Raw genomic sequence first — 57,671 nt, forward strand, 5'->3', positions numbered from 1 at the left:
GCAGGCAGTTAATCTACAACATTATGGAAAACCAGAGGCATTAAAGAAGGTTGAAGATAAAATTGCTTCAATTGAACAGGAACTAGATGAAATTCCTGTTGTCCAGGATTTTAAGCAATCCCAATTAGAAGTTAATGAGTTATTGCAACTAATTGCATCGACTATTTCAAACACAGTCACTGATGAGATTATTACTTCCACAGGCGGCGATGTATTAATGGGTGAAACAGGCGGTAGCATGAAACATGGCGGCGGATCTTGTGATGGCCACGACGATTGTGATCACGAGCATTAATTAGGTTAAGAGGCTGACTCAAATAAAGAGTCAGCCTCTTTCTTTTTCAAGAATGAGTATACTCCTCGAGTGAATCTCCATAAGAGACCTCCATTTTTAAGTACAGGCAAGAGAGGCACACACCATTAAATCCCGCATAAAATGAACTATGACTAAACTTTTAACCAGTATTCACAAAATTATATATCACACTAGTCTACAATTTAGCATACGATGAAATGAAACTGAATGAGGAGGGTTCGCGCGAAATGGGAGAATATAGAGAGATAATTACGAAGGCCGTAGTAGCGAAAGGACGTAAATTCACCCAGTCCAATCATACGATTAGCCCGGCGCACAGTCCAACAAGTATTCTTGGTTGTTGGATTATCAACCATAAATACAACGCGAAAAAAGTAGGTAAGACTGTAGAGATTCACGGTCACTATGATATCAATGTATGGTACTCGTTTAATGATAATACCAAAACAGAGGTAGTAACTGAACGGGTACAATATACTGATGTTATCAAGTTAAAGTATCGTGATCATGACTGTATCGATGACAGTGAAATTTGCGCTAAAGTGTTGCAACAGCCAAACTGTGTGGAAGCAGTCATTTCCCCTAACGGTAATCGAATCATCGTTCACGTCGAAAGGGAATTCCTTGTAGAAGTAATTGGCGAAACAAAGGTTTGTGTTCGCGTTAGTTCTGATGGCTGCAAAGACTGTGACGATGATTGGGGATTGGATGTAGACGACGAAGAATTTGAGGATCTTAATCCAGAGTTCTTAGTCGGCTCAGAAGAAGAGTAAGGCCACTAGGAAGGTAAAACTTCCTAGTTTTTTTCTGTTCTGAATTATGAGGTTTTGGAAATTTAATGAATGTTATACTGACAATATCAGCAAGCTATTCCTAGGAGGTGTTTGTGTTGGAGCCGAGACAACCTGGAAATAAAAAGATGTCTGATTTTGATCAATTAAATGACAGAATGATTGCTGAAAGTCCTTCCTCACCGATGTTAGTAATCAAAACGAACCTCGACCCAAAAGAACCATCAGAAGATAATCCTTATTATCACAATGGAAAAGCACATGATCCAGAGGCAATGAAGAATTTCTTTGAGAATAATGGAAGCCAGGAGAACTAATTTTCCTGGCTTCTTTTCCAATCAGGCTGCAACAAAGATAGTACGCATGTATCATGGAATTCATCATTTTGATGAATATACCCTCGTAGAAGGCCCTCTTGCTCAAAGCCTAGTTTCATAAGCAAATTGATGGAAGCTTCATTTTCGGGGAAGACGACTGCTCCTAACCGATACAAATGTAATTGATTAAAACTAAACGCCAATACTTCTTTTATAGCTTCAGAGGCATATCCCATTCTCCAAAACGTGGGATGTAATTCGTAGCCAATTTCAGCCCTCTTATTATTCATATGTAAAGCATTCAGCCCTACTGTACCAATAATCTTTTGATTTTCTTTTACTTTAATTCCCCAGCGGATCCCTTTTTTTTCATGAAAGTTTTTGTGGAACATGTCAATTAATCTAGAAGCTTCAATTGGTAGGGTAAAACGATTCGTTCCGTAAAAACGTGTTACTTCTTCTAAAGATAATACCTCATAAATGGAATCAACATGCTGATGCGTAATTTCAATTAACTTCAGTCTCTTTGTTTCTAAAATGGGAAAATTCACAGTATCTCCTCACTTTTAAATAATGAACAAATTATAACTATTTCTAAGTGTACTATGGTTTCTTACTGCTGAAAAGATACGGTTGAAGAAATGGAGTAAAAACATTATGATTTATGTAATATTATCGGAAGAGTAGAGAAGGTGGGTACGGATGCAAATCGCACAATATATAAGGCTAATAGAAAATGAGTTATTAACCAAAATTGAATTACAATCGCCCGGCCCATTCGATCCCATTATTGTAAAAAATCAATCCAAGTCGTGGAGGACTATCGGAAGCGGGAATTACGCGGGAGTTTTTGCTCATGAGTCCAATCCTAACTGGGTCGTAAAAATTTATGGACGGAACCCTGAAGAGCTGAAGAAGGAAATAGAGGTATATAAAAAATTAGGAAACCATGAATCCTATTCCAGACTTTTAGACTATGGAGAAAATTATTTGATCTTAAAAAAGCTGGAAGGGATTACTTTATTTGATGCTTTAGTAAAGGGTGTACCTATACCTGAAAATGTGATTCAGGATATCGATGCTGGATTAGAATACGCAAGAAAAATTGGCTTAAATCCCTTTGATGTTCATGGTAAAAACGTCGTGATGCATAACGGAAGAGGGTATATCGTAGACGTATCTGATTTCTATAAACAGGGTATATGCCACAAGTGGAAAGATTTGAAAAAAGCATATTACAAGATTTATAGGCCCTATATACTTAAATTCCATCCGCCCATACCCTTTTTTATCGTGGACGGTGTAAGAAAAGGCTATCGCTTTTACAGGAAATTGAAAAAGAAAAAGGGAAATAAATAAACTAATAATTATTTCCCCAAGTACTGTTTAGAGGTTCATTGTTTCATATATTTTTAAATTCAGGTTAATGATTATTAAAGTGGGAGCATCGATATCGTTTATGTTAGCTAAGTTTAATAGGTAACCATATAAATGATCTGCTTCAATGGGCAAACTCTTTTCCATATCTCGTTGGAGCGAGGACTTCATTTCATAATTCATGGCTAGTAATTTATCCTTTTGTAAGTCTTCAATACCTTCTGGCAGGGGTGCATGGATACTTCTCATAATAGTAGCCGTTTCATGCAGCACCTTCTCAATCGTATTTAGTCCCTCTTTATTTTCAAGGATGGGTCCGATTGGAGACCTAAACAAGGAAGTGATTCCGGAAAGAGTGGAAATGAATAAATATTTTACCCACATCTCTTGGTTAATCTTATCTGAAAGCAGAATATTGGCTTTTGTCCCCGTAAGAACGTTCTCTAAACGTGTTATTCGTTCAGATTTTTCTCCATTTCTTTCACCATACACTAGGTCGTGGATAGGACTAGTTTGAATGATGGTTCCATGCTGGTCAAGGGTGGATTCCACAAAGCAAAGCCCACCAAGGACATTTTTTTCACCAAAGGATTCAACCAGCTTGTCGATGTGTGACATCCCATTCAGAAGCGGTAGGATCATAGTATCCTTTCCAATGTAAGGGCGGACGTCCTCAATTGCCGAATCAAGGTGATAAGCCTTCGTGGACATCAATATAACGTCAAAGGCTTCTGCTGCCTCTCCAGAGAGAAGTAGTTGTGGCTTTATATGTATGTTTCCATGGATGCTCTGGATGAGTAGTCCATTTTGTTCTAGCTGTTTCTTTCTATTTTCCCGAACAAGAAAGGTAACATTTTCTCCTTTTTCAGCTAATCGGCCGCCAAAATAACCTCCGACCGCACCAGCTCCAACAACTAATATTTTCATGATGATAACCTCCATTTTTTTAAAAGGTGTCGAATTAATAGTAGCACAAATCTATTAAATATTTGGACGGTTTTGCTTTTATTCTTTCTATTACTGAAATGATTTGTATTTTCGGAAAAATTTACAGTTTTTTTGAAAAATTGTGTTAATATATTTATCATCATGGAAGAATATAGTAAAGAAAGGAGTAGTAGATGATGAATTTCCCTTTCTATATTTTTGGTGTGCATCCGCATTTGATATTTGAATCCTTAGCCTATTTTATTGGATTTCGCGTATATTTATATACAAGAAATAAGGAACGAATACCTATGGATAAAGCACTTTGGGTGATAGTTGGTGCAACATTAGGTGCTGCCATAGGTTCAAAACTTCTTTATTGGTTAGAAGATCCGGTGAAGACACTGGAAAACTGGAATAACCTAATTTATTTAGTAGAGGGAAAAACAATTGTGGGCGGATTGTTAGGCGGCTTAATTGGGGTGGAGACAGCTAAGAAATGCATTGGATGGACGCGTTCAACGGGGGATGATTTCGTTTTACCTCTTTCTGTTGGAATGATGATTGGAAGAATTGGCTGCTTCTTAACTGGTTTAGATGATCATACCTATGGTGTTCCAACCACATGGGCAACGGGCGTAGATTTTGGAGATGGTATTCTTCGGCATCCCACTCAATTGTATGAAATCGCTTTCTTAGGCATCCTCATCTTCTTTCTTATTTATTTAAATAGAAAACATTTAGGGTGGGAAGGTCTGTTATTTCAATTATTTATGCTAGGGTATCTTTTCTTTCGCCTAATGATCGATTTTATTAAACCAACTCCACATCCTTACTGGATTCTAAATAATATCCAACTTGCTAGTTTACTAGGAATTACGTATTACATATGGCTGATCAGTAAAAAACAAACCGAAAAAAGGAGAGAAATTCATGCCTAACCGTCCCTATTTATTTTATGAACTGACAAACAGTATCTGTTCTACCTGTCTGCGAAAGGTAGAAGCGAAAGTGATTATTGAAAATGAAAAGGTATACCTTGTGAAGCATTGTATGAAGCACGGTAGGGAGAAGGTCTTGATTTCAACTGATGTCGCTTATTATAAATGGTGTCGTGAGTTTATTAAACCATCGGAAATGCCATACCGATGGAATACACCTATTAAATATGGCTGCCCATATGATTGTGGACTTTGCCCGGACCACGAACAGCATAGCTGTTTGACGCTTTTAGAAATTACGGAAAGATGCAACCTAAAATGCCCCATCTGCTATGCGGAATCCTCTCCTCAAAAAGGAAGCTTCCGAAGCTTAGAGAAAATTGAATTCATGCTCGATAATATCATTAAAAATGAACGACACGCAGATATTGTTCAGATTAGTGGCGGGGAACCCACCATCCATCCACAGTTTTTTGACATACTTGATATGGCAAAATCAAGACCGATCCGACATATAATGGTGAATACCAATGGTCTTCGCATGGCAACAGATAAAGAGTTTGTGAGAAGGCTTGCCACTTACACTCCTGGTTTTGAAATTTATCTCCAGTTTGATAGCTTTGAAAAAGAAACACTAGAAGAATTAAGAGGGGTAGATTTAAGGGATGTAAGAAAAAAAGCAATTGAACATTTAAATGAATTTAATATTTCTACAACCTTGGTTGTAACCTTAAAGAAGGGCTTAAATGATCATGAGGTCGGCAAAATTATTCAATATGGGTTAAAACAGAAATGTGTTCGAGGAGTTACCTTCCAACCGATTCAGGCTGCAGGGAGATTGGAAGAATACGATCCAGCGACAAATCGCCTTACACTTAGTGAAGTAAGACAGATGATCATTGAACAATCCAATGTTTTTGGCTCAAAGGATATTATTCCTGTTCCCTGCCACCCGGACTGTTTGGCAATGGGGTATGCATTAAAAATGAACGGCGAAGCAACACCATTAACTGGCCTTATTGATCCTAATATTTTATTAGAAGGTGAACGCAATACCATTGTTTTTGAACAGGATGACAATATCAAAAATATGATTTTTAAATTATTTTCTTTAAATCATTCACCCGATTCTGCCTCACTCTCCCTAAAGGATTTACTCTGCTGTTTGCCAAAAGTATCTATGCCAGGCGAAATTGGCTATGATAACGTATTTCGGGTCATCATTATGCAGTTTTTAGATGCGTACAATTTTGATGTGCGATCCGTTAAAAAATCCTGCGTTCATATCGCTCATCCAGATGGTAGAATCATCCCATTTGATACGTACAATTTATTTTATCGCGATGAGAAAGAGCAGGAACTAAAAAAGATTCAAGCAGAGTTAGAGGCTAGAACTTTCATAAATGCCGAATAACAAAGGTGAGGGGAGAACAAGGAATGACTCATAACCAAAAGACCCAGAAGGATGGCTCATTAAAAGATTTATGGCTTGGAATTGGTTTGAGCATGGGTATTTACCTTTTAGGCTTATTCATATTACTGGTAGTTTCACCTATATTTATGGCCTATGTATGTATAGCAGTAGTCGCCATTATTGTGATACCAATTGTAAGCTTTGCAAAGGGGAGGAAACGATTAGGTCAAGGAGCATTAATAGGGTTGGGATTAAATATTTTGTTATTTACTGCCTGTTTTGGAATCATTCTTTACAATCTTGGCGGATGAAGAGGAGGAGATTAAATGGATGATCGTCAGTTTAGAAACGCTATGGGAAAATTTGCGACAGGGGTAACTGTAGTAGCTACAGAGGTAGACGGTGATGTACAGGGCATGACAGCTAACGCTTTTATGTCCGTTTCACTTAATCCGAAGCTTGTAGTCATTTCTGTAGCTGAAAAAGCTCGAATTCTTGAGAAAATAAAAAAGAGTAAGATGTTCTCTGTCAATATTCTATCTGCCGACCAACAAGAACTCTCAATGATTTTTGCTGGGCAGATTAAGGAGCACCGAGAAGTAGTGTTTGACTATCTAGATGGAAAACCAGTATTAGCAGGGGCGGTTGCGCAGATTGCCTGCGAAGTATCGGCAGAACATATCGAAGGAGATCATACCTTGTTGATTGGAAAAGTGACAGCTATTCACATCGAGGATGCCGAGCCACTAATTTATTTCAGTGGACGTTACCGGTCACTAGCTGATTAATTGAAGGTATTCTGTAAGAAAGGAAGAGGCTAATTCAAATGCCCCTTCCTTTTGTTCTTTACGGTTAAATCCCTTTGTAGGCTTGCCGTAATATCTCTGCCAATTCCCTAGTTAGCGGGCGCTTCGGATTGACATTCGTATCTGGATCATTGAATGCATGTAAGGCCAATAGGTCAACTTTATTTTCAAATTCAGAATAGTTAATACCACATTCTTCAATGCTCAATGGCATGTCTAGCTCTTTAGCTAGGTTGATAATAGCTCCAATTAAACTATCGATCCCTTCCTCCGTTGTTCGAGCTTGCAAACCAAGCATCTTAGCAAGCTCAGCATATCGCTGGTCGGCGATAAAATATTCGTAACCAGCAAACGGAGTAAACTTTGTAGGTTTTTTCGAATTATAACGAATGACATGCGGCAGGAAAATTGCATTTGCTCGCCCGTGTGCAATGTGAAACTCAGCCCCTAATGCATGAGCAAGACTATGATTTATTCCTAAAAAAGCATTGTTGAAAGCAAGTCCAGCCATGGTTGATGCATAATGCATTTTTTCTCTTGCAAGAGCGTCAGTGCTATCATGGTAAGCTCTTGGCAAGTATTCGAACACAAGCTGAATAGCTTTGATAATTTGACCGTCTGTAAAATCATTTGCGACAACTGAAACATACGCTTCAAGTGCATGGGTTAATACATCCATCCCGGTATCAGCGGTAATATGCTTAGGTACTGTCATCGTAAATTGCGGGTCAATAATAGCAATATCCGGTAAGAGTTCAGGATCTGATAGAGGATATTTTATATTTGCTTTTTTATCCGTAATAACTGCAAAGGAAGTCACCTCAGAACCTGTTCCAGAGGTCGTTGGAATGGCAATAAGCGTTGCTTTACCTCGTAATTTTGGATAGGTGACTACGCGTTTTCTTGGGTTTAAGAATTTTTGTTTTAATGCATCGAAGTTAGTATCAGGATGTTCGTAGAAGAGCCACATGGCCTTCGCTGCATCAAGGACAGAACCGCCTCCCAAAGCAATAATGACATCCGGTTGGGAATGTCTCATACATTCTGCTCCTTTTTGGACGGTTTCAATATTTGGATCAGGCTCCACTTCTGAAAAAATATCAAAATGTTTAAAATCGGGTCGTTTTTTTAGAAAATGAATGACCTTATCTACATAGCCATTTCTGATTGAGCTTGGACTAGTTACTATAAATGCATTTGAAATATCAGGAATAAATTCTAAAGTCTGGATGGAGTTCTTTTTATAATAGATTTGTGGTGGAGTTCTTAGGACTTGGGCATTGATGTTTCTCTTTGCTACCTTTTTAATATTTAGTAAATGCATGGCTCCTACATTAACTGAGACGGAGTTTCCACCATAGGTACCGCAGCCGAGGGTTAGGGTAGGTAGAAAATCATTATATACATTACCCGTTGCTCCTTGAGCGGATGGTGTGTTAACAAGAATCCTTCCTGCTCTCATTCTCATCGCAAACTGTTCAATAATTCTATCATCTGAAGTATGGATGGAAGCGGTATGACCTAGTCCGCCATATTCTAATGTCTGTTCAGCAAGATCGAAAGCTTCCTCCACATTATTTGCCTTGTAGCAGGCAAGAATCGGGCTTAATTTCTCACAGGAAAGCGGGTAATTTGGTCCAACCCCTTCTAATTCAACCACAAGTACCTTCGTTTCTAACGGAACTTCAATACCTGACATTTCGGCGATTTTAAAGGCGGGTAACCCAACAACCATTGGGTTAAGGGAACTAGTATCTTTTTTTATCGCTAGATGTTCCAATTGTTGTTTTTCAGTTTCGTTAAGAAAATAACACTTGTTAGCCATCATTTCAGAAATGACTTCCGAATAGATTTCTTTATCAATAATGAGGGCCTGCTCAGATGCGCAGATCATCCCATTGTCATATGTCTTGGATAGAAGCAGATCTTGGACAGAACTCTTCACATTGGCTGTTTTTTCAAAATAGCAAGGGACGTTGCCAGGACCGACCCCAATTGCAGGTTTGCCGGAGCTGTAAGCTTCCTTAACCATACTTGATCCCCCAGTAGCAAGGATGAGTGATACTTTTGGATGTCTCATGAGAGAATGAATGGCTTCACGGGAGGGCTCATCTAACCATTGAATGCAATTTTCAGGGGCGCCCGCTTTAATCGCAGCTTCCCTCAGGAGCTGTGCAGTTATAATTCCAGATTTCTGAGATAAATGATGAAAAGAAAATATAATTGGATTTCTTGTCTTTAGTGAAATGAGTGATTTATAAATGACTGTCGATGTAGGGTTCGTAATGGGGACAAGCGCCGCAATTACACCGACGGGTTCAGCTAGCTCATATGTACCTTCATGCTCGTTTTCACTTATAATGCCTACGGTTTTAAGGTTACGAATGCTGTTATAAATCATCTCCGTTGCGAACATGTTTTTTGAAATCTTATCTTCAAATAATCCTCGATTGGTTTCATCTACAGCCATTTTAGCGAGCTTATCATGATTTTCTAAAGCAGTGAGAGACATACTTTTAACAATTTGATCGACTTTTTCTTGATTTAAGGTGCGGAATACATTTAATGCCTGTTCACCTTTTTGAGCAAGCCTCTCAATCATTGCTCCAATTTGCTTTTGTTCAAGTGCTTTTTCTTCTACTGCCATAAAACTTCCTCCTTAAATAGAAAAAATTTTTTACCCTTGTACTGTCTTAAAATATATCAATGTCTAAAATAGAAATTTGTAGAATAATGCGGAGAATTTTGGCGATTCCACTTAGATTAGAGAATGTTCGAAAAAAGTTCGAAAAGTAGTTTTGAACCGCTTTTTTGGTGTACAATTGTTTGGTAAGTATGGAAAATTAATACATGGAGTGAAGACATGCTTTTTAAAAATGCTAGTTACTTAGACGAAAATTGTAATTTGGTGAATGGTGATCTTTTCATTCATGATGGTTTCATTAAGATTGATTGTGAAAACGATGTAGTTAATGATGATAAAATAATAGATTGTCAGGATTATATTATTATTCCTGGCCTATTTAACGCGCATTTCCATGGATATTCCTTATTAGCAAAAGGAATTGCTAGAGATATGAAGATTGAATCCTGGTGTAATGATAGTGAGCAAGGAAGGATTCAAACACAATTCTTCGAGAACTTGGACAAATTATCAAGTGAGGAATATGAATGGGTTTGCTTAAAGGCTAACGCGGAGACGGTGAAGAAAGGAATTACCTTCGTTAGTGAAAATGAACCGGCCTATTGGCCTGATTTAGTGGCCGGAGCGATTGATAAAATAGGTTTGCGAGGGATTTTAGATACACATAAGAAAATAGAGGAATCCTATCAAAAATATGTGGGGAACGTTTCGTTCGGGACTCATTTGTTAGAAGAGGAAGATATTACAGAAGAATCGTTAGATGCTTGCGTTCGGACGAAAAATGAGTATGACACGATTTACATGACTCACTGTATGGAGAATGATTGGAGACGAGATATCATTTACGCAAATTTTGAAAGGTCTTCAATAGAGTTATATAAAGAGAAGGGGCTGTTGGATGATAAAACGGTTCTTTATCATGGAGTACATATGAGTGAGAAGGATATTGAACTCGTTGCCGAAACTCAATCATCTGTCGTCCACTGCCCTAATTCGAATTTGTGGTCGGGCGCAGGTATGGCACCTGTAAGTAAAATGCTTGAAAAGGGTGTAAATGTTTGCCTTGGAACTGATTTTGCTAGCGTAGATATTTGGGAAACGATGAAAACTGCCTATTATTTATTAAAACTAAGCAGTCCATTTAATCGTTTCCAGGCGGAAGATATTTTTAAAATGGCAACTGTGAATGGAGCAAAGGCATATCTGCAGAATGATCTAGGAGCAATCAAGGAAGGGTACAAAGCGGATCTGGTGTTTATTAAAAAGGATCCATTGATTCCACAGATTAATAGCAAAGAATTTTCTACTGTTGTTCATAATTTGATATTTGAAACAAAAGAAGAAAACATTATTCATGTTATGATTGATGGTCAATGGGTCATGTTTGATCGAGAGCTGTTAACAATCAACGAAAAAGAAATAGATGAAAACTTTAAAAACGTGATGGAAAAGGTGTATAATTCGATCATATAATTGATGAAGGGACCTTAAGGGTTCCTTTTTCAATTCTTCAGTTTGTTAAAAGGGGAAATGAATTATTAAAATGGTAAAAGGGTTTCTTTTTGTACTAGCTCTTCTCTTAACTTCTTCCATCATATTAACCAGCTGTTCTCAGACCCAACCGAATATAGAAAAAGAGGAAACGAAAGAGAAAGCAGCGGTTAAAGAACAAAAATCGCCTGAAGAACAAGTAAAGGCTGAAAAGGAAGAACAGGAGACACAAGCTGACTCAGAGCAACAGAATGAAGATTTGGCAAAGCGATGGGGATTAGAGCTTATTACTGTTGGAAGAGTCGTTGATGGAGACACGATAGTGACTTCAGATGGGAGAAAAATTCATCGAAATCTAATAATAGTTCGACGACATCATCAAGTGAAGGCACTTCAGGAGGAACAACTTCAGGGAGTGAATCAACTGGTAAAACAGAATCCTTCAAAAATTGTACTGAAATGAGAAAGGTATATCCTAATGGAGTACCATCTACACATCCTGCCTATGAAGCAAGGCATGATAGGGATAAAGATAATTGGGCGTGCGAGCGATAAGCAAGTCAACCTGTACTTATATATAATGCAAAAAGTCTCTTCCATTTAAGTGGAAGAGACTTTTTTGTATATGTAGATTATACAAACGTTGTACGAGATTTGATTAGTTTGACAGAAGTTTCTATAGAAGTTGAGGTTTTTTAGGACATTAAGTGAAAATAAATATGTATAATTTCTCATCAAAAACATTGTACAAAAGTTATACGATATGTATAATCTAAATAAACTGATAAAGGAGGTGGCGACACTTGAGCAGGAGTAAAAAAGTAACTGTCATCGGAGCAGGACCAGGTGGGTTAGCTGTCTCTATGCTGCTTGCAGCCAAGGGTTATGAGGTAGTGGTCTATGAGAAACAGTCATATATCGGGGGGAGGACTTCTAGATTAACCTTGGGTGAGTACAACTTTGATTTAGGACCCACCTTTTTTATGATGCCAGGTATTCTGGAAGAAATCTTTCAGATGGCAGGACGCCAATTACAAGACTACGTTCAGATACAGGAGATTAATCGATTATATACATTAAAATTTAAAGGCTTATCTTTTACACCTACCCGTAATTACGAGGAAATGATACAGGAAATTGAAAATAAGTTCCCGGGTAATGGAGCTGGTTACGATCAATTCATGAAGATTGAGGGAGAAAAGTTTGACCGGGTAACCAAACTGCTTCAACAGCCATTTACAAAAATAACCGATCTTATAACAAGAAATATGGTATCTGCCTTCCCAAAATTAAATGCTCTTGATACGGTATATGGCCGATTATCAAACTATTTTAATGACGAGAGGTTGAAATGGGCCTTTTCCTTCCAGGCAAAATATTTGGGCATGTCACCTTGGGAATGTCCCGGAACGTTTACTATTCTCTCTTATTTAGAACACCGTTTTGGGTTGTTTCATCCAATAGGAGGGGTGAATAAGCTTTGTGAAGCAATGGCACAAGTTATCGAGGAGTATGGCGGGAAAATCCATACCGGTACGGGTGTTAAGCAAGTAGTGGTAAAAGAGAAAAAGGCAGTGGGAGTTCTCCTTGAAAATGGGGAAATGGTGCCTTCAGATGATGTCATTATTAATGCTGATTTCGGGCATGCAGCAACTAACCTTTTCAAGCAAAGGGATTTAAAGAAATACCGTAAGGAAAATCTCGAAAAGAAGAAACTCTCTTGCTCCACCTTTATGCTGTATTTAGGGATAAATAAACCATTAAATTTGCCGCACCACATGATCCTTTTTGCTGAAGACTATAAACAAAATGTGGATGAGATGACCAAAGAGATGAAGTTATCTGAGGATCCATCCATTTATGTCCATAATCCTTCAAGGCTTGATCCAACTCTTGCGCCAAAAGGGAAGTCGGCTCTATATGTGCTCATGCCAGTTCCTAATTTACAGGCAGATATTGATTGGGAAAAAGAGAAGCATGGAGTAAGGGAAAAGGTTTTATCCCGTTTAGAATTAGAACCTGAATTACATGATATTAGATCCCATATTGAGGTGGAAAAAATCGTTACTCCGCTCGATTGGCAAAATGAAATGTATGTCTATAAAGGAGCTACCTTTAGTCTTGCTCACAACCTGAGTCAAATGATGTACTTCCGTCCGCATAACAAATTTGAGGATGTGGATCATTGTTTCTTAGTAGGTGGAGGAACACATCCTGGCAGCGGTTTACCAACGATTTTTGAATCAGCCAAAATCAGTGCCACTCTATTAAACCAGAAATATGTGAAAAATAACCTCTATAAGGAAAAGCAACATTCCTTAGACAGGAAGGAGCCCGTGCTATGGAAATAGGCATTGTAGGGGCTGGGGTTGGAGGCTTGGTATCTGCCTTGCTGCTTTCAAAACAAGGCCATCAAGTAACCATTTTTGAAAAGGAAGGATACCTGGGTGGAAGGCTGACCTTCCAAGGCAACGGACGTTACCAAATTGACCAAGGACCGACCATCGTACTTTTACCGGAGCTTTTATTAAGTATTTTAGAAGAGGCTGGAATCTCGAAGGAAGATATTCCATTGATTCCATGCGAGCCTTTATATGATCTTCATTTTCATGATGGGTCAACGTATACGAAGTACAGAGATTTACCCACACAGCTTAAAGAATTGGAGCAGAAGTTTCCTGGGGAGTCAAAGAATCTTCTAAAATACCTTTCAGATATGGCCAACGTTTTCGAATTAGGGATGGAAGCTTTTTTGAGCAAGACATTTAAACGCAAGCAGGATTTTCTAACGATAGAAAATATCAAACTATTAGCACAATCCAAAGCATACAAAACCTTAAAGAATTTTAATGCCTCTTATTTTTCTCATCCTAAACTTCAAGAGGCTTACTCCTTACAATCTCTGTATATCGGTGGTTCGCCATATGAGGTGCCGGCCCTATACGGATTAGTTTCCTATAGTGAGCATGCCCATGGTATTTGGTACTTAAAGGGAGGGTACGGGAGTCTTATTCCCATTTTAGAAAAAGCATGTATAGAACAGGGAGTTAAAATTAATCTCCATTCAAAAGTGGATCGCCTCCTCATTGAAGCGGGTGTGTGCAAAGGTTTGTCTGTGAATAACGAAACGACTTTCTACGATGCAGTTATTTTTAATGGTGATTTTCCCAATCTTTATTCAATGATGGGAAAAAAGAAAAAGGACAAGAAATTTCAGCCTTCTTCCGGCTGTGTGTTGATTTACCTTGGTGTTTCAAAGCGATTTCCAAAGGCAAAAGCCCATCAGTTCTTTTTGCCGAAAGATTTTGAAAAGAATATGACTCAAGTATTTAAGACAAAACAAATACCTGAAGACCCATCCTATTATGTGTTTAATCCGGTTGCACTGGAGGATGAAGCGGCTCCACCTGGGGAAAGTGTTCTATATTTCTTAATTCCAGTACCGTCAGGAGATCAGATCGATTGGGAAACTACAGGACCGATGCTAGCTGAGCAGGTTTTAATGAAAGCAGAAAAGCACTTTATCGGTTTGCGTGAAGCGGTGGAATGGATGGAGATTCGTACCCCGGCAGATTCAATTCGTGACGGATTATATCAAGGGGGAAGCTTTGGGATTGCTCCTAATCTATTTCAATCAGGAGGATTTAGACCGCAGTTATCTCCCTTTAAGATTGATAGATTGTACAGTGTGGGAGCCTCGATTCACCCTGGTGGGGGTATTCCAATCGTGCTACAGGGGGCGCGACTATTAAGTGAGCTAATAAAAAAGGAGCTGAGAACGTGATTGATTCAAACTTAATCTCTGCTTGTGAGGAATTGATGAAGAGGCATTCTGCGAGCTTTTATGCGGCTTTTCGTTTTTTACCTTCACCAAGAAAAGAAGCGGTGTTTGTTATTTATGCTTTTTGTAGAATGATTGATGATTCTGTTGATCAGCCGGAATCCTCACCCTATACATTAAGCGAGCTTGAGACTTTAATTGATCATGTGGAAACAGCGGAGGGTCACTTTATCTGGCCATGTTTAAGGTGGCTATTTAGTAGCTTTCCCATTTCAAAAGAGCCGTTTTATAAGCAGATATCCGGGCAGAAAATGGATACGACCCTAACAAACTATGAAACAATGGAAGAGCTCGAATTATATTGTGAAAGAGTCGCCGGTTCTGTGGGGGAGATGCTTCTTCCTGTTCTTCATGATCAACCTTCGAGTGAGGTAGAACTTGCGGGCGTGTACCTTGGAAAAGCGATGCAGATTGTGAACATTATCCGGGATATAGGAGAAGATCAACAAAGAGGACGCCGATATATTCCTAGGGAATGGATGGAGCAATATCATTATACACAAGAGGAGTTTGAGACAAACGTTGTCAATTTTCGCTTTAAGCGAATGATAACGGGTCTAATGAATGTGGCTGAGGATTGGTTTTCAAAGGGGTTAGAAAACATTGAATCCTATCCTGAAAAGAGCGCCTTTTCTATTAAACTAGCTTCAGGTTATTATGCAGCCATTATGGAGGCAGTAAGACAGAATGAGTACCAAGTGTATACAAGTAGAGCGATCGTGAGTGACAAGAAAAAGAAAATGATACTTTTGGCAGCTCTTCAAGGATCCATCCAAAATGAGGTTCACTGCATTGAAGCTTAGTAAGATCCACCTATTAAGCACTCTCTAACTATTTTTTAATAGGAAACCCAACATCCCACCGTAAAGGGAATGACCCAAAAGCCAAAAACCTAAAGCCGGAAGATTGGATATTGAAGGTGTGCGGTCTGATAAAAGGGTCGTAGGATACAGAAAGATCCCGATAACTAAACAAATTAGGGTAATGAATAGGATTCTTTTTTTGGTGGGGATATATTTTTTGTTAAGTAAAAATAGTAAACATACGCTCATAACAACAGAAATAAATAAGTGGATACTAAATTCAATGATCTCAGAAACCTCAAAACGTTGAATGATAGGAACATAATCCACATTTAATAATAGTGTATAAACCTTAAGAGAAGTAGTCTTTTCAACCACTTTCAAAAATAGGCCCAAAAATACACCAGAAATCAACCCAGCAAGGACAGCTTTTTTTATCTGTAGTTTTTCCAATGAATGTCCTCATTTCCTTATTCCATCACTATGGATTTTCTTTTATTATCTTTGGATGAAGGAAGTATGTCAAATGTTTGTATAGTTGTTTTTCTGGCGTTGTACAAGGTTGTGGCTTGGTATATACTGGACTAAATAGTCATGAGAAGTTTTTTCCAACATGCCGAGAGGATGAAATAAATAGAAATGAATATCGAAAATGCAACCTATTCTATCCAACAAGTATCTGAAATTACCGGATTGTCAAAACAGGTTATTCGAAAATGGGAAGAGAGATACCAAATTGTTAATCCTGAAAGATTAGAAAATGGATATCGGATATATAGTGAGGTAGATATTAATACCATATTGAAAGTCAAAGGATTGGTTGACCAGGGACATACCGTTAAACAAGCAGCATATCTTGTAGAGAAGGGTGGTTCTCCAACTGATCATAGCCTATTGGATGCTGGCTGGAAAAAGAAGAATCAATATGAGGAGTTAAACGAATTTGTTCTCGATTTGCTGAAGGAAGGCACCCACTGCAACGAAGCCGCAATGAATATTATTCTCCAACAGGCCTATCACCAAAAGGGATTAGAATTTTTCATTCAATCTGTCGTGATCCCGTTTTTACATGAAGTTGGGAATCGATGGGAAAAGGGGCAATGGGGAGAGTATCAGGAATCGCTTGCAAGTCTTACAGTACGAGATTTTCTTGTTCAATTAAGAAGGAATTTTAAATACAGGGAAAATTCACCGACCCTTTTAGGTGCCTGTTTGCCGTATGAACAACATGAAGTTCCAGTTCTCATCCTCCTTATTCAAGCAATGTTAAAGGGGTGGAAAACGATCTTAATAGGCGCTTCCCCAGCTGAAGGGTCAATTGAAAAGACGGTTCAAAAATTGGAGCCAGATAAAGTGATTTTGTCAGCTACCACGACATTTCCTTTCGAACAGGACCCGGGAATATTATCCAAGCTTGAGAGTTTTGCTTCTGATTGTAAGAAAACTCAGTTTTACATAGGGGGACCGGGAGCCGTAAAATATTTGGCAAACAGAATCCAGTTACAGTATATCCACTTAACTCACACATTAGATGAGGTTTTAGTATAAAACGGGACGGAGAGAAAGATGCAACAAAGAAAAACGATCATTTGGTTTCGCAGAGACCTGCGAATTCAAGAAAATGAAGCATTATTTTCAGGAGTTGAGCAAGGGAGTATTGTTCCTGTTTTTATCTGTCCGCCTGAGGAAGAAACAAAAAAGGTAGTTGGTGAAGCTGCTTCCTGGTGGCTCCACCATTCCCTGATAGAATTAGACCGAGCATTACAAGTCCGGGGAGCAAAGTTAATTGTTCGAAAAGGTAGGAGCATTCCTATACTTAAGGAACTGATTGAAGAAACAGGCGCTCAGGCTGTATTTTTTAATGAAAGATACGAGCCTGAGATTAGATTTCGCGACCAACAGATTAAAGAAGCTCTAGAAAAGGAAAGTATAGAGGTAAAAAGCTTTCACTCCAACCTGTTGTTTCCACCTTTATCAATAGTCAATAATCAAGGTCAGCCCTATAAAGTATTTACCTCTTTTTGGAAGAAATGCTTACAGAGGCCTATTCCACTTTCCAAAAGCTTACCTACCAACTTCAATAGTACACATTCAGATATCAAAACTTTAAATATAGAAGAACTAGGTTTATTGCCAACTAGAGCATGGTATAAAAAATTTAAGGGTTATTGGGTGCCGGGGGAAAAAGGGGCATTAGCTCAGTGGGAGCAATTTATAGAGGAAAGGCTGTCAGGATATTCGATAAAAAGAGACTATCCATTTGTTCAACAAGTTTCAAGACTGTCTCCTCATCTAACCTGGGGAGAAATTAGTCCGAGGTGGATGTGGCATCAATTAGTGGAACAAGAGAATATTGTTTCTAACGATGGTCAGAAAGATATTGACGGATTTTTAAGACAGTTAGTATGGAGGGAATTTGGTTACCATCAACTTGTTTCTTTCCCAGAAATGATTGATTCCCCTCTCCGTAAGGAATTCATGTTTTTCCCTTGGGAGGAGCGGGAGGGTGAATTTGCTGCATGGAAACAAGGTAGAACGGGCTTTCCAATAATTGATGCCGGGATGCGAGAATTATGGGAAACCGGTTGGATGCATAATCGGGTCCGGATGGTAACCGCCTCCTTTTTAGTAAAGCATTTATTGGTACCATGGCAAAGAGGGGCTTCATGGTTTGAGGAAACGCTGCTGGATGCAGACTTGGCAAATAATTCGATGGGATGGCAATGGGTATCTGGCTGTGGGTTTGATGCAGCACCGTACTTTCGAATATTTAATCCCATTATCCAAGGACAAAAATTTGATGAAGCTGGCGACTATATTCGTCAATGGGTACCAGAATTAAAACACCTGCCGGCTAAATATATCCATTGCCCATGGACAGCGTCTGATGCGATCCTCCGTGAGGCAGGGGTAGAGCTAGGTACTTCCTATCCTTTTCCCATTGTTGAACATTCTTTTGCAAGGGAAAGAGCGTTAGAGGCATACAATCTAATAAAAAAGTAAGGGGGAATAGGATGATTCGGTTTGGTTTAAATTTTCTTGGTCTATTATTAGTGGTTATTGTTAATGCATTAGCTAATACTTTGCCGCTAAACGGACAGACTACGGGCGAAATTTCTAATAGGTTAAATGTGTTATTTACACCTGCAGGCTATGTATTTAGTATTTGGGGACTCATTTACTTATTACTCTTTATCTGGGTGCTCAGACAGCTGCCGAAGAACCGAAGAAATCTTCCTCTTTACCAATCTACTAGTGGACTTTTTCTGCTTACCTGTATGTTAAATATCCTGTGGATTTTTTTATGGCATTATGAGTACTTTTTCTATACCGTTTTAGTCATGATTGCTTTTTTGATTACACTTATTTTTCTATATAAAAAAGTAAAAAGCTTTCACCCTCTAAAGATAGATGTAATCCCTATATCCATCTATTTGGGATGGGTGAGTGTGGCATTGATTGCAAATATTAGCTATTATCTGGTTTATATTCAATGGAATGGCTGGGGAATATCACAAATTGTGTGGACCGTTATTATGCTATGGGTCGCTGCATTACTGGCGGGGATTTTTTATATTAAAGAAAAAGACACTTATTATGTCTTGGTATTTATATGGGCTTTGATTGGAATTGGTGTAAAAAATCAAGATTCCTTTCCTAGTGTAAGTTACGTTTCTTACGTACTATCAATAGCATTACTAATTTTTCTATGGGTCAATAAAGGAAAAAGCTCTACTTGAGAGGTAGAGCTTTTTAAGCTAGTCTTCAAGTGATTTTTCTAAATCTTTATCAACAATAAAAACCTCAATTCTTTCTCCAATCTTTGTACTAATATCACTATGACTAGATAAGACCTTACATTTTGTAAATTCTTCTACTATTTTTTCAAAATCATGACTATACATTTCACGTAAGACTTGTCTCATTTGCTTTACTAGTTTTCTGCCTGTGTCGTGGGTTACAAGATGCTTCTCCTCGGTGGTTAATACGCCTTTGAAGCGTGTTATGACCATGTCCTGTACGATGTATGTTTTTGCTTCCTGTGGACCACGTCCAAGTAATTCTCTCTGAAATTTAATAAATGCTGAGCTGATTTCAGCCTCTAGTTTCCTCTTAGAATTAGCCATCCCCAAAACCCCCGGATCTATTTACATATTTCTATCTAAATCATGAACATTATATTACTTGCAATTTATATAATGTCAATAGTAAAAAAAATAGGCATTAAAAGTAAAATAAAGAGAAAAAATGAGAAATTAAGAGATAATTAATGAAAAACCAAAAAAAACCTATAAATTCAGCGGAATATTACATAAAATTGGCTGTTTACAAATACTAATTAACGAAATAGAATAACAGCATAAGTAAATAGACGGCTTAATCCTGATTTATTCAGGAACGGAGGAACCAATTTTTTGGGGTTAATTCTGGGGAACCAGAAGGGATGAGAAACTCTTTCGCCATCCTACCCGTCAGCTAACTTCGTCGGCTAAAGCGAAGGAGGTCTAAAGACCACCTTATTCAGGGGGCTTTTTTGTTTTTAAGCAAGAGGGCAGCCTGAGAAACTAAGTAGGTCTTTTTATTATGCCTATTTTTAGAAAAAGTAAACTGGAAGACAGGACGCAAAGGAAGCCTTACAGGCTTGCTGGGCGCTAAGTAGACCATGCATACTTTTTCTCCAATATGATCAATTATGACAAGAATCCTTTACAGGAATATCTCTTTTTGAGGTGTTTCTATTCTGGTTCTTGGTCTCAATTGCTCAACTGGGGAAGGAGTACGTATGGTCTATTTTTTATGCTTTCATATGGTGATGTTTTGTAAATGTCACTGGATGAATAATCAAAAAAGGGGGGGATTTAAATGCTAGATATTCTAATGGTAGCTGCCATTTTTGGTTTGGGAGCAGTAATGCTGGGACTTGTTCGTTGGGCTGATTCTGTAATTCAGAAAGGGAGTGTTAAGTAATGCTAGTTTTTATAGGAATCATTACATCTGTTTTGTTTGTGTATCTTGGATATGTACTTATTCATCCTGAAAAATTTTAATTGAAATAAATAAAAACTTGATTTCAAGTGGAGGGAAATACATTGACTACCGCACTATTATCCGTGGGGATTACCTTAATCCTCGTCTTATTACTTGCAAAACCGATGGGGGGCTATTTAGCTACTGCATTCGATTATAACAAAACAAAATTGGATCGCATTTTTGGCTTTGAGAAGTTGATCTACCGTATTTCTGGAATCAAAACAAAGGATCAAACTTGGAAGCAGTATGCAATCGCCGCCATTTGTTCGAATACTGTGATGATTTTACTAGTTTACGTGTTTTTTCGGATTCAAGGAAATTTACCGCTGAATCCAAGTGGAATTAAAGCAATGGAACAAACCCTATCGTTTAATACCGCAATTAGCTTTATGACCAATACTAATTTACAGCACTACAGTGGGGAAAGCGGATTATCCTATTTAGCGCAGATGGTAGCAATAGGCCTAATGATGTTTACTTCTCCGGGGACAGCACTAGCTGTCATCATTGCTTTTATTCGTGGATTAGCTGGTAAGCCTTTAGGGAATTTTTATGTAGATCTAATACGCTCTATATTCCGGGTGCTTCTACCAATTTCATTTATTTCAGCACTAGCATTTCTTTTCTTAGGAGTACCACAAACATTAGATCCGACCGTAACGGCTAAAACGATTGCTGGTGCAGAGCAGCAAATCGCACGCGGGCCGGTGGCGTCATTTTTAGCGATTAAAGAATTGGGGAATAACGGAGGCGGCTTTTTCGGGGTAAACTCAGCGCATCCTTTTGAAAATCCAAACGCAATTAGTAACCTGATTCAAATTTTACTTATGTTGTTAATTGGTACGGCTACTCCATTTGCTTATGGGAAAATGGTAGGGAATGCCAAGCAAAGCCGAGTGTTGTTCATCTCTATGTTCATGATGTTTCTTATTATGCTGGGTGTTTCACTAACTTATGAATACCAAGGAAACCCTGCATTAAATGCATTAGGTGTTCAACATGAACAAGGTACCATGGAAGGAAAGGAAGTACGTTTTGGCGTTGCCCAATCAGCTCTATATTCAACTGTTACAACTGCTTCAGAAACCGGAGCGGTCAATACGATGCATGACACCCTTACACCAATTGGCGGACTAGTAACAATTTCAAACATGATGTTGAATACCATTTTTGGTGGAATTGGCGCAGGCTTCCTAAACGTTTTAATGTACGCCATGATTGGAGTGTTTTTATGCGGGCTTATGGTTGGACGGACACCAGAATTCTTAGGGAAGAAGATTGAAGGTAAAGAGATGATTTTGATTGCTGTCACTCTTTTAGTTCATCCTATTCTGATTTTGGTACCGACGGCATTGGCAGTCGTGCTGCATCCAGACACCATTTCTAATCCAGGCTTCCATGGTTTAACACAGGCCATGTATGAATATACTTCGTCAGCTGCCAATAATGGATCAGGGTTCGAAGGTTTAGGAGATAATACTCCATTTTGGAATATCTCAACAGGTATTGTGATGTTCCTTGGTCGATATATTTCATTTGTCACCTTGCTTGCCGTTGTGGGTTCTTTAGCGGCGAAAAAGCCAGTTCCGGAAACAGTTGGCACATTCCGTACAGATACTGCCTTGTTCGGAGGAGTGTTTATTGGGACCGTTATTTTAATTGGTGCCCTTACTTTCTTCCCTGGTCTTGTCCTTGGACCGATTGCTGAACATTTGACATTAAAATAATTAATGGAGTTTCCTTTGGAGGAGTAAACCATGAGTCATCAGAAAAAAACAATGATCAATTCAGATATAGTCAAACAAGCGTTAAAAGAATCATTTATTAAGCTAGACCCTAGAGTAATGGTTCGAAACCCAATTATGTTTGTGGTTGAGGTAGGATTTATTATCACTTTGCTATTTACATTTTTTCCTGGTGCTTTAGGAGGGGATGTTTCCCCTTGGTTTAATGCAACGGTGTCTATTATTCTACTACTTACCGTTTTATTCGCAAATTTTGCAGAAGCGTTAGCAGAGGGACGCGGGAAAGCACAGGCAGATTCTTTAAAGAATACTAAAAAAGAGAGTATTGCAAAAAAAATCGTGAATGGAAAGATTATGAACGTTTCGTCAACAGATCTTCGTAAAGGAGATATCGTCATTGTGTCTCAGGGGGAGCTAATTCCTGGGGACGGTGAAGTCATTCAAGGAATTGCTTCTGTAGATGAATCTGCAATTACTGGGGAGTCTGCTCCAGTGATCAAAGAAGCAGGTGGTGATTTTAGTTCTATAACAGATGGAACTCGTGTTGTAAGTGACGAAATCAAGGTGCGTATTTCCAGTGAACCAGGAGAATCCTTCCTAGATCGTATGATTTCCTTAGTTGAAGGAGCGCAGAGACAAAAGACGCCTAACGAAATCGCTTTGAACACAGTACTAACAAGCTTGACGTTGATTTTCATGATTGTTGTTGTAACACTTCCATTTTTCGCTAAGTATTTAGAGATCAAACTTGAGATTCCTGTCTTAATTGCCCTATTGGTATGTTTGATTCCAACCACTATAGGTGGCTTATTGTCAGCAATCGGGATCGCCGGGATGGACCGGGTTACTCAATTCAATGTCATTGCTATGTCTGGTAAAGCGGTGGAAGCTTCAGGAGATATAAATACAATTATTCTAGATAAAACAGGTACGATTACGTTCGGAAACCGGATGGCAAGTGAATTTACTCCTGTTGGAAATCACAAGGTGGAGGAGCTTGCTTCTTGGGCAGCGATCAGCTCAGTTAAGGATGAAACTCCAGAAGGGCGTTCGGTTTTAGAGTTAATGAAGAAATTAAACTTCACATATAATGATTCTCTAACCGATAACAGTGATTTCATTGAATTCAGAGCCGAGACCAGAATGAGCGGTCTAACTTTAAATGACGGCCGTAAAGTTAGAAAAGGAGCAGTTGACGCAGTCAAGCAATGGGTAATCGAACAAGGCGGAAAAATTCCTCAAGATCTACAGGAAAAATCCAACCGGATCGCTTCTGAAGGAGGAACCCCGTTAGCGGTTGCGGTTGATCAAGTAATCTATGGACTTATTTATCTTAAAGATACCGTAAAACCAGGAATGAAAGAGCGGTTTGATCAGCTTCGTAAAATGGGAATTAAGACCATCATGTGTACAGGAGACAACCCGCTGACAGCGGCTACGATTGCGAGAGAAGCAGGAGTTGATGATTTCATTGCAGAGGCCAAGCCGGAAGACAAGATTTCCGCGATACGAAAAGAACAAGGTGAAGGTAAGCTGGTCGCGATGACCGGTGATGGAACCAACGATGCGCCTGCCCTTGCTCAAGCGGATGTTGGCTTAGCAATGAATAGTGGAACGATGGCAGCGAAAGAAGCCGCCAACATGGTCGACTTGGATTCCGATCCTACCAAGATTATTGAAGTCGTTTCAATTGGTAAGCAATTACTAATGACCCGCGGGGCACTCACTACTTTTAGTATTGCGAACGACGTTGCCAAGTATTTTGCGATTATTCCAGCGATGTTTATGCTGGCGATTCCTGACTTAAGTGTGCTGAACATTATGCATCTTGGTTCACCAACTTCAGCGATTCTTTCAGCCTTGATTTTCAATGCTATCATTATACCAATGCTGATTCCATTAGCGATGAAAGGAGTCACATATAAGCCGATGGGGTCTGCAGATTTGCTTCGCCGAAACCTCTTCGTCTATGGTTTAGGTGGTGTAGTGGTTCCGTTTATTGGAATAAAGTTAATCGATATTGTTGTTAATCTATTTATTTAGTTCCCATATTAAATGTTCGGGGAAGGAAGAAAAAATATGTTATCGAATATAATGAAGAACACTATACTTAGTCTTTTACTAATGGTCATTTTGGGATTGGGTTATCATCTTCTGGTTACTGGAATCGCGAATATGATAGCTCCTGAGAAAGCGAACGGAAGTCTTCTATACGATGAAAAAGGGCAAGTGGTAGGATCTACACTAATCGGACAAAAATTTGATGACCCGAAACTTTTTCAAGGCAGGGTTTCCAGCATTGAATACAATGCTGCAAGATCTGGGACGAACAACTATGCTCCATCTAATGAAGATATTATCAAGCGTACGAAAGATTCTGTAGAAAATTGGAAAAAAGAAAATCCTGATGTACCTGTTGACCAAGTACCGATTGATCTTGTAACGAACTCTGGATCAGGGTTGGACCCGCATATCAGCCCAGAAGCCGCGATAGCTCAAATCCCACGTATACAGAAGTTGACAGGAATTGACAAAGGTCAACTAGAAGACTTGGTTGAAAAAAATACTGAAGGGAAAGAACTTGGCTTATTTGGTGAACCGAGAGTCAATGTTTTAAAACTTAACCTAGATTTAAAACAACTATTGGAGAAATAACTCAAACAGGGGAGCAATGTGCTCTCCTGTTTCCCATATCTATGTAAAATAAACGGGGGCTGCAAACATGGGTGAACAATTTAAAAGGAAAAGTCCAGAGGAAATTTTGCAATCCATTTATCAGATGCAGCAAGGCAGACTCAAAATCATCTTGGGTGCGGTTAGCGGAACAGGTAAAACCTATCATATGTTGATGGAGGGTAATAATCTCAAAAAGAATGGGATTGACGTTGTTATTGGTATGATCAGTGCGTCGGAACGTCCTAAGACAACAGAACAAATTGGCTGTTTAGAAATTATTCCTTATATTAATTGGATAGAAAATGGAAAAGAGAAGTACGATTTGGATGTAGATGCTATAATTGCCCGTAATCCTGAAGTGGTTTTAGTAGATGTTCTAACCCATCGAAATCGCCCTGAGGCTCCTAGACCAACTCGTTTCGACGATATTCAATATCTCTTAAAAAAGAAGATAAGCGTGATTACTACTGTTAACATTTATGAACTGGAAGGTATAAGGGGAATTGCAGACAAATTAACGGGTGGAAAAGTAAAGGTGGGCTGCACCGTTCCAGAAGATACACTAGCGTTGGCAGATGAAGTAAAGCTGTTGGACGTTACACCTGAAGTGATCCTCAATAGACTCCAGGAAGGAGAAATCGATCTTCAGCATGAGGAAAAAGGTAAAAGAGATAACCTCTTACATCCCAGTAACCTTGCCGTACTACGTGAATTAGCTCTTCGTTTTTTAGCGGGGGAGGTAAATGAAACGCTTGATGACTATCGAGAGAAGCATGGAATGATTGGTCCATCAGGGGCATCAGAAAAAATTTTAGTTACCGTTCAATATCATTGGAATGGATCCATCCTGATTAGACGGGGACAGCAGATTGCTAAAAGGTTAGGAGGAGATTTACTGGTTGTTTGTTTTGCAAATAAAGAATTAATTAAGAATGAACTAACCTTTAAGCGCTCTATTATGAAACTAGTAGAAAAAGTGGGAGGGGCGTTTGAGGAATTACCGTTAGAACAAGATGAGGTGGCAGATCAAATCGTCCAGTATGCAACCAAGCACAAAGTTACTCGGATTGTCATGGGGCAATCGAAGCAAACACGTTGGGAAGAAATTGTCTATGGTTCCATTATCAATAAAATATTGCGGAAAACGAAAAATATTGATGTTTTTATGGTTGCCGATCGAGCAGAAAAAGCTGGAGAGCGTGTATTACCAGCAAAACAAATAAAAAAAGAGAAAGAAGTGGATCTTTATCGACGTCTTACACCTCAGGAATTAGTAAATGAAATGAATAAACTGAAACGCGGTACGTTAAAGGTATATATTGGGGCCGCACCTGGGGTAGGAAAAACCTACACGATGCTAAGGGAAGCCAATGAATTAAAGAAAAAGGGCATTGGAATTGTCATAGGGTTATTAGAAACACACGGTAGAAAAGAAACAATTGAACAAATTGGGGATTTGGATATCATTCCTCGAAAAATTATTTCCTATAAAGGAACAAAGTTAGAAGAAATGGATACTGAAGCTATTATTAGGCGAAATCCAGAGGTGGTCCTTGTCGATGAGCTAGCACATACCAATGTGCCCGGAAGTAAGTATCATAAACGGTATTCAGATGTAGAGGATATATTGGATTCAGGTATTTCAGTTATCTCAACAATGAATATCCAACATTTAGAAAGTTTAAATGACAGTGTGGAGCAAATTACTGGGGTGAGGGTAAGAGAAACGGTGCCAGATCATATTCTCCGAAAAGCGGATGAAATTGAATTGATTGATATCTCTCCGAAAGCATTACGAGAACGAATGAGGGAAGGACGTATCTACGCTTCTGTAAACGTGGAGCAAGCACTAAATAACTTTTTTAAGACCGGAAATCTTATTGCTCTAAGAGAGCTAGCATTACGTGAAATTGCAGATGATGTTGATGAGCGCTTAGAAGCTTGGGAGAGAAAAAGAACCCTAAGAGGGCCATGGCGACAGGAGGAGGTTATTTTTGTATGCGCCAACTTACGGCCTGACAGTGAAAGGTTGATTCGACGTGGATTTCGCATCGCCTATCGATTAAAAGCCACATGGTATGTATCATATGTAAAAGACCACCATCCTTTAACAGAAGAAGAGGAGCAAGTATTGAATAAAATTCGCAAGCTGACAGAACGACTTGGAGGAAAATTTGAAATTTATGAGGCACAAAATCGGCGTCATGTTTTTAAAAAACTAGTAAGTGAAATGAATGAAAAAAAAGCAACACAAGTAATTATCGGTCAATCTGCTCGTACTCGCTTCGAGGAAATTCTAAAGGGGTCTGTATTCCAGAGATTGTTAAGAGAAGTACGACATTTAGATGTATTAGTGGTAGCAGACCAACAAAAACAATGATAAAAAATACCTTTATCACTTCTTGGGTAAGGCATGAATAAATGCCTTCTTATTTTTTGTAGGACTTAAATGAATCCGTTGGATAAAATAGGGAAAATAGTAGAATCTATACAATAGAAAAAATTTATTAAACGACTTGGTCCACATAAGGAGGGAAAAGCTTTGGGTTCACAGGAGATTATTGCGCTTATCATATTTCTTGTTACATATGCATTAATTATTTCAGAACAAATACATAGGACTACAATTGCAATGCTTGGCGGATTATTCATGGTTGCGCTCGGTATTTTGGATCAAAAAAATGCCCTACACCATATTGATTTCAATACCATTGGGTTATTAGTGGGTATGATGATTATAGTAGGAATCACCGCTCAAACAGGTGTGTTTGAGTACATTGCGGTTTTGTTGTCTCAAAAGGCACAAGGAGCTCCTATCAAAATTTTAGTTGCACTGAGTTTATTTACAGCCGTTGCTTCTGCTTTTCTTGATAATGTAACAACTGTTCTGTTAGTTGTTCCAGTTACTTTAAGTATTACTGCCCAATTAAAAGTAAACCCTATTCCATTTTTAATAGCTGAGATTCTGGCCTCTAATATTGGCGGGACGGCAACCATGATTGGTGATCCACCAAATCTTATGATCGGAAGTGCTGTTCCAGAGTTAACTTTCCTTTCGTTTATTAATAATCTTGCGCCAATAATTGCTATAATATTAATTGTAAATATTTTGCTTTTAGTAATGATTTATAGAAAACATTTAAAGACTTCAGAAGACCTAAAAAATCATTTACTCAGTAAAAATCCTAGAAATGAAATAAAAGATTCTGCATTATTAAGGAAATGTATAATTGTAGTCTTTATTACCATAGGTGGTTTTTTTATTCATCAATTTATACATATAGAAACGGCAACGATTGCTTTAATTGGTGCTTTTATTTTACTGCTATTTACAGGAGACAAATATTTGGTAACGGCGTTAGAAAAAGTAGAATGGACAACCCTATTCTTTTTTATTGGATTATTTGTTATTGTAGGGGGGCTTGTTGAAACAGGGTTAATCGCAGCCCTTGCAAAAAACGCTATGTCTTGGACTGGCGGAGAACTAAAGGCATCGACCTTACTTGTTTTGTGGATGAGTGCAATCATTTCTGCATTTGTTGATAATATCCCTTTTGTTGCGACAATGATTCCTATGATTAAAGAGATGGGACAGTTAGGTATTACTAATTTAGATCCAATTTGGTGGAGTTTGTCGCTAGGAGCTTGCTTAGGCGGAAATGGAACTTTAATAGGCGCAAGTGCGAACCTTGTGGTAGCAGGAATAGCTTCGAAGGAAGGATATCATATAACGTTTTTAAAGTTTTTGTTGATTGGTTTCCCGCTTATGTTGGTATCAATCCTTATATCAATGATTTATGTATATATAAGATATTTAATGTAGAAAAAAATATATATCGCTAATCTAACGATTTTTAAACCGAAAAAATGACGGTCGAATTGCGTTAAATTAGCGTTTCTTTTTTAGTACGGCTGATGTAGCTAATTCTTTCAGTAACAATTTATCATGCAGTTTGGAAAGACAAAGTAGTGCTAGGATGGTACCAGCTAAAGTTAATAGCATATCCCACTGAGCATCCCATACATCACCTTGGTTCCCTAAAAAGTTTTTAGCCGTTTTTCCTCCCTTTCCTATAATAAAACTGATCCATTCAATAATTTCATACATAGCTGAAATGGCGAGAGAAATACTTGTCACAATCCAAAACAAGGTGCCTTTTGATAAAAGGGTTTTCCTTAATAATATTTCTCTGATTACAATGCCAAACATGCCTTTTAAAAAATGTCCAAATCTATCATAGTGATTTCTTTTTAAATCAAAAGTACCTTTTATCCAATTAAAGAAAGGAACCTTTGAATAGGTGTAATGGCCGCCGATAAACATCAAAATAGCCAAAATAGTAATAATGAAGTATGAAAGGATAGTAAGACGAAACTTATTGTATGTTGAAAGTTTGATAATCGAAACGATTATTGCAGGTGTGACTTCTAAAACCCATGACGAATAGCTGGCAGGCTTAATAATTGACCAAATAAAAACAGCGGTCACTGCCAGTAATAATAAACCATGAATCGTCCCAACACCTTTTCCCTTCATATCCTCAATCACTCCTAAGTGAGGTTTTTGTACCTTTTAAAATCTTTTTAAGTAAAAGGAAAATTGTTATTTATTATCTGTTTAAAGTCAATATCTATTCGCATTAAATCAATAAAAATAGGCTGTGATCTTATTACTCAACTTCCTCCCAATACCATCTCAATAAACTTCCGATGAGCTTTCGACAACCATTTGTTTTTATGATAAGAGATTTGCGCATAGAATACTGGATTTTCTGAAGCTGACTCGATTACCTTCATTTTATCTTCTCGCAATAATGCTTCTACACTTAAGGAGGGCATTAAGCTGATTCCTAACCCACTTACAACACACTGTTTCATCGCTTCCATACTATTAAACTCCAAATGATTATGTGAACTAATTCCTTTTCTAATTAAATACCCTTCGAAGAATTTCCTTAATGCACAGCTTTTCGGACTGAAAATAAAACATTCTTTAGTCGCTTCCTCAATGGCTTTTATGGAATGATTTTTTTCCCCAACAAAGACTAAGGACTCTTCAGACCAGACCTTGGTGATTAAATTTGGATCATTTACTTTAGGCTCTAAAGTAATAGCAATATCTATCTCACCGGAATAGAGTCGCTCCCTAAGTGGAAGACAATCATCATTAATAAGTGAAAACGTAACCTCAGGATATAACTTTTTATACTGTGAGAGAACTGTGCCTAACTTGTATACGGTGATCGTTTCGGCTGCACCAATGCGGATTTCACCCTTCAATGTTCTATCATTGGTGGAAATATGTTGAATCTTCGAATAGACCTCTAATAATTCTACAGTATAATGATACAATTCCTCGCCAACCATCGTAAGTTGTATGTGTTTCCCCAGCCGGTCAAATAACGGAAGGCCAATCTCATCCTCCAACTGCTGAATATGAGATGTAATGGAGGCTTGAGAGTACTGAAGTGTTTGTGCGGCCTTTGTAAAGCTATTCAAATCAACAACTGCTTTAAACGTTTGTAATTGACGAATCTCCATGTATGATCCTACCATTCTATTTTATTATCAGAAATTCTAAACTTAAAGTTTAGTTATTTCAGTTTTACTAATGGTAAATTATAACATACAATTCACTTAAGGAGATGATAGATATGAAAAAAATATGTTTACTCTTACCAAATGGATTTGAAGCTGTTGAGGCAAGCGTGTTTACAGATGTGTTTGGCTGGAATAAAGACTTAAGCGATGGGACAACTGAACTCGTGACAGTGGGGACAAGAGCGGAATTGAAATGTACCTGGAATTTAACCGTTAAACCAGAAAGGTTGTTATCGGAGGTTTCTGCTCATGAGTTTGATGCATTAGCCCTACCTGGTGGTTTTGAACAAGCAGGCTTTTATGAGGATGCTTTTCGCTCCGATGTGCTAGAATTTATCCGCGCGTTCGATAAAGAGGGAAAAATCATTGCAGCGATCTGTGTCGGTTCATTAGTGGTTGGAAAAAGCGGTGTTTTACAAGGGCGAAATGCTACGACCTATAATCGGAGTAATAGGAAGCGGCAAGTACAATTAGCAGAAATGGGAGTGAATGTGATTCCGGATCAAAGTATCGTCATCGATAAAAATATTATTACATCGTTCAACCCGGCCACTTCATTCGATGTAGCATTTACCATGCTTGAACTTTTGACGTCAACGGAAAATGCAAACAATGTAAAAAGGCTCATGGGATTTTGTGAATAGATTCATATAAAAATGTGGAGGGGTTATTATGAAAATATCAGCAAACACTGCTTTACTTTTAATCGATGTGCAAAATTATTTTGATGATCCGAAACATGGAAGAAGAAACAATCCAAACGCAGAAGAAAATATGGCCTTATTGTTAAACAAGTGGAGAGAATCAAATCGACCTGTCATTCATGTTCAACACATAAGTAATCCTACTTTGGCACACCATCCTGGGCGAGATATTAAAGAAATCGTTGCACCTCACCCAGAGGAACCTGTCATCGTTAAAAACGTAAACAGTGCCTTTATCGGTACCAACTTGGAAACATACCTAAAAGCATCTGAAATTGAAACACTTGTTATCGTAGGATTAACAACCGATCATTGTGTCTCTACTACAACACGTATGGCAAAAAATCTCGGCTTTACTCCATTCATTGTCTCTGATGCTACCGCTACTTTCGAAAGAGTGAGTTTTGACGGAAAGCTGTACAGTGCTGAAGAAATCCACAACTTGGCTCTCGTCAGCTTGCACGAGGAATTTGCCACAGTTATTGATACGAAAAGTGTCCAAGAATTACTAGATTAATAAAAGATGGTCACGTGTAAATTTGCTCGTGACTTTTTTGGTTTTGGGACATAGGCTGCCTTCATAAAATTTACTGGAGGTGTCTGAAATGAAAAAAAACATAAGAGAACTTGAATGTCTTGTTTGTAATGGAGTGCATTTTCGTAAAGGTTTTTTTGTTGCGGAATATCAAAAATTTGATGAGGATACTAGATGGAATGTTAAATCTGAAGCGAAAATACAATTTTATTTAGAATCTGAAGAGGATAATCCATTAAATAGAATTCCAGAGCCATCAAAAATATTTTCCTATATTTGTGAAGACTGTGGTTTTATCATGAACTTCACCAAAGAAAAGCAGGTGGAAAGTAAAAAGGGAGAGCGGATGAAAAAACAAAGGCAAAAAATGTATGATTGGACTAAATTTAAATAATAGTTAATTCTGAAAGTTCTTACTATGATAATACTGTATATTATTCAAAGACTTTGATATACTTTTATTCAAATAAATAAGAGTATGAGGTAAAAACTACCGTGTCAAAATCTAAAATCCAATTCTGGTTAATTCAAATTTTGCTTATTTTATCGATTATTTTCGTTTCAACCAAGATCTCATTTATGTTTAATCCTATCGGGGTGTTTTTCTCGACGGTGTTCTTTCCCATTCTGATAACTGGGTTTCTTTTTTTTCTATTGAATCCGGTTGTGAATTTTCTGGAACGCAAAAAACTCCCTAGGGTAGCAGCCATATTGGTCATATATGTTGTATTTGGCTGTATTCTTGCATTAGTAATAGGTAGCCTAGTTCCAGCTGTTTCCAAACAGGCAACACAGCTTGCTAATGATCTGCCTGACTTTGCTCATAAGATTACTGATTTTGTTAATGATGTAGTCAAGTCTTCAGAGGTTAAAAACTTTAGAGAGCAGCAGAGTGAAATGATTGATACAGTGCAACAACGTTTAATGGAGTATGCTAATTCACTGCCAAATACACTGACGAACGTAATTATGGGCATTTTTGGCATCGTCACGAATATTGCGATTATCCTTGTCACTGTTCCATTTTTATTATTTTACATGTTTAAGGATGGACAAAAATTTCCGGAAGCCGTATCAAAGTTTATTCCAGCTGGATACCGGGATGATGCTTTAAAAATACTAAAAGAAACTGGAGAGACACTGTCAGCATACATCCAGGGGCAGGTAGTGGTCGCCTTGGCTGTCGGTACTTTAGCCTTTATCGGGTATTTAATCATCGACTTACGCTATGCATTAATTATGGCACTGATTGTAGCTTTCACCAATATTATCCCATATGTAGGACCAATCATTGGTGGTGCGCCAGCCGTACTAGTCGCTTTCTTTGATTCACCAACAAAGGCTTTATTTGTAATCATCGTTATCCTGGTGGCCCAGCAAATAGAAGGGAATTTCCTGTCTCCGATGATTTTAGGTAAATCATTGGATACACACCCGGCTACTATTATCATTATTCTTTTGGCAGCAGGCAATCTTGCTGGGGTACTTGGAATGGTGTTGGCTGTTCCAACCTATGCTGTTTGTAAAGTCATTATCTTGAACTTAGTCAGATTTTTAAGAGCGAGGAAAGCAGCGACTTTTACAGGTGAAGGACCCTTTGTTTAAAACTCAGATTATATTTCCAAAAGAAAAAAGCCTTGAATTTTCAAGGCTTTTTTACGTTCCAAAGAGGCAGAAAGTACAAGACGTATATTAAAAGAAATGATTGGAAATTCTCCTTATTCTTATAGTTTTCTAATAGTGAACTTTATTTCGTATTAACAAAAAAGTCTTTGACAATCCATATTCACATTTGGTATTTTATAAGAGAACAAAAATTCATATAACAAAACATCAAAAAGACATTTTACAACTCATGTTATATAATAGGGGGTTTGCAAATGGAAACGGAAATGATTTATGAATTTCGCCGTCCTAAGAATATAATTCCTGGGAAAAAGTATCCCGCATTGTTTGTTATGCATGGCATAGGAAGCAATGAACAAAATATGCTTTCACTTGTTAATGGACTGGAGGATTCCTTCTTTATTTTTAGTGTAAGGGGACATTTGACACAAGGTCCGGGATTTGCCTATTTTACAATCCAGGGCTATGGAAAACCACATCGAGAAGATTTCGATGAAGGAATCAAAAAGCTCGCTAAATTTATTGATTATGCATCAATAAATTATGAATTAGACCCAGAGCAATTATACTTGTTGGGCTTCAGCCAAGGAGCCATAGTTTCCATGACATTAGCTCTCACCCTTGGAATCAAGATTAAGGGTGTAGTAGCGCTAAGTGGTTATATTCCTCAATTTGTAAAGGAAGAATACAGGATAAATCCAGGGAAACATTTATCAGTGTTTATATCACACGGGGAATATGATCAGGTTCTGCCATATGAGTGGGGGAAAGAAAATGTCGATTGTTTTACTGAGCTTGGGGTTCCTGTGAACTTTAAATCTTATCCAGAAGGGCACACTGTATCCGAAAAAAATCTTCAGGATTTTCAAGCTTGGATTATAAATGATTTACGAAGATAAGTCATCCGGAGTTTAGATATGGAAATTCAATGAAAAAAACGGGGAATGAGAACATGGATTTACATGTCATTGCTAAAGAAATTTACAGTCATCAAAAAAGTGCTGTAGAAATGAGTAAAATAACAACTGGGTATCCCAATATAACAATTGAGGATGCTTATAAAATTCAAGAAATTAACACGGAAAAAGAATTACAAAATGGTGATCAATTTGTTGGCTGGAAAATGGGGCTAACAAGTTTCGCGAAGCAACAATCGGTAGGAGTCAATCAACCTATTTACGGAAGATTGCTTAAGTCAATGGAGATGTCCAATCAGGAACTTTCTTTGGACGGTTTGATTCATCCGCGGGTGGAACCAGAATTTGCGTTCTTAATGAATAAAAAACTAAAAGGAAATAATGTTACTGAGCAAGAGGTTTGGCAAGCTACTGAAGGTATAATGCCAGCATTAGAGATCATTGACAGCCGTTATAAGAATTTTTCATTTAACCTTATTGATGTGGTTGCAGATAATGCATCCAGTACAAAATTTTTTCTTTCGGAACAAATATATGTACCAAATAAGTTTCAATGGGAAAAAGCACAGGTTCGAATGAAGTTGAATGGTAAAGTAGTTCAAGAAGGAAAAGGTTCAGCTGTTATGGGAAATCCTGTTCGTTCGGTGGTTGAATTGGTCAAAATGTTAGACTCCTCTGGGCTTTGTATTGAACCTGGGATGATTGTACTAACCGGTGGAATTACCGAAGCCATTCATGTTTTTAGTGGAGATTCCATTGAGGTTGAATTTGATGAATTGGGTAAAATGGATTTGACCGTCATTTCATAATCGGGAGGTTTGGAAATGCCAATTGTACAGGTACACTTGCTTGAGGGGAGATCGAAAGAAGTAAAACAGCAATTGATTTCAGAGATTACAGCAGCAGTTAGCCGGGTGTTAGGTAATTCACCTGAAACAATCAGAGTATTATTACATGACGTGCCAAGTGAAAATTGGGGTGTAGCCGGCTCGCCAATCAGTAATAACAAGATAATGTAAGGACCATTTTTTATAAAGGGTTGAAGCAAAAAAACGCTGATTCTCCGCTATACATCAACCGACATAAATGTACGGTTAAATAGCGTCAGAATCAGCGTTTTCTGGCTTTTGTACGTCCCAAAGAGGATTCGAACCTCCGACCTACAGTTTAGGAAACTGTTGCTCTATCCTGCTGAGCTATTGGGACAAGGTAAGTAAAAATAAAAATGTTAGCTACTCACAAATAGTAACTGTCGTCCTGATCTCAGAAAGATTAATCAAGAAGTGGCTCGATCAGTACGCTGATGAAGAATCAAGAAGCGTATTCGATCGTGCTCTATCCTACTGAGCTATTGGGACTTATAACATATTAAGTGTAAGAACTCTTAATAGCAACGTAATTTATTATACTCATTTAATCAAAAAAGGTCAATACATACGTTAGTGAATGGAGAGGTCTCTGTCCACTTCTGGTTGTTTGACAGCCTTTTCGCGGAAAATAACCCAAACGATTAAACTTAGCGATATCAACAAACCCTCTAACGATAAGATATACCAAGGGTATGGTCCAAGCACATCTAGCAAGCTAGCACTCTCTGGTTTATGGCTTAGGAACATATAATTCCCGCCAACGATCTTATTAATAAACATAATAATAGGTAGCAACACATTTAGGAACACAAACAGTTTTACCACTGACCAGATCGTCGGGCGATACCTTAGTACCCAGGTGAAATATAAAGGCACCCAAATAATCATTAAATGCGTATAAAAGAAATGAAAGAAACGAAAATGTGGAAAGTCATAATTTAATAATGGTGTAAGTAATGCCTGTGACGCCCCTAGTAAGGCAGTAAATAGTAAAATTTCATAGATTATTTTTAACCGTGTAAGCAGTAATACGATGGTTAACATCAAGCTGATGCTACACAACTCAAGAGGTATGGCATGACTGACATCCCAGCTACCATTTATAATCATCCAAAAATGATAAGTGGCTTCCATTATTATTAATGTGATAGCCAAAACAATTTCAGTCTGCCGCAATTTCTTATTATTAAGAGAATCTCTAAAAAGAAACATACATACTGAACCAATGATTAAAATAGCTAGTACGATAAAATGACTAGTCGAAAACATTTCAAAGTCATAGTTTTTATTGCTGCGGCCAAACCATTCCATCATCCCACCGTCCCTTATTCAGATTTTATCATGGTTGGATTTCGGAAATCGTCGAAAAACAGGACATGGTAAATTAAATTTATGGAAATTGGTACTACTATCTATTAATTTGGCAAATATTCAACGAGTGCCTGACACTCCCGGTATGTGATATAATAATATGTCGAAAGAAATCGAAATGAATTTAACCGTGGAGGTCATTATGGCTGCTTATACGCCGATGATACAGCAATATTTAACCGTTAAGGCAGATTATCAAGATGCCTTTTTATTTTTTCGCTTAGGCGATTTTTACGAAATGTTTTTTGAGGATGCCATTAAGGCATCACAGGAATTAGAGATTACATTAACGAGTCGCGATGGCGGCAGTGAAGATCGAATCCCAATGTGTGGTGTCCCATACCATGCGGCTCCCAACTATATTGAACAGCTTATTTCAAAAGGCTATAAAGTAGCAATATGTGAGCAAATGGAAGACGCAAAACTAACCAAAGGGATGGTCCGACGTGAAGTCGTTCAGTTAATTACCCCAGGTACTGTAATGGATGGCAAGGGGTTGAATGATAAAGAAAATAACTATATTGCCTCTATTACTGCATTTGACGATCAAACCTACGGCTTTGCTTATAACGACATCTCAACTGGTGAAAGCCGAGTGACCCTGCTTACTAATTATTTTGAAGAAGTTCTAAACGAATTGGCGGTTTTAAGTGCCAAAGAAGTAGTCGTATCAAGTAGCTTTGATGGAGATCTGCAAAAGAAAATGCGTGAGCGTGATGTGATGGCTATTTCTTTTGAGGATAATAGTTCGATAGATATGACTTTTTCTCAGCTTCTTGAGGATTTAAATCAAGACAAATTAAAGCAAACAGCGGCTAGGCTATTTAACTATTTATACCGTTCCCAAAAAAGAAGCCTTGACCATCTTCAGCCAGTCACTACCTATCAAACTCATCAATTTATGAAAATTGATTACTATTCAAAGCGAAACCTTGAATTAACGGAAACGATTCGTTCTAAGGGGAAAAAAGGTTCCTTATTATGGTTACTCGATGAAACCATGACGGCTATGGGTGGTAGGATGTTAAAGCACTGGATTGACCGGCCGTTAATTGACCAGGATGGAATAAAACAGCGTCAAACCATTGTTGAAGTTCTAATGAACCACTATTTTGAACGTCAAGAACTTCGTGAGAAATTAAAGGAAGTCTATGATTTGGAACGTCTAGCCGGACGAGTAGCCTTTGGTAATGTCAATGCCCGTGATTTGGTGCAGTTGAAGCGTTCTTTAATGCAGGTGCCTAACTTAAAACAAACCCTTCAAGCGATGCAGGACGAACAGGTAAATCAGTTGGCAGAAAGGCTTGATCCTTGTGAAGAGGTATCAGATTTATTAGAGCGAGCCATTGTTGAAAATCCGCCTCTTTCTTTAAAAGAAGGAAATATGATTTCGGATGGATATAATGAGCAGCTAGATCAATATCGATATGCCAGCAGGAACGGTAAGACCTGGATTGCTCAGTTAGAACGTGAGGAACGGGATAAAACAGGTATTAAATCGTTGAAGGTTGGCTATAACCGGGTGTTTGGCTATTATATTGAAGTCACACGAGCAAACCTGCATCTTTTAAAAGAAGGGCAGTATGAGCGGAAGCAAACGCTAACGAATGCGGAACGATTTATTACCCCGGAATTAAAAGTGAAAGAAGCGTTAATTTTACAGGCAGAAGAAAAATGCGGTGAGCTGGAATATGAATTGTTTACTGAAATTCGTGAGATTGTGAAGGACCAAATTCCTCGTTTACAAGCTTTAGCGAAGATCGTTAGTGAATTAGATGTTCTCCAGTGCTTTGCTCAGGTTAGTGAAGAGCGCCGATATGTGAAACCAGAGTTTTCGACCGAGCGCCGTGTCGTGATTAAAGAAGGACGTCATCCAGTGGTTGAGAAGGTATTAAACGCCCAGGAGTATGTGCCAAATGATTGCAATATGGATAGCGACCGTGAAGTATTGTTAATCACAGGTCCAAATATGTCTGGTAAAAGTACGTACATGCGGCAAATTGCCCTGACCGCCATTTTAGCGCAAATCGGCTGCTATGTTCCGGCTTCCCAAGCGGTACTGCCGATTTTTGATCAGGTATTCACTCGTATTGGTGCAGCCGATGATTTAATTTCCGGTCAGAGTACCTTCATGGTGGAAATGCTTGAGGCAAAAAATGCGATAGCGAACGCCACACAAAATAGCTTAATTTTATTTGATGAAATCGGCCGTGGAACCTCTACTTACGATGGTATGGCGTTAGCACAGGCGATTATTGAATACATTCATGAGCGGATTGGTGCCAAAACTTTATTTTCAACCCACTATCATGAGTTAACCGTACTTGAAGAAGAGCTGACAAAACTAAAGAATATTCACGTTAGTGCGATTGAACATAATGGCAAGGTTGTTTTCCTTCATAAAATTAAAGAAGGTCCGGCAGATAAGAGTTACGGAATTCATGTGGCACAGCTGGCAGAACTCCCTGCAGAACTAATCAACCGGGCAAACGAAATCTTATCAGCTCTTGAGCAGTCTGATGTTCCGGCTGTCCCAGCTAAAAAACCAGCTTTAATAGAAGAAAGACAGGCAGAGAAGCCTGCACAGCTTTCATTCTTTGACGAACCAAAAGAGACGAAGAAGCATGAACCTTCACCAAAAGAAAAACGAGTATTGGATAAAATAAAAGAATTAGATTTGTTAGATGTGACACCGTTACAGGCCATTAACATGCTGTACGATTTGCAGAAAAAATTAAAAGGCTAAAGAAAAGGAGGCGAACTGTATGGGGAAGATTATTCAATTAGATGATGCCCTATCCAATAAGATTGCGGCGGGAGAAGTAGTCGAACGCCCCGCCTCTGTTGTAAAAGAGCTTGTTGAAAATGCGATTGATGCCGGAAGTACTGTGATTGAAATTGAGGTTGAAGAAGCAGGACTGGCAAAGATTCGAATTACTGATAATGGTCATGGGATTGATGAAGAGGACGTATTAATTGCTTTTCAACGTCATGCCACCAGTAAAATTAAAAATGAAAATGATCTATTTCGTATCCGTACGCTTGGATTCCGTGGGGAAGCTTTGCCAAGTATCGCTTCCGTTTCACGGCTTGAAATGAAGACCTCGACTGGTGAAGGTGCCGGAAACCGAGTAGTTATTGAAGGCGGCAAGGTTGAAGTGTTTGAAAAAACGTCGAGTAGACGGGGAACGGACCTCATCATTACCGATTTATTTTTCAATACACCTGCACGGCTTAAATATATGAAGACCATTCATACAGAGCTCGGTAATATTACAGATGTTGTCAACCGTCTTGCTCTTTCTCATCCGGAGGTAGCCTTCCGTTTGATTCATAACGAAAGGAAACTGTTGCAAACGAATGGAAACGGTGATGTTCGTCAAGTGCTGGCGTCCATTTATGGATTAGCCATTGCTAAGCAGTTAGTTCCTATTTCAGGTACTTCACTCGATTACAAAATTAGTGGATTTGCTTCGATGCCGGAGGTTACAAGGGCATCGAGAAATTATATCTCAACGATGATTAATGGACGGTTTATTAAAAACTATCCATTGGCGAAAGCCATTCAGGAGGGCTATCATACCCTACTTCCGATTGGACGATTTCCGATTGTCCTATTGAACATAGAGATGGACCCATTGCTTGTAGATGTGAATGTTCATCCTTCAAAAATGGAGGTCCGCATAAGTAAGGAAGCGGAGTTAAATGAACTTGTAACATCAATGATTAAAGAGGCGTTCAAATCTAAGATATTAATTCCAACAGCCTACACGCCTGTTAAGAAAGAAGTACAGAAGTCTGAGCAAACGGCTTTCGTGTTGGATGAAGGAACAATACCCGAAAGTGAACCTAAGAATGTTCAAAAGCAATGGAGTGCTCCAGTTGAAAGGGTCACTGTGTCACAGCCGATGGAAGCAAGTGATTTTACTAAAGAACCGATCCATACTGAAAGAATTGGTGAATCATTAGGTTGGGAATCGGTTAATCCTTTCTCTGCTGGATATGTGAATTCACATGTCAGTAATCAGGTGGAGGTAACAGAAGACGAGATTCAGGAAACACATCTTTCAAATGAAGTTACCTTTGAAGAAAACGCAAGTTCTACCGAAAATTATCCATCAGCAAGCCGTGTGCCACGCTTATATCCAATCGGGCAAATGCACGGTACCTACATTTTTGCTCAAAATGAAAATGGATTGTATATCATTGACCAGCACGCGGCCCAAGAACGTTTGAAATATGAGTATTTTCGTGAAAAGGTGGGACAGGTGGAGCCGGAATTGCAGGAATTGCTTGTTCCGCTAACCTTTGAGTATTCAACAGATGAATATATGAAGATCACCGAACATCAACATAAGTTGGAAAAAGTGGGGGTTTTTCTTGAGGAATTTGGGATGAATAGCTTTATCGTCCGTTCTCATCCTCAGTGGCTGCCTAAAGGGGAAGAAAAACAAATCATTGAAGACATGATTGAACAGCTTTTATCGATGAAGAAGGTAGACATTAAAAAGCTGCGTGAAGAAGCAGCGATTATGATGAGCTGTAAAGCTTCGATTAAAGCCAATCGTCATTTACGAAATGATGAAATCCAAGCTCTGCTCGATGATTTGAGAAAAGCATCAGATCCATTTACCTGTCCGCACGGAAGACCGATTATTGTTCATTATTCGGTTTATGAGATGGAGAAAATGTTTAAACGGGTTATGTAATGGTGAAAAGAACATTCCTTTATGGGGGTGTTCTTTTTTTAGGGGTGGGATTGCTATCAAGATGAATGGAATTCTACACAAAAACGGAGGAATTCTACACAAATTCATAATAATTCTACACAAAATAGGAGGAATTCTACACAAATTCACAATAATTCTACACAAAATAGGAGGAATTCTACAAAATTTCAAGTTTTTCTACAAAAAATGGATTAAATTTCCATAATAACAACAATAGACCGCAGGACAAGTCCCGCAGCCTATTGCCTATAAATGCCTATCTAATCGCTGCTTGCAACTTGCTCATATACTGAAGAGCTTTACCTGTTCCAATTACAACACATTCAAGTGGATCTGAAGATAGCTGTACAGGAACAACGATTTCCTTGCTTAACCATTCCTCCATACCATTTAACAGTGAGCCACCGCCAGTTAAAATTACGCCACGGTCAACAATATCACCGCTAAGTTCGGCAGGGCAGTCTTCAAGTGTAGCACGGATTGCTTCTAAAATATGAAGAAGAGCCTCTCTTAGAGCATTTTGAACCTGATAGGATGAAAGATTAATAGTTTTTGGTAAACCCGACACCAAGTCACGACCGCGGATATCCATGAAGCGCTCTTCATGATCAACGAGGGCATAACCAATTTCCATTTTAATTCTTTCTGCTGTTCTTTCTCCAATTAGTACATTGTATTCCTTACGAACAAATTGAATAATATCATCATCGAGACGGTCACCGCCGACCTTAATCGAATGACAGGCAACCACACCGCCAAACGAAATAATGGCAACCTCAGTATTACCACCGCCGATATCGACAACCACGTTTGCAACAGGTTCATCTACAGGCATTCCTGCTCCAATCGCTGCCGCAACAGGTTCTTCAATCAGAGAGATTTTCTTGGCTCCAGCATTTCGAACGGCATCCTGGATCGCTCTACGTTCTACACTAGTAGAACCAGAAGGAATACAAACCACTACATTCGGTTTACGGAAACCGTAGCCCATTTTTTTAGTGGCCTTACGCATCACATGTTTAAGCATGTCAGTAGTGACATCAAAGTCAGCAATAACGCCATCCTTTAATGGACGGATGGTCACCACTTTTTCTGGTGTCTTACCTATCATCTCTTTTGCCTCAAGCCCAACTGCTACCACATTTTTCGTTTCTGTATCTATGGCCACAACGGAGGGCTCATTAAGTACAATTCCTTTGTTTTTACTATAAACCAATATATTAGCTGTTCCTAAATCAATACCTATATCAAAGTTAGAAAGCATATTTTCACCTTATTCCTTAGTTTTATTCAATAATAAACTACGATTAAGCCTAACATGAATGTGGGGGTAAAATGCTGTTTGTAAATAAACCGTTATCCATTTGTAAAGTTACAAGAAGTATCTTTCATCTTTGGAAGAAATTTGGATATGATAATTTCATGATCAAAAACGCATAGAAAAGGTTTTTTTTGTTAATACTTATTTGATGTTCAACTGCTTTTTAAAATTGTGTTACGATGTAAGGGTGAAAGCAGAAAAATGAAACCTGTTTTCATTTAAAATGAAATAAGGCAGTGTGAAAATATTGAATGCGAAACAAAATGTACTGGTAATCATCGGTCCAACTGCTGTAGGGAAAACAAAGTTGAGTATTGAAATGGCGAAACGGTATAATGGTGAAATTATCAGTGGGGATTCGATGCAAATCTATCGTGGAATGGACGTTGGGACTGCAAAAATAACAAAAGAGGAAATGGAAGACATTCCACACCATCTTATTGATATTAAGGAGCCCTTTGAAAGTTTTTCCGTTGCTGAATTTCAAGAACTGGTTAGGGCTAAAATAGCTGAGATTGCTAAAAAGGGGAAACTTCCGATTATTGTTGGAGGAACCGGCTTATACATTCAGTCGGTCATCTATGATTATCAATTTTCCGATGTTTCGGGAGATGAATCCTATCGTCTACAGTTGGAGGAAAGAGTCAAAGAATTAGGAAATGAAGCACTTCACGAAGAATTGAAGGAGATAGATCCCGGAAGTGCTGCGCAAATCCATCCCAATAATGTAAGACGGGTCATTCGAGCGCTGGAAATTTATCACCTGACCGGGAAGACGATGCAAGAATACCAAAGTCATCAGCAACCAGATTTGTTGTACAATACAGCAATAGTGGGCTTAACCATGGATCGGGACCAGCTGTATGAACGCATAAATTTACGGGTAGATATGATGATGGATGAAGGTCTCCTACCGGAAGTAAAAGCCTTATATCAACAGGGGCTGCGTGAGTGTCAATCCATCCAAGCCATTGGTTACAAAGAAATTTATGAATATCTTGATGGAAAAGTCACACTCAATGAAGCGGTAGAAAATTTAAAGCAAAATTCCCGAAGATATGCGAAAAGGCAATTGACTTGGTTTCGTAACAAAATGAAGGTAGAATGGTTTGATATGAGTAATGTGAATAATTTCTCAAAAAAAATAGCCGAAATTTCACAATATGTTGAAGGAAAGCTACAAGTAAAATCGAATACATATTAGTAGAGATAAAAGAGGAGGATATACAAATGAAAACAACAATCAATATTCAAGACCAATTTTTAAATCAATGCCGTAAGGACAATATGCATGTTACGGTGTTTTTATTAAATGGGTTTCAATTAAGAGGACAAATTAAGGGCTTTGATAATTTTACCGTTTTGTTTGAATCAGAAGGTAAGCAGCAGTTAGTATTTAAGCATGCAATTTCCACTTTTGCGCCACAAAGAAATGTACAGTTGGATTTGGAAAGCCAACAATAACTTATTTTCTCAAAATAGAGTCCATATACGGGCTCTTTTTGTTTTTTCAGGGATAAAGAGAAAACTTTTTTAATGAAAGCGATAGGTCGTGAATACACATAGAAATGAAGGATTATGCTTTCCTTTGTAGATAAAGTGATCCGAATTTATGACAAATAAATTCAAAGTAGTCATAGCTACTTTAAGTATACTGTCTGCAGAATGAGAGGTGAAAGCTTTGGATCAACCATTTCGCATGAAAAGTAACGGCCAAATAAGCGTTGTCCTCAATTCACAAAAGAAAAAAACGTTAACAAAAGAGGCGCCAGAATTCCAAGTTGTTCCAAAGATCATTCCCCCTGAGCACACGGCTTTAAAGGAAATAGAAGAGGAGCTAGTGGCTTTGGTTGGTATGGAAGAAATGAAGCGAATGATAAAAGAAATTTATGCGTGGATTTATGTGAACAAGAAACGGGAAGAAATGGGGCTGAAGGCTAGAAAACAAGCTCTTCATATGATGTTCAAAGGGAATCCGGGAACCGGAAAAACAACCGTTGCGAGGCTGATTGGAAAGCTATTTCAAAAAATGTCTGTTCTTACAAAGGGCCATTTAATCGAGGCGGAAAGAGCGGACCTTGTAGGAGAGTATATCGGGCATACAGCTCAAAAGACAAGAGATTTAATTAAGAAGGCACAAGGTGGGATTTTGTTTATTGATGAAGCCTATTCCTTAGGGCGTGGGGGGGAAAAGGATTTCGGAAAGGAAGCCATCGATACGCTAGTAAAGCATATGGAGGATAAACAGCATGAGTTTATCCTTATTCTTGCCGGATATTCCAGAGAAATGGATTACTTTTTGACACTCAACCCTGGTCTTCACTCTCGTTTTCCTTTAGTAATTGATTTCCCGGACTACAATATCAACCAATTGATGGAAATTGCAGGAAGAATGTTAGAAGAAAGGGAATACAATCTAAGTCATGAGGCCGAGAAAAAATTAAGGGATCATCTTATTTGGGTAAAGTCTGTCCTAAACCCCAATAGTTTTTCAAATGGGAGATATGTTCGTAATGTCATAGAGAAATCTGTACGGGCACAAGCGATGAGGTTGTTAATGCTAAATAGTTATGACAGGCATGAATTAATGACTCTTAGAAGTAATGATCTGGTGTTTGATGAAGATTAATAAAAAATCGGCGGAATGTTGAATCCGTCGATTTATTTATGTCCAGCTCCAGCGCCTAGCCCCTCGGGTCTGATCAAGGCGCTTGCGCTTTTCTATTTTTAGTGCGTCCCAAGATTCTTTGAGGGAAGTTTCCAATCGAAGGTGTAGGAGAGTACTCTCAAAATGGTAACAAGACCAAATAACGAATACAGTTCCCATGAATCCACTGCTAATTTAAGGCCAATGATAAGTCCTGCAAGGATCGCCCAAACCGCATAAATTTCTGACCGAAGAACAATCGGTTTTCTACCTGCCAATAAATCACGGATAATTCCGCCACCAATACCGGTTAATACAGCAGCGACAATTACGGCGCTAAGCGGATGATTCATTTTTGCAGCATAGATGGCCCCTTGAATAGCAAAGGCGGATAGACCGATGGCATCGAAAAAGTTTCCCCATTTTTGCCAATGCCTAAGTAAATTGCTTGGAAATAAGAAGACCGCGGTAATGGATAGCAAAGCAATTTGAAAAAATAAACCTTGTTCCCATAAAGCGGATACGGGAACGCCAATTAACAGATTTCGAATGGCCCCTCCTCCGAAAGCGGTAACAATTCCTAAAATATAAACGCCTAAAATGTCGTATTCCTCTTCCATGGCCACAATGGCTCCACTAATGGCGAAGGCAATTGTGCCGATCATACTCAAAACTTCCCATGTCATTGTGCTTCGATTTCTCCTCGATGTCTATTTTTAAGAAAATCATCATGATAATAGTATAATAAAGTGAAAAGCAAACATTAAAATTTTATCATGATAATAGAAAATTACAACAAGTTTTTTAATATCGTAAACAAAAGGGAAAATTAGAGTATGCAAGCGTTTTTTGTTATGATGAATGGTAGAGCCTTTTAAGGAAGGAAGGATGCCTTGTGGAACAAAAGGAAACAAAGGAAAAAGTGATTCTCGTTGGCTGTCAAACAAATAAAGACGAGGATTCACGATTTCAATATTCTATAGAAGAACTAGCGGCATTAACGGAAACTGCTCAAGGTGAAGTGCTCGTCTCAGTTGTTCAAAAACGGGACCGCGTTCATTCGGCTACATATATTGGCAAAGGAAAAGTAGAAGAACTTAATGCATTAGTTGAGGAACTTGAAGCAGATGTAGTGATCTTTAATGATGAACTATCACCGAGTCAAAAAAGAAACCTCGGTGCAGAAATAGAAGCTCGAATTATTGATCGAACACAGCTCATTTTAGATATCTTTGCACAACGGGCTCGTTCCAAAGAAGGGAAATTACAAGTAGAACTTGCCCAGCTGCAGTACCTTCTTCCGCGTCTAGCAGGTCAAGGAACGGCATTATCACGGTTGGGTGCAGGGATTGGAACAAGAGGACCCGGTGAAACAAAACTAGAATCAGACCGACGTCATATTCGCAGAAGAATTGACGATATCAAAGGTCAGCTTTCTGTCATCGTTCAGCACCGCGACCGGTACCGTGAAAGAAGAAAGAAGAATAAAACCTTCCAGGTGGCGATTGTCGGCTATACCAATGCGGGAAAATCAACATTGTTTAATCGCTTGTCAGAGGCGGAGTCGTACGAGGAGAATCAATTATTTGCTACGCTTGATCCAATGACTAGAAAATTAATTTTACCAAGTGGGTTCTTAGCTTTAATTACGGATACGGTTGGATTTATTCAGGATCTGCCAACCACCCTTATCGCGGCATTCCGTTCCACTCTAGAAGAAGTAAAGGAAGCAGACCTGCTTCTCCATGTGGTTGATATGTCCAATCCAGATTATTTTCAGCATGAAAAAACAGTTAAGAAACTGCTAGATGATTTAGATATCAAAGATATCCCGCAATTGACCGTTTATAATAAAAAGGATATTCAACATTCCGACTTCGTTCCAACGGCCAATACACCGACAGCTTTTATAAGTGCTTTTAATCAAGAAGATCGTCAGCACTTAAAAGAGAGAATTGAGAAGATGGTGGTGGAACGAATGGAACCATACGAGGTGGAGGTACCTTCAACAGAAGGGAAGCTGCTTTCTCAATTGAAAAATGAGACGATTTTAAGGGAGCTATCCTTTAATGAAGAAAACCAATTGTACCGCTGCAAAGGGTATTCACTTCAGGACCATCAAATCACCGGACAGTTGCAGAAATTTCAACAATAGATAGGAGTAACAACATGTTTCAACAGTTAAATAGTGGGGAAAAGCTTCAGCCGATTGTTAAAAGAGTGGAACAACAAATTGCTGAGGTGCATAAACAAATTGATGAACGAATTGAAACGAATCAATTTGCTGTATTAAGAAGCTTCCAAAAACATCGGGTCGGCGATTCGCATTTTATCCCATCGACGGGTTATGGATATGATGATATCGGCAGAGATACCCTGGAATTAGTGTATGCAGATGTTTTTGGCGGTGAAGCCGGGCTTGTTCGCCCACAAATTATTTCAGGCACACATGCAATTTCGATTGCATTATTTGGTGTTCTCCGTCCAGGCGATGAACTCCTTTATATAACCGGCAAACCATATGATACGTTAGAAGAAATCGTTGGGCTTCGCGGAAATGGAGTAGGATCATTAAAAGAATTTGGAATTTCCTATGATAGCGTGGCACTTACTGATGAGGGTAGAATGGATTGGACGGCCATTGCCGATAAAATCAAACCTAATACTAAAATGATCGGCATTCAGCGCTCAAAAGGGTATGCAACAAGACCGTCATTTACGGTTGCGGAAATCGGGGGAATGATACGTTTTGTAAAAGAAATCAAACCAGATGTCGTTGTATTTGTTGATAACTGTTATGGGGAGTTCGTGGAGGAAATGGAACCTTGCCACGTGGGAGCGGACCTGATGGCGGGCTCTCTCATTAAGAATCCTGGCGGCGGGATTGTGAAGACGGGCGGCTATATTGTTGGAAAAAAACAATGGGTGGAGGCATGTTCTTATCGGATGACCTCACCTGGAATTGGTGCTGAGGCCGGTGCTTCTCTTTATAGCCTTCAAGAAATGTACCAAGGGTTCTTCCTTGCACCGCATGTTGTGGGGCAAGCGTTGAAAGGCGCGGTTTTTACTGCTGCAATGTTAGAGGAGTTAGGTATGAATTCTTCACCGAAGTGGAATGCGAACAGGACAGACTTAATCCAATCTGTTCAGTTTGATGATCGTGATAAAATGGTTGCTTTCTGCCAGGCGATTCAATTTGCTTCGCCAATTAATTCTTATGTTACACCGTACGCAAGTTATATGCCAGGATATGAGGATGATGTCATTATGGCAGCGGGTACGTTTATCCAAGGCGCCAGTATTGAATTAACAGCAGATGGTCCAATCCGACCACCGTATGTGGCATATGTTCAAGGGGGATTAACGTATGCCCACGTGAAGATGGCCGTGTGTCTTGCCGTTGACCATTTAATTGAAAAAGGATTAATTGAATTGAGTTAGGGGAAAATAGGACAGCGATTAGTTGTCCTATTTCATTTTGAAAAAACCATGTAAGAAAACCTTACATATGATTGACAATAAATCTAACACGAAATATAATAGCAATATGATTTAACAAAAGGGAGGAGAAATTTGGTGAGTGGAAAGGAAATTCGCCGTTCCATGCCACTGTTTCCCATCGGAACTGTCATGCAACTAACGGAGCTTACAGCTAGGCAAATCCGCTATTATGAAGAGCACCAATTGATTTCTCCAGCAAGAACCGAGGGAAACAGGCGTCTGTTTAGCCTTAACGATATTGATAGGCTTCTAGAAATCAAGGATCTAATTGATCAGGGAGTCAATATGGCGGGAATTAAACAACTCTTTGCGGTTAAACAGCAGCAAGCAGAAACACTAGAAAAGCAAACTGAAAAAGTCAAACGAGAACTTACAGATGACCAACTCAGAAAGCTACTCCGCAACGAAATTATTCATTCAGGAAGAAACAATCGATCCACATTGCGACATGGCGATATGTCTCGGTTCTTCCATTAAAATCTACTAATTTCTTTTTAAAAAAATTGGGGGTATTAAAATGGCAAAGTATTCAAGAGAAGATATTCAACGACTGGCAAAAGAAGAAAACGTGAAATTTATCCGTCTTCAATTTACGGATATTCTTGGAACCATTAAAAACGTGGAGATTCCAATTAGCCAATTAGAAAAAGCACTTGATAACAAAATGATGTTTGATGGTTCATCTATCGAAGGTTTTGTACGTATTGAAGAATCTGATATGCTATTATATCCAGATTTAAGCACTTGGGTTGTTTTCCCTTGGACAGCTGAAAAAGGAAAAGTAGCTCGTTTAATCTGTGATATCTATACTCCAGAAGGAAAACCATTCGAAGGTGACCCACGAAATAACCTAAGAAGAGTATTAAAAGAAATGGAAGAGTTAGGATTTACTAACTTCAACCTAGGACCTGAACCAGAATTCTTCTTATTTAAATTAGACCAAAATGGTGAGCCAACATTAGAATTAAACGACCAAGGTGGCTATTTCGACTTAGCTCCAACAGATCTAGGTGAAAACTGCCGTCGTGATATCGTTCTTGAGCTAGAAGAAATGGGCTTTGAAATCGAAGCATCACACCATGAAGTAGCTCCAGGACAGCACGAAATCGACTTTAAATATGCGGATGCATTAACAGCATGTGATCAAATCCAAACATTCAAGCTTGTAGTTAAAACAATTGCACGTAAGCATGGTTTACACGCGACTTTCATGCCTAAGCCATTATTCGGTGTAAATGGATCAGGTATGCACATGAACTTATCATTATTTACAAATGGTCAAAATGCATTCTACGAGCCAACTGGTGATCTAGAAATGAGCGATACAGCTCGTCAATTCATTGCGGGTATTCTGAAGCACGCACCAAGCTTTACAGCTGTAACTAATCCAACTGTAAACTCTTATAAGCGTCTTGTTCCTGGTTACGAAGCACCTTGTTATGTAGCGTGGTCTGCAAGAAACCGTTCACCATTAATTCGTATTCCAGCATCACGTGGATTAAGTACTCGCGTAGAAGTACGTAGCGTTGACCCAGCAGCAAACCCATACCTAGCGATGGCTGTGCTTCTAAAAGCTGGTCTTGACGGAATTAAAAATAAATTGACTCCTCCAGCTCCAGTAGACCGTAACATCTATGTTATGAGCAAGGAAGAAAGAATTGAAGAAGGTATCATTGATCTTCCAGCAACACTAGCTCAAGCACTAGACCAATTAAAGTCTAACGAAGTAATTGTATCTGGTCTTGGAGAGCACATCTTCGAACACTTTGTAGAAGCAAAAGAAATTGAATGGGATATGTTCCGTACAGTCGTTCACCAATGGGAACGTGATCAGTACATGAGCATGTACTAAAAATAAAAAACCTTAGCGCCTTAATGGCTGCTAAGGTTTTTTATTATCCTTATTTCTCACCTTCCTGGTTTAACATTTTAAATCTATTAAGGACTGTATCACCGCCGATGCCAGCAATGATTGAAAAAACAATGATTTCTACCAATGAATTAGGTTCTGTGTATAGAACGAGGAGAAGAGAGGCGACCGCGCCTAGAAGCAATTCTTCTAGAAAACCCAGATAGATGAACTTTTTTGTTTTCCTAGGCATAATGATTTTACCGTGTTTCCGAACATGTCCAACAACCCCAACCAATCCACCAATTGCTACAGAGAAAATAATGTCCCATAACACTGTTTCTCACACTCCTTAAGCCGTTTATTTTTTGGACCTAAGGTAAATCTTGGTGTATTACTATTATATTAAAGTGCTGTACTAATATCATGAGTAAATATACTGAATTTTCAATATATTAAACATAATAATGTATATTATTGAAATTTTTCCCAATATATGAACGTAAGGACCTGTTACTATTGTCTGTTGATTTCCGCTCCAGGCGCTTCGCTTTCCGCGGGCGTTCCGGGAGCCTCCTCGTCGCTCACTCCTGCGGGGTCTCCCGTGACCGCTACTCCCGCAGGAGTCTTCGCGCCTTCCGCTCCAATTAACAGGCATGTCAAATATCATATGCTTTAACATAGACAAACAAAAAGAGCTGCACCAAGTTGGTGACAGCTCTTTTGTTTTAGTGGATATGTCTGTAAACACCTATTACTTTTCCTAAAATGGAGACATTCCGTAGAATAATAGGTTCCATTGTAGAATTTTCTGGCTGCAAACGGATGTAATCCTTTTCTTTAAAAAATCTTTTACAAGTTGCTTCGTCTTCCTCTGTCATTGCAACAACAATATCACCATTATTAGCTGTTGGCTGTTGTTTTACAATGACATAATCTCCGTCAAGAATTCCTGCTTCTATCATACTTTCACCCATAATTTCTAACATAAATACATGTTCATCAGCTGGTGCCAAGCTTTCTGGAAGCGGGAAGTACTCCTCAACATTTTCAATTGCTGTAATTGGTAAGCCTGCAGTAACTTTCCCAACTACTGGTACGTTGACAACTTTATTTCTCGGAATATGTGCAGCTTCGTCAGCTTCTAATATCTCAATGGCTCTTGGCTTTGTCGGATCCCGTCTAATAAGACCTTTGCTTTCAAGTCTTGATAAGTGACCGTGAACAGTAGAGCTGGATGCAAGTCCAACAGCTTCGCCGATTTCTCTAACAGAAGGAGGATAACCTTTACTCTTAACCTCTTCTTTAATGAAATCTAAGATATCCTGCTGCCGCTTTGATATTTTTACCATAAAATGCACCTCGCCTGGTTAATGTTGTCTTTATTATAGCATGTTCGCCTTTTTTATACAAACATAAGTTCGAAAATGAAGTTGACAACAAACAAACGTTCGTACTATAATAAAAATAACAAAAGAGAACATATATTCTTATTAGAGGTGTAATTATATGAAAAAATTATGGAACCAATACTCCTATGCCATTACTCTTATTCTGTTAAGCTGTTCAATTGCTATCATTCTATCCTTCCAGTATCATTCAAATGAAGAGGATCAGTTTATAAAGGTAACAATCTCTGAAGGGGATTCCTTATGGGAAATCTCTGACCAATATTCTTCACAGCATTCGTTAACGAATAAAGAATTTGTAGGATGGGTTAAAAAACATAACAAAATTGTAAATGATCAAATCTTTCCAGGTGAAGAGATTATCATCCCTGTCAGTAGAGAAGATTCTTCCTCCACAACGGAACTAGCAAGTGCTCCGGGAAATTAGTTAGGTTAGGTAATATATATGAAAGCAATTGTTTATTGTCGTGTTAGCACAAATAAAGAAACCCAGGAAACCTCATTGGAACGTCAGGAAGAAGAATTAATTCAATTGGCAAAACAACATCAATTCGAAATTGATACGATTATTAAAGAACAAGCTAGTGGCTATGATTTTGATCGTGAGGGCATACTAGAGGTATTAGATCGAATAAAAGATAACCATGTCCAGGCTTTGTTAATTCAGGATGAAACACGTCTTGGGCGAGGCAATGCAAAGATTGCTCTCCTACATTGCATCCTAAAGGAAAACATAAAGCTCTATTGCATAACCCATAATGGCGAATTACAATTATCTGAATCTGACTCAATGGTTCTACAGATTGTCAGTATGGTGGAGGAATATCAACGAAAGCTTCATAACGTTAAAATTAAGCGTGGAATGAAACGAGCGGTTGAACGAGGATATCAACCTCAACATAACTTAAGAAATCTCGGAGAATCTTCAGGCAGGGATAAAATTGAAGTTCCTATTGAAGAAATTGTTAGGATGAGAAATAATAACATGACTTTTTCAGAAATTGCCGCAACGCTTAGAGGCTTGGGTTGTCTTATTTCTAAAGCTACCATACATAGGAGATACCAGGAATTTATAGAATCACAAGTTGAGTAGACCTTTTGCCTTGTCAGAAGGTCTTATTTTTAGTAAAATCAGATGTCAGACGACTAATTGAAAGGAAGGTTCTTAATGCTATCAAAAGAAAAAATGGCTAGGATTAATGAGTTGGCCAGAAAATCGAAATCTACAGGATTAACGGAACTAGAAGCAAAAGAGCAATCTAAACTACGAAGTGAGTATTTAGCAACTTTCCGTTCTAGTATGCTTGATACGTTAACAAATACAAAGTTCATCGACCCGGAAGGTAATGATGTAACACCTGAGAAAATTAAGGATAGAAAGAAAAATACACTTCATTAATAAATCGGGATACATTTTGTATTCCCTTTTTACATATACAAACAATTAATGTGTCAAAATAAGAAACAAAATGCCTTTTGGCTCTTATTTAAATGCTTTTTGTTGAATTAAAAACATCGGCAATATAATATTAATGATGTATTTAGTATCCTAGTGATTAAGAAAGGATGTAATTCATGTTTAACACTATTGATGATTTATCTGTTACTTCAATCCGAACGCTTTCCATTGACGCTATCGAGAAAGCAAACTCTGGCCATCCTGGTATGCCGATGGGTGCGGCTCCAATGACTTATACATTATGGACACGTTTCATGAATCATAACCCAAAAAACCCTAAATGGTTTAACCGCGACCGATTTGTTTTATCTGCAGGTCATGGTTCAGCATTGTTATACAGCATGCTTCATTTATCCGGTTACCGTTTATCAATGGATGATCTAAAACAATTCCGTCAGTGGGGTAGTAAGACACCTGGACATCCAGAATATGGTCATACTGAAGGTGTGGAAGCAACAACAGGTCCACTTGGCCAAGGAATTGCTATGGCAGTGGGTATGGCAATGGCGGAGCGCCATGTAGCAGGTGTTTATAATAAAGAAAATTATGAATTAGTCAACCACTTTACATATAGTATTTGCGGTGATGGGGATTTAATGGAAGGTGTATCAGCTGAGGCTGCCTCTCTTGCTGGTCACTTAAAATTAGGTCGTTTGGTTGTTCTATATGATTCAAACGATATTTCATTGGATGGGGACTTAGATAAGTCTTTCTCTGAAAGTGTTAAAGATCGTTTCCTTTCATACGGATGGCAATATCTTCGTGTTGAAGATGGAAATAATTTAGAAGAGATTGCGAAAGCCCTTGAAGAATCTAGAAATGATCTAGACCGTCCAACTATGATAGAAGTTAGAACAGTTATTGGTTACGGTTCACCGAACCGCGCTGGTACTTCAGGCGTTCACGGATCTCCACTAGGTGCTGATGAGCTAAAGCTTACCAAAGAAGCTTATAAATGGACATTCGAAGAAGATTTCCATGTTCCACAGGAAGTATATGATAACTTCCAAAAACTTATCGTTGAAACAGGTGAGAAGAAGGAAAAAGAATGGAACGATCTTTTTGCACAGTATAAAAAAGAATATCCTGAACTTGCTACTCAATTAGAGCAGGCATTAAACAATGAACTACCTGCTGGCTGGGACAAAGAAGTTCCTGTCTACAGTGAAGGAAAGAGCTTAGCAAGCCGTGCTTCTTCTGGAGAGGTATTAAATGCAATTGCGAAAAACCTTCCTATCTTCATTGGTGGTTCCGCAGACCTTGCAGGATCTAACAAAACGATGATTAAAGGATCAAAAGATTATATGCCAGGTTCCTATGAGGGCCGTAATTTCTGGTTCGGTGTCCGTGAATTTGCAATGGGTGCTGCAATGAACGGTATAACTCTTCATGGAGGCGTAAAAGTATTTGGTGGAACATTCTTCGTTTTCTCTGATTACTTACGTCCAGCTATTCGTTTAGCTGCATTAATGGGTCTACCTGTAACCTATGTATTTACTCATGACAGTATTGCAGTAGGAGAAGATGGACCAACTCATGAACCAGTAGAACAGCTTGCAGCATTACGTGCAATGCCAGGATTATCCATCATTCGTCCAGCAGATGGAAACGAAACGGCAGCTGCTTGGAAGTTGGCTGTTGAATCCACAAATAAGCCAACTGCACTTGTTCTAACTCGTCAAGATCTGCCTACATTAAAAGGTACAGATACAAATGCATACGAGGGAGTTTCTAAAGGTGCCTATGTTGTTTCTCCATCTGAAAGAGAAACGCCAGATGCTTTATTATTGGCAACTGGTTCTGAAGTAAGCCTTGCTGTTGAAGCTCAAAAGGCATTAGCTGGTGATGGAATTCATGTTTCTGTAGTAAGCATGCCTTCATGGGATCGTTTTGAACAACAATCTCAGGAATACAAAGATTCCGTTCTTCCAAAGAACGTGAAGAAACGTCTTGGTATTGAAGTAGGTTCATCCTTTGGATGGCACAAATATACTGGTGACGAAGGCGATGTGCTGGCAATCGATATGTTCGGAGCTTCTGCACCAGGTGAAAAGATTATGGAAGAATACGGCTTTACAGTAAGCAATGTTGTTGCCCGTGTGAAGGCAATGTTACAAAAATAAACAACAAATGTTAGGGACAGCTTTTAGCTGTTCCTTTTTTTGTGACAATTTTTCGAAAAAATATACTTTTCTGAAGGGAAGTTCATATTTTCTATCGAATTCATAGTAGATTTGTTAAGAAATCTGTTAATCGACAAAAGTAGTGGAAGTTTTTGCCGCAGTAAGACAAATGATTCGTTTGTGTTTTTTTATAATAGAAAAAAGGGGAATTAACGAAGGAGAGAACCGTAGTGAGAAAATATCAGCTATATTTAATAGAAGATGAATTTGCGGCCCATTACTTCGGAAGAGAGCGACTATTTTTTCAGCTTTTTCAGGAACATCAACATGCAGTTGGCGAGCTAAAATTTATAACTAAAAAACAAATTTCATATATCACAAAAAGAGTAGAAGTCTTAAAGATTCACCAGTTAATCCAGAAGCAGCTTGGAAAAATTAAGGGATTTAAAGCTGACCATGGTGCATACACGATTGAATTGAGTGGAAAACTAAGTACGGCAAAGGTTGAAGTGTTTCAGGACTTGATAACAGTAGAAGCACAAGGAAGCTATGAAGCGGAAACAGCTTTTTTTGAAGTGCTTAGAAAATGTGAATCATCCTTTTTAGCTATTGACCTTGAACATCAGCGATATGGCTGGTTAAAACCAATTAAAGAAAGAAAATTTATCTAATTGAAACGAGATATTGTCTTATCTCGTTTTATTTAGTACACTGTATGATAGACAACATGAAGGAGGAAGTTTAATGGGTATGTACATTCTAGTAGGTATACTAGCATTAGTAGCTGGTGTAGCACTAGGATTTTTCATTGCTCGGAAGTATATGATGAGCTATTTAAAGAAAAATCCGCCAATTAATGAGCAAATGTTAAAAATGATGATGATGCAAATGGGTATGAAGCCTTCACAAAAGAAGATCAACCAAATGATGTCAGCTATGAACAAGCAACAATCTAAATAATTGGACAAGCACATCTATCATATACATTGACCAAATTAATTAAGAGAAACGACCTACAAGTCGTTTCTCTTTTTTTATTTCCTAGGCTGTGTTTAAAGAACAGTGTTGTTTTTTATACCCTGTTGATTGGAGCGGAAGGCTCGAAGACTCCTGTGGGAGTACGGTTCAGGGGAGACCCCGCAGGCGCTAGCGCCGAGGAGGCTTGCCGAAACGCCCACGAACCGCTCGAGCCTGGAGCGGAAATCAACAGGCAATTTTAATAGAGCCATTTTCTAAAAAAAGGGAATGAAACTAGTTTGTTTTGAGAACCTTAAAAACAAAAAGGCTAGTAGTGGAGTGGTTAATCTGTTAAAGCAATTTAGGAACAAAATGAAACAAATCACCCAACAACAAGACAGTAAAGAAGAAAATGTCCACTCTGATGAACTTATACATTTAAAACAGTGCAATATATTTAGAGAGCTTGCCAGAAACAACGAAGCAATCGCTAAAATTTATAAATTACATAAGAATCGGGATATAAGCATCAGAAACTTAACAATCGGAGGATCGGGAGCAAAAGCGTGTATTGTATTTTTAACTCCGATCGTTAATGCAGAAACAATAGAAAGATCAATCATTAAGCCATTAATAACAAACACAGATAGAAATAAAGAAATCGAAACGCTCATTGTAACCCAATCTATTAAGAAAATCTCTACCTTTAAGGAAGTTCTTTTAGAAGTTAATAAAGGGAATTCGGTCTTATTTATCGATAACTGTTCCATCGCTTTTTCAATGGAAACCGCAAAGATTAAAGCCAGAAATATTGAAAGAGCAGAGACTGAAGTAATCTTAAAAGGGCCAAAAGAGGCTTTTACAGAGAATGTTGATGATAACATCTCATTAATTCGTAAAAAGTTTAGAACGGAAAGTCTAATAAATGAGTC

58 protein-coding genes, 1 tRNA gene and 1 riboswitch (2 of these 60 running past the window's edge) are annotated in these 57,671 nt (G+C 38.5%); of the genes, 46 read left to right on the plus strand and 13 right to left on the minus strand.

Annotated elements, in window-relative coordinates; translation table 11 throughout:
• From AC3A54_RS13610 to AC3A54_RS13620, 3 genes are all read left to right on the plus strand, one after another.
• Nucleotides 1–295: the 3' portion of a YlbF/YmcA family competence regulator gene (locus AC3A54_RS13610; protein WP_487654824.1), read on the plus strand. It extends 161 nt beyond the left edge of the window; the window shows 295 of its 456 coding nt (coding positions 162–456); its start codon lies off the left edge, out of view; the stop codon is at nucleotides 293–295.
• Between the two features lie 248 nt (nucleotides 296–543).
• Nucleotides 544–1,089, plus strand: coding sequence for an outer spore coat protein CotE (locus AC3A54_RS13615; RefSeq protein ID WP_487654825.1), 546 nt, complete (start codon nucleotides 544–546; stop codon nucleotides 1,087–1,089).
• Between the two features lie 116 nt (nucleotides 1,090–1,205).
• Complete coding sequence (locus AC3A54_RS13620) at nucleotides 1,206–1,424, plus strand: hypothetical protein (protein WP_487654826.1); 219 nt, start codon at nucleotides 1,206–1,208, stop codon at nucleotides 1,422–1,424.
• Here AC3A54_RS13620 and AC3A54_RS13625 read toward each other — a convergent pair.
• Complete coding sequence (locus tag AC3A54_RS13625; protein ID WP_487654827.1) at nucleotides 1,421–1,975, minus strand: GNAT family N-acetyltransferase; 555 nt, start codon at nucleotides 1,973–1,975, stop codon at nucleotides 1,421–1,423. The two genes, AC3A54_RS13620 and AC3A54_RS13625, sit on opposite strands and share 4 nt — an antisense overlap.
• A 151-nt stretch (nucleotides 1,976–2,126) precedes the next feature.
• Here AC3A54_RS13625 and AC3A54_RS13630 point away from each other — a divergent pair, with 151 nt between their 5' ends.
• Entirely contained in the window at nucleotides 2,127–2,783 is a 657-nt protein-coding gene (locus AC3A54_RS13630) for a protein kinase family protein (RefSeq protein ID WP_487654828.1), read from the plus strand.
• A gap of 27 nt (nucleotides 2,784–2,810) precedes the next feature.
• Here AC3A54_RS13630 and AC3A54_RS13635 read toward each other — a convergent pair whose 3' ends face one another.
• A complete protein-coding gene (locus AC3A54_RS13635; RefSeq protein WP_487654829.1) occupies nucleotides 2,811–3,728 on the minus strand; it encodes a ketopantoate reductase family protein in 918 nt (305 codons plus the stop codon).
• 194 nt (nucleotides 3,729–3,922) lie between these two features.
• Here AC3A54_RS13635 and AC3A54_RS13640 point away from each other — a divergent pair, with 194 nt between their 5' ends.
• Genes AC3A54_RS13640 through AC3A54_RS13655 form a run of 4 tightly spaced genes read left to right on the plus strand, consistent with a single transcriptional unit; the run spans nucleotide 3,923 to nucleotide 6,871 of the window.
• A complete protein-coding gene (locus AC3A54_RS13640; RefSeq protein WP_487654830.1) occupies nucleotides 3,923–4,669 on the plus strand; it encodes a prolipoprotein diacylglyceryl transferase in 747 nt (248 codons plus the stop codon).
• Nucleotides 4,662–6,083, plus strand: a complete 1,422-nt coding sequence (locus AC3A54_RS13645; protein WP_487654831.1) for a radical SAM protein — start codon at nucleotides 4,662–4,664, stop codon at nucleotides 6,081–6,083. The genes AC3A54_RS13640 and AC3A54_RS13645 overlap by 8 nt, the downstream gene beginning before the upstream one ends.
• A gap of 23 nt (nucleotides 6,084–6,106) precedes the next feature.
• Nucleotides 6,107–6,394: a hypothetical protein gene (locus AC3A54_RS13650; RefSeq protein WP_335533841.1), complete on the plus strand. Its 288-nt coding sequence runs from the start codon at nucleotides 6,107–6,109 to the stop codon at nucleotides 6,392–6,394.
• Between the two features lie 15 nt (nucleotides 6,395–6,409).
• A complete protein-coding gene (locus AC3A54_RS13655; protein WP_487654832.1) occupies nucleotides 6,410–6,871 on the plus strand; it encodes a flavin reductase family protein in 462 nt (153 codons plus the stop codon).
• 64 nt (nucleotides 6,872–6,935) lie between these two features.
• Here the strand turns inward: AC3A54_RS13655 and adhE are convergent, their stop codons facing one another.
• Nucleotides 6,936–9,536 carry a bifunctional acetaldehyde-CoA/alcohol dehydrogenase gene (adhE, locus tag AC3A54_RS13660; RefSeq protein ID WP_487654833.1) on the minus strand — a complete coding sequence of 867 codons (2,601 nt, stop codon included), beginning with the start codon at nucleotides 9,534–9,536 and terminating at the stop codon, nucleotides 6,936–6,938.
• A 216-nt stretch (nucleotides 9,537–9,752) separates the two neighbouring features.
• On the opposite strand from adhE, the gene AC3A54_RS13665 reads away from it, so the two are divergent.
• The 6 genes from AC3A54_RS13665 to AC3A54_RS13690 all read left to right on the plus strand — a co-directional run bounded on the left by AC3A54_RS13665 (nucleotide 9,753) and on the right by AC3A54_RS13690 (nucleotide 15,668).
• Nucleotides 9,753–11,006, plus strand: a complete 1,254-nt coding sequence (locus AC3A54_RS13665; RefSeq protein WP_487654834.1) for an amidohydrolase family protein — start codon at nucleotides 9,753–9,755, stop codon at nucleotides 11,004–11,006.
• 70 nt (nucleotides 11,007–11,076) lie between these two features.
• A complete protein-coding gene (locus AC3A54_RS13670) occupies nucleotides 11,077–11,487 on the plus strand; it encodes a hypothetical protein (RefSeq protein ID WP_487654835.1) in 411 nt (136 codons plus the stop codon).
• Nucleotides 11,484–11,579, plus strand: a complete 96-nt coding sequence (locus AC3A54_RS13675; RefSeq protein ID WP_487654836.1) for an excalibur calcium-binding domain-containing protein — start codon at nucleotides 11,484–11,486, stop codon at nucleotides 11,577–11,579. The genes AC3A54_RS13670 and AC3A54_RS13675 overlap by 4 nt, the downstream gene beginning before the upstream one ends.
• 248 nt (nucleotides 11,580–11,827) lie before the next feature.
• Complete coding sequence (locus AC3A54_RS13680; RefSeq protein WP_487654837.1) at nucleotides 11,828–13,375, plus strand: phytoene desaturase family protein; 1,548 nt, start codon at nucleotides 11,828–11,830, stop codon at nucleotides 13,373–13,375.
• On the plus strand, nucleotides 13,366–14,808 hold the full coding sequence (locus tag AC3A54_RS13685; RefSeq protein WP_487654838.1) for a phytoene desaturase family protein: 1,443 nt from the start codon (nucleotides 13,366–13,368) through the stop codon (nucleotides 14,806–14,808). Before AC3A54_RS13680 ends, AC3A54_RS13685 begins: the two co-directional genes overlap by 10 nt.
• Complete coding sequence (locus AC3A54_RS13690; RefSeq protein ID WP_487654839.1) at nucleotides 14,805–15,668, plus strand: phytoene/squalene synthase family protein; 864 nt, start codon at nucleotides 14,805–14,807, stop codon at nucleotides 15,666–15,668. The genes AC3A54_RS13685 and AC3A54_RS13690 overlap by 4 nt, the downstream gene beginning before the upstream one ends.
• Nucleotides 15,669–15,692: 24 nt before the next feature.
• Here AC3A54_RS13690 and AC3A54_RS13695 read toward each other — a convergent pair whose 3' ends face one another.
• Complete coding sequence (locus tag AC3A54_RS13695) at nucleotides 15,693–16,121, minus strand: hypothetical protein (RefSeq protein WP_487654840.1); 429 nt, start codon at nucleotides 16,119–16,121, stop codon at nucleotides 15,693–15,695.
• Nucleotides 16,122–16,307: 186 nt separating this feature from the next.
• On the opposite strand from AC3A54_RS13695, the gene AC3A54_RS13700 reads away from it, so the two are divergent.
• From AC3A54_RS13700 to AC3A54_RS13710, 3 genes are read left to right on the plus strand one after another with little or no spacing between them, the layout of a single operon-like run.
• Nucleotides 16,308–17,216: a MerR family transcriptional regulator gene (locus AC3A54_RS13700; protein ID WP_487654841.1), complete on the plus strand. Its 909-nt coding sequence runs from the start codon at nucleotides 16,308–16,310 to the stop codon at nucleotides 17,214–17,216.
• Nucleotides 17,217–17,234: 18 nt separating this feature from the next.
• Nucleotides 17,235–18,671, plus strand: a complete 1,437-nt coding sequence (locus AC3A54_RS13705) for a cryptochrome/photolyase family protein (RefSeq protein ID WP_487654842.1) — start codon at nucleotides 17,235–17,237, stop codon at nucleotides 18,669–18,671.
• Between the two features lie 11 nt (nucleotides 18,672–18,682).
• The gene (locus tag AC3A54_RS13710; protein WP_487654843.1) at nucleotides 18,683–19,408 is read left to right on the plus strand and encodes a TspO/MBR family protein; all 726 of its coding nucleotides are present in this window, start codon (nucleotides 18,683–18,685) and stop codon (nucleotides 19,406–19,408) included.
• A gap of 18 nt (nucleotides 19,409–19,426) precedes the next feature.
• Here the strand turns inward: AC3A54_RS13710 and AC3A54_RS13715 are convergent, their stop codons facing one another.
• Complete coding sequence (locus tag AC3A54_RS13715; RefSeq protein ID WP_308080110.1) at nucleotides 19,427–19,795, minus strand: Na-translocating system protein MpsC family protein; 369 nt, start codon at nucleotides 19,793–19,795, stop codon at nucleotides 19,427–19,429.
• A gap of 237 nt (nucleotides 19,796–20,032) precedes the next feature.
• Nucleotides 20,033–20,174, plus strand: a riboswitch (cyclic di-AMP (ydaO/yuaA leader).
• Between the two features lie 461 nt (nucleotides 20,175–20,635).
• Here AC3A54_RS13715 and AC3A54_RS13720 point away from each other — a divergent pair.
• From AC3A54_RS13720 to AC3A54_RS13745, 6 genes are all read left to right on the plus strand, one after another.
• Nucleotides 20,636–20,716: a potassium-transporting ATPase subunit F gene (locus AC3A54_RS13720; protein ID WP_487654903.1), complete on the plus strand. Its 81-nt coding sequence runs from the start codon at nucleotides 20,636–20,638 to the stop codon at nucleotides 20,714–20,716.
• A gap of 42 nt (nucleotides 20,717–20,758) precedes the next feature.
• Complete coding sequence (kdpA, locus tag AC3A54_RS13725) at nucleotides 20,759–22,426, plus strand: potassium-transporting ATPase subunit KdpA (RefSeq protein WP_487654844.1); 1,668 nt, start codon at nucleotides 20,759–20,761, stop codon at nucleotides 22,424–22,426.
• A 30-nt stretch (nucleotides 22,427–22,456) separates the two neighbouring features.
• Nucleotides 22,457–24,487: a potassium-transporting ATPase subunit KdpB gene (gene kdpB, locus AC3A54_RS13730; RefSeq protein ID WP_487654845.1), complete on the plus strand. Its 2,031-nt coding sequence runs from the start codon at nucleotides 22,457–22,459 to the stop codon at nucleotides 24,485–24,487.
• Between the two features lie 36 nt (nucleotides 24,488–24,523).
• On the plus strand, nucleotides 24,524–25,099 hold the full coding sequence (kdpC, locus tag AC3A54_RS13735; protein ID WP_487654846.1) for a potassium-transporting ATPase subunit KdpC: 576 nt from the start codon (nucleotides 24,524–24,526) through the stop codon (nucleotides 25,097–25,099).
• Between the two features lie 67 nt (nucleotides 25,100–25,166).
• The gene (locus AC3A54_RS13740) at nucleotides 25,167–27,500 is read left to right on the plus strand and encodes a universal stress protein (protein ID WP_487654847.1); all 2,334 of its coding nucleotides are present in this window, start codon (nucleotides 25,167–25,169) and stop codon (nucleotides 27,498–27,500) included.
• 162 nt (nucleotides 27,501–27,662) lie between these two features.
• Complete coding sequence (locus AC3A54_RS13745; protein WP_487654848.1) at nucleotides 27,663–28,943, plus strand: ArsB/NhaD family transporter; 1,281 nt, start codon at nucleotides 27,663–27,665, stop codon at nucleotides 28,941–28,943.
• A 66-nt stretch (nucleotides 28,944–29,009) separates the two neighbouring features.
• Here the strand turns inward: AC3A54_RS13745 and AC3A54_RS13750 are convergent, their stop codons facing one another.
• Both AC3A54_RS13750 and AC3A54_RS13755 read right to left on the minus strand, forming a co-directional pair.
• A complete protein-coding gene (locus tag AC3A54_RS13750; RefSeq protein WP_487654849.1) occupies nucleotides 29,010–29,657 on the minus strand; it encodes a DUF2238 domain-containing protein in 648 nt (215 codons plus the stop codon).
• A gap of 137 nt (nucleotides 29,658–29,794) precedes the next feature.
• A complete protein-coding gene (locus AC3A54_RS13755) occupies nucleotides 29,795–30,661 on the minus strand; it encodes a LysR family transcriptional regulator (RefSeq protein WP_487654850.1) in 867 nt (288 codons plus the stop codon).
• Nucleotides 30,662–30,774: 113 nt separating this feature from the next.
• On the opposite strand from AC3A54_RS13755, the gene AC3A54_RS13760 reads away from it, so the two are divergent.
• From AC3A54_RS13760 to AC3A54_RS13790, 7 genes are all read left to right on the plus strand, one after another.
• The gene (locus tag AC3A54_RS13760) at nucleotides 30,775–31,365 is read left to right on the plus strand and encodes a DJ-1/PfpI family protein (RefSeq protein ID WP_487654851.1); all 591 of its coding nucleotides are present in this window, start codon (nucleotides 30,775–30,777) and stop codon (nucleotides 31,363–31,365) included.
• 34 nt (nucleotides 31,366–31,399) lie between these two features.
• Nucleotides 31,400–31,942 carry a cysteine hydrolase family protein gene (locus tag AC3A54_RS13765; protein WP_487654904.1) on the plus strand — a complete coding sequence of 181 codons (543 nt, stop codon included), beginning with the start codon at nucleotides 31,400–31,402 and terminating at the stop codon, nucleotides 31,940–31,942.
• An 88-nt stretch (nucleotides 31,943–32,030) separates the two neighbouring features.
• On the plus strand, nucleotides 32,031–32,354 hold the full coding sequence (locus tag AC3A54_RS13770) for a hypothetical protein (RefSeq protein WP_487654852.1): 324 nt from the start codon (nucleotides 32,031–32,033) through the stop codon (nucleotides 32,352–32,354).
• Between the two features lie 101 nt (nucleotides 32,355–32,455).
• A complete protein-coding gene (locus AC3A54_RS13775; RefSeq protein WP_487654853.1) occupies nucleotides 32,456–33,565 on the plus strand; it encodes an AI-2E family transporter in 1,110 nt (369 codons plus the stop codon).
• A gap of 275 nt (nucleotides 33,566–33,840) precedes the next feature.
• The gene (locus AC3A54_RS13780; RefSeq protein WP_487654854.1) at nucleotides 33,841–34,485 is read left to right on the plus strand and encodes an alpha/beta hydrolase; all 645 of its coding nucleotides are present in this window, start codon (nucleotides 33,841–33,843) and stop codon (nucleotides 34,483–34,485) included.
• Nucleotides 34,486–34,538: 53 nt separating this feature from the next.
• Entirely contained in the window at nucleotides 34,539–35,312 is a 774-nt protein-coding gene (locus AC3A54_RS13785; RefSeq protein ID WP_487654855.1) for a 2-keto-4-pentenoate hydratase, read from the plus strand.
• A 15-nt stretch (nucleotides 35,313–35,327) separates the two neighbouring features.
• Entirely contained in the window at nucleotides 35,328–35,522 is a 195-nt protein-coding gene (locus AC3A54_RS13790) for a tautomerase family protein (RefSeq protein ID WP_487654856.1), read from the plus strand.
• A gap of 113 nt (nucleotides 35,523–35,635) precedes the next feature.
• Here the strand turns inward: AC3A54_RS13790 and AC3A54_RS13795 are convergent.
• A tRNA-Arg gene (locus tag AC3A54_RS13795) sits at nucleotides 35,636–35,709 on the minus strand.
• Nucleotides 35,710–35,942: 233 nt separating this feature from the next.
• On the minus strand, nucleotides 35,943–36,686 hold the full coding sequence (locus AC3A54_RS13800) for a YwaF family protein (protein ID WP_487654857.1): 744 nt from the start codon (nucleotides 36,684–36,686) through the stop codon (nucleotides 35,943–35,945).
• A 199-nt stretch (nucleotides 36,687–36,885) separates the two neighbouring features.
• On the opposite strand from AC3A54_RS13800, the gene mutS reads away from it, so the two are divergent.
• Both mutS and mutL read left to right on the plus strand, forming a co-directional pair.
• Nucleotides 36,886–39,489 (plus strand): DNA mismatch repair protein MutS, encoded by a 2,604-nt coding sequence (gene mutS, locus AC3A54_RS13805; protein WP_487654905.1) that lies wholly within the window; start codon nucleotides 36,886–36,888, stop codon nucleotides 39,487–39,489.
• Nucleotides 39,490–39,508: 19 nt separating this feature from the next.
• Nucleotides 39,509–41,452 carry a DNA mismatch repair endonuclease MutL gene (gene mutL / locus AC3A54_RS13810; protein ID WP_487654858.1) on the plus strand — a complete coding sequence of 648 codons (1,944 nt, stop codon included), beginning with the start codon at nucleotides 39,509–39,511 and terminating at the stop codon, nucleotides 41,450–41,452.
• A gap of 277 nt (nucleotides 41,453–41,729) precedes the next feature.
• Here mutL and mreBH read toward each other — a convergent pair whose 3' ends face one another.
• The gene (mreBH, locus tag AC3A54_RS13815; RefSeq protein ID WP_308080094.1) at nucleotides 41,730–42,737 is read right to left on the minus strand and encodes a rod-share determining protein MreBH; all 1,008 of its coding nucleotides are present in this window, start codon (nucleotides 42,735–42,737) and stop codon (nucleotides 41,730–41,732) included.
• Between the two features lie 304 nt (nucleotides 42,738–43,041).
• On the opposite strand from mreBH, the gene miaA reads away from it, so the two are divergent.
• From miaA to spoVK, 3 genes are all read left to right on the plus strand, one after another.
• Nucleotides 43,042–43,998: a tRNA (adenosine(37)-N6)-dimethylallyltransferase MiaA gene (miaA, locus tag AC3A54_RS13820; protein ID WP_487654859.1), complete on the plus strand. Its 957-nt coding sequence runs from the start codon at nucleotides 43,042–43,044 to the stop codon at nucleotides 43,996–43,998.
• A gap of 26 nt (nucleotides 43,999–44,024) precedes the next feature.
• A complete protein-coding gene (gene hfq / locus AC3A54_RS13825; RefSeq protein ID WP_335548922.1) occupies nucleotides 44,025–44,258 on the plus strand; it encodes an RNA chaperone Hfq in 234 nt (77 codons plus the stop codon).
• 217 nt (nucleotides 44,259–44,475) lie between these two features.
• Nucleotides 44,476–45,423, plus strand: a complete 948-nt coding sequence (spoVK, locus tag AC3A54_RS13830) for a stage V sporulation protein K (RefSeq protein WP_487654860.1) — start codon at nucleotides 44,476–44,478, stop codon at nucleotides 45,421–45,423.
• A 98-nt stretch (nucleotides 45,424–45,521) separates the two neighbouring features.
• Here spoVK and AC3A54_RS13835 read toward each other — a convergent pair whose 3' ends face one another.
• Nucleotides 45,522–46,127 (minus strand): trimeric intracellular cation channel family protein, encoded by a 606-nt coding sequence (locus AC3A54_RS13835; RefSeq protein ID WP_487654861.1) that lies wholly within the window; start codon nucleotides 46,125–46,127, stop codon nucleotides 45,522–45,524.
• A 209-nt stretch (nucleotides 46,128–46,336) separates the two neighbouring features.
• On the opposite strand from AC3A54_RS13835, the gene hflX reads away from it, so the two are divergent.
• The 4 genes from hflX (at nucleotide 46,337) to glnA (ending at nucleotide 50,794) form a co-directional block, all read left to right on the plus strand.
• Nucleotides 46,337–47,596 (plus strand): GTPase HflX, encoded by a 1,260-nt coding sequence (gene hflX / locus AC3A54_RS13840; protein WP_487654862.1) that lies wholly within the window; start codon nucleotides 46,337–46,339, stop codon nucleotides 47,594–47,596.
• A gap of 14 nt (nucleotides 47,597–47,610) precedes the next feature.
• Nucleotides 47,611–48,882, plus strand: coding sequence for a methionine gamma-lyase family protein (locus AC3A54_RS13845; protein WP_487654863.1), 1,272 nt, complete (start codon nucleotides 47,611–47,613; stop codon nucleotides 48,880–48,882).
• Nucleotides 48,883–49,017: 135 nt separating this feature from the next.
• Nucleotides 49,018–49,419: a MerR family transcriptional regulator gene (locus tag AC3A54_RS13850; protein WP_487654864.1), complete on the plus strand. Its 402-nt coding sequence runs from the start codon at nucleotides 49,018–49,020 to the stop codon at nucleotides 49,417–49,419.
• A gap of 40 nt (nucleotides 49,420–49,459) precedes the next feature.
• Nucleotides 49,460–50,794, plus strand: coding sequence for a type I glutamate--ammonia ligase (gene glnA / locus AC3A54_RS13855; RefSeq protein WP_308080086.1), 1,335 nt, complete (start codon nucleotides 49,460–49,462; stop codon nucleotides 50,792–50,794).
• Between the two features lie 49 nt (nucleotides 50,795–50,843).
• On the opposite strand, the gene AC3A54_RS13860 is transcribed toward glnA, so the two are convergent.
• Together AC3A54_RS13860 and lexA are read right to left on the minus strand one after the other, a co-directional pair.
• Nucleotides 50,844–51,128 (minus strand): DUF4257 domain-containing protein, encoded by a 285-nt coding sequence (locus AC3A54_RS13860; RefSeq protein ID WP_308080085.1) that lies wholly within the window; start codon nucleotides 51,126–51,128, stop codon nucleotides 50,844–50,846.
• A 391-nt stretch (nucleotides 51,129–51,519) separates the two neighbouring features.
• Nucleotides 51,520–52,143 carry a transcriptional repressor LexA gene (lexA, locus tag AC3A54_RS13865; protein ID WP_487654865.1) on the minus strand — a complete coding sequence of 208 codons (624 nt, stop codon included), beginning with the start codon at nucleotides 52,141–52,143 and terminating at the stop codon, nucleotides 51,520–51,522.
• Between the two features lie 157 nt (nucleotides 52,144–52,300).
• Here lexA and yneA point away from each other — a divergent pair, with 157 nt between their 5' ends.
• From yneA to AC3A54_RS13900, 7 genes are all read left to right on the plus strand, one after another.
• A complete protein-coding gene (yneA, locus tag AC3A54_RS13870) occupies nucleotides 52,301–52,627 on the plus strand; it encodes a cell division suppressor protein YneA (RefSeq protein ID WP_487654866.1) in 327 nt (108 codons plus the stop codon).
• Nucleotides 52,628–52,645: 18 nt separating this feature from the next.
• Nucleotides 52,646–53,293, plus strand: coding sequence for a YneB family resolvase-like protein (locus AC3A54_RS13875; RefSeq protein WP_487654867.1), 648 nt, complete (start codon nucleotides 52,646–52,648; stop codon nucleotides 53,291–53,293).
• A gap of 75 nt (nucleotides 53,294–53,368) precedes the next feature.
• Nucleotides 53,369–53,599 (plus strand): DUF896 domain-containing protein, encoded by a 231-nt coding sequence (locus AC3A54_RS13880; RefSeq protein WP_487654868.1) that lies wholly within the window; start codon nucleotides 53,369–53,371, stop codon nucleotides 53,597–53,599.
• Nucleotides 53,600–53,775: 176 nt separating this feature from the next.
• Nucleotides 53,776–55,782: a transketolase gene (gene tkt, locus AC3A54_RS13885; protein WP_487654869.1), complete on the plus strand. Its 2,007-nt coding sequence runs from the start codon at nucleotides 53,776–53,778 to the stop codon at nucleotides 55,780–55,782.
• A gap of 230 nt (nucleotides 55,783–56,012) precedes the next feature.
• Nucleotides 56,013–56,453: a sporulation inhibitor of replication protein SirA gene (gene sirA / locus AC3A54_RS13890; RefSeq protein ID WP_308080078.1), complete on the plus strand. Its 441-nt coding sequence runs from the start codon at nucleotides 56,013–56,015 to the stop codon at nucleotides 56,451–56,453.
• A gap of 73 nt (nucleotides 56,454–56,526) precedes the next feature.
• Nucleotides 56,527–56,742 carry a YneF family protein gene (locus AC3A54_RS13895; RefSeq protein ID WP_307288731.1) on the plus strand — a complete coding sequence of 72 codons (216 nt, stop codon included), beginning with the start codon at nucleotides 56,527–56,529 and terminating at the stop codon, nucleotides 56,740–56,742.
• A 285-nt stretch (nucleotides 56,743–57,027) separates the two neighbouring features.
• Nucleotides 57,028–57,671, plus strand: the 5' portion of a protein-coding gene (locus AC3A54_RS13900) for a spore germination protein (RefSeq protein ID WP_487654870.1). The gene runs 964 nt beyond the window's last position; 644 of the gene's 1,608 nt are visible here — the first part of the coding sequence; it begins with the start codon at nucleotides 57,028–57,030; its stop codon lies beyond the right edge, outside the window.

The organism is Neobacillus sp. Soil_C_43, from assembly GCF_057656715.1.

What these genes read in the sequence shown, in the direction of transcription:
- AC3A54_RS13615 (WP_487654825.1), top strand. Translation starts at nt 544, where the DNA reads ATGGGAGAATATAGAGAGATAATTACGAAGGCCGTAGTAGCGAAAGGA.
- AC3A54_RS13630 (WP_487654828.1), top strand. Translation starts at nt 2,127, where the DNA reads ATGCAAATCGCACAATATATAAGGCTAATAGAAAATGAGTTATTAACC.
- AC3A54_RS13635 (WP_487654829.1), bottom strand. Translation starts at nt 3,728, where the DNA reads ATGAAAATATTAGTTGTTGGAGCTGGTGCGGTCGGAGGTTATTTTGGC.
- AC3A54_RS13640 (WP_487654830.1), top strand. Translation starts at nt 3,923, where the DNA reads ATGATGAATTTCCCTTTCTATATTTTTGGTGTGCATCCGCATTTGATA.
- AC3A54_RS13645 (WP_487654831.1), top strand. Translation starts at nt 4,662, where the DNA reads ATGCCTAACCGTCCCTATTTATTTTATGAACTGACAAACAGTATCTGT.
- AC3A54_RS13650 (WP_335533841.1), top strand. Translation starts at nt 6,107, where the DNA reads ATGACTCATAACCAAAAGACCCAGAAGGATGGCTCATTAAAAGATTTA.
- AC3A54_RS13655 (WP_487654832.1), top strand. Translation starts at nt 6,410, where the DNA reads ATGGATGATCGTCAGTTTAGAAACGCTATGGGAAAATTTGCGACAGGG.
- adhE (WP_487654833.1), bottom strand. Translation starts at nt 9,536, where the DNA reads ATGGCAGTAGAAGAAAAAGCACTTGAACAAAAGCAAATTGGAGCAATG.
- AC3A54_RS13665 (WP_487654834.1), top strand. Translation starts at nt 9,753, where the DNA reads ATGCTTTTTAAAAATGCTAGTTACTTAGACGAAAATTGTAATTTGGTG.
- AC3A54_RS13670 (WP_487654835.1), top strand. Translation starts at nt 11,077, where the DNA reads ATGGTAAAAGGGTTTCTTTTTGTACTAGCTCTTCTCTTAACTTCTTCC.
- AC3A54_RS13675 (WP_487654836.1), top strand. Translation starts at nt 11,484, where the DNA reads ATGAGAAAGGTATATCCTAATGGAGTACCATCTACACATCCTGCCTAT.
- AC3A54_RS13685 (WP_487654838.1), top strand. Translation starts at nt 13,366, where the DNA reads ATGGAAATAGGCATTGTAGGGGCTGGGGTTGGAGGCTTGGTATCTGCC.
- AC3A54_RS13700 (WP_487654841.1), top strand. Translation starts at nt 16,308, where the DNA reads ATGAATATCGAAAATGCAACCTATTCTATCCAACAAGTATCTGAAATT.
- AC3A54_RS13705 (WP_487654842.1), top strand. Translation starts at nt 17,235, where the DNA reads ATGCAACAAAGAAAAACGATCATTTGGTTTCGCAGAGACCTGCGAATT.
- AC3A54_RS13710 (WP_487654843.1), top strand. Translation starts at nt 18,683, where the DNA reads ATGATTCGGTTTGGTTTAAATTTTCTTGGTCTATTATTAGTGGTTATT.
- AC3A54_RS13715 (WP_308080110.1), bottom strand. Translation starts at nt 19,795, where the DNA reads ATGGCTAATTCTAAGAGGAAACTAGAGGCTGAAATCAGCTCAGCATTT.
- AC3A54_RS13720 (WP_487654903.1), top strand. Translation starts at nt 20,636, where the DNA reads ATGCTAGTTTTTATAGGAATCATTACATCTGTTTTGTTTGTGTATCTT.
- kdpB (WP_487654845.1), top strand. Translation starts at nt 22,457, where the DNA reads ATGAGTCATCAGAAAAAAACAATGATCAATTCAGATATAGTCAAACAA.
- kdpC (WP_487654846.1), top strand. Translation starts at nt 24,524, where the DNA reads ATGTTATCGAATATAATGAAGAACACTATACTTAGTCTTTTACTAATG.
- AC3A54_RS13740 (WP_487654847.1), top strand. Translation starts at nt 25,167, where the DNA reads ATGGGTGAACAATTTAAAAGGAAAAGTCCAGAGGAAATTTTGCAATCC.
- AC3A54_RS13750 (WP_487654849.1), bottom strand. Translation starts at nt 29,657, where the DNA reads ATGAAGGGAAAAGGTGTTGGGACGATTCATGGTTTATTATTACTGGCA.
- AC3A54_RS13755 (WP_487654850.1), bottom strand. Translation starts at nt 30,661, where the DNA reads ATGGAGATTCGTCAATTACAAACGTTTAAAGCAGTTGTTGATTTGAAT.
- AC3A54_RS13760 (WP_487654851.1), top strand. Translation starts at nt 30,775, where the DNA reads ATGAAAAAAATATGTTTACTCTTACCAAATGGATTTGAAGCTGTTGAG.
- AC3A54_RS13770 (WP_487654852.1), top strand. Translation starts at nt 32,031, where the DNA reads ATGAAAAAAAACATAAGAGAACTTGAATGTCTTGTTTGTAATGGAGTG.
- AC3A54_RS13780 (WP_487654854.1), top strand. Translation starts at nt 33,841, where the DNA reads ATGGAAACGGAAATGATTTATGAATTTCGCCGTCCTAAGAATATAATT.
- AC3A54_RS13785 (WP_487654855.1), top strand. Translation starts at nt 34,539, where the DNA reads ATGGATTTACATGTCATTGCTAAAGAAATTTACAGTCATCAAAAAAGT.
- AC3A54_RS13790 (WP_487654856.1), top strand. Translation starts at nt 35,328, where the DNA reads ATGCCAATTGTACAGGTACACTTGCTTGAGGGGAGATCGAAAGAAGTA.
- AC3A54_RS13800 (WP_487654857.1), bottom strand. Translation starts at nt 36,686, where the DNA reads ATGATGGAATGGTTTGGCCGCAGCAATAAAAACTATGACTTTGAAATG.
- mutS (WP_487654905.1), top strand. Translation starts at nt 36,886, where the DNA reads ATGGCTGCTTATACGCCGATGATACAGCAATATTTAACCGTTAAGGCA.
- mutL (WP_487654858.1), top strand. Translation starts at nt 39,509, where the DNA reads ATGGGGAAGATTATTCAATTAGATGATGCCCTATCCAATAAGATTGCG.
- mreBH (WP_308080094.1), bottom strand. Translation starts at nt 42,737, where the DNA reads ATGCTTTCTAACTTTGATATAGGTATTGATTTAGGAACAGCTAATATA.
- hfq (WP_335548922.1), top strand. Translation starts at nt 44,025, where the DNA reads ATGAAAACAACAATCAATATTCAAGACCAATTTTTAAATCAATGCCGT.
- AC3A54_RS13835 (WP_487654861.1), bottom strand. Translation starts at nt 46,127, where the DNA reads ATGACATGGGAAGTTTTGAGTATGATCGGCACAATTGCCTTCGCCATT.
- AC3A54_RS13845 (WP_487654863.1), top strand. Translation starts at nt 47,611, where the DNA reads ATGTTTCAACAGTTAAATAGTGGGGAAAAGCTTCAGCCGATTGTTAAA.
- glnA (WP_308080086.1), top strand. Translation starts at nt 49,460, where the DNA reads ATGGCAAAGTATTCAAGAGAAGATATTCAACGACTGGCAAAAGAAGAA.
- lexA (WP_487654865.1), bottom strand. Translation starts at nt 52,143, where the DNA reads ATGGTAAAAATATCAAAGCGGCAGCAGGATATCTTAGATTTCATTAAA.
- yneA (WP_487654866.1), top strand. Translation starts at nt 52,301, where the DNA reads ATGAAAAAATTATGGAACCAATACTCCTATGCCATTACTCTTATTCTG.
- AC3A54_RS13875 (WP_487654867.1), top strand. Translation starts at nt 52,646, where the DNA reads ATGAAAGCAATTGTTTATTGTCGTGTTAGCACAAATAAAGAAACCCAG.
- AC3A54_RS13880 (WP_487654868.1), top strand. Translation starts at nt 53,369, where the DNA reads ATGCTATCAAAAGAAAAAATGGCTAGGATTAATGAGTTGGCCAGAAAA.
- tkt (WP_487654869.1), top strand. Translation starts at nt 53,776, where the DNA reads ATGTTTAACACTATTGATGATTTATCTGTTACTTCAATCCGAACGCTT.
- AC3A54_RS13895 (WP_307288731.1), top strand. Translation starts at nt 56,527, where the DNA reads ATGGGTATGTACATTCTAGTAGGTATACTAGCATTAGTAGCTGGTGTA.